The sequence below is a fragment of the Cellulomonas sp. PSBB021 genome (genome assembly GCF_002240455.1).
Taxonomy (GTDB): Bacteria; Actinomycetota; Actinomycetes; order Actinomycetales; family Cellulomonadaceae; genus Cellulomonas; species Cellulomonas uda.
Genome location: NZ_CP021430.1, coordinates 2,526,981 through 2,582,852, shown reverse-complemented (window position 1 = coordinate 2,582,852; position 55,872 = coordinate 2,526,981). Strand labels below are relative to the sequence as shown.

Here is a 55,872-nt window from a genome sequence, read left to right as displayed (position 1 = left end):
GACCGCGGCCGGCTGGCGCACCGCGTCGTCGCTCGGCATCGACGCCAAGGGCTTCGCCCCGGCCACGCTCCCGTGCGACGTGTCCTCGCTCACGCCCAGCACGTCGGGCGACCAGTACCTCGTCGGCGCGATCACGCTGCGCGCCGAGGGCGCCGGCTGAGCGGTCAGTCCGCGCGCTCGGTGGCCGCGACGACGGCCGCCTCGACCGGCACGACGCCCGTCACGAGCTCGAGCGTGAGCCCCGCGGACGCGGGTGCCCGCAGCAGCGCGGCCAGCACGGCCGCCACGTCCCCCCGGGGGACGTCGCCCCGGCCGACCGCCCGCTCGAGCGTCACGTGGTCCGTCGGCTCGTCGTCCGTCAGACGGCCCGGCCGCAGGATCGTCCAGTCCAGGTCGCGGCCGCGCAGGTCCTGCTCGCTCGCCGCCTTCGCCTCCAGGTACGCGGCGAACACGTCGTCGGTGCCCTCGGGCGGGCGCTGGTCGACGCCCATCGACGACACCAGCACGTAGCGGCGCACGCCCGCCTCCTGCGCCGCGTCCGCGAGGAGTGCCGCCGCCGCGCGGTCGACCGTGTCCTTGCGCTGCGCACCGCTGCACGGTCCCGCGCCCGCGGCGAACACCACGGCGTCCGCACCGGTGACCGCGCCCGTGACGTCGGCGACGTTGCACCGCTCCAGGTCGAGGACCACGGCCTCCGCGCCGTCGCCGGTGACGTCCTCCACCTGGTCGAGGGAGCGGATCAGCGCCACCGGCACGTCACCGCGCGCCGCCAGCGCCCGGGTCAGGTGCCGGGCGACCTTCCCGTGGCCCCCGGCCACCACCACACGCATGCGGCAACGGTAAGCAACGACGTCCGGTCCGGCGACCGGGGACGCGGTCCCGCAGGTCACACGTCCGAGTGGTCGTCGGGGGTGCCCGGGTGGGCCGGCGGGGTGCTCGCTCAGACGACGCCGTACAGGCGGTCGCCCGCGTCGCCCAGGCCCGGGACGATGTAGGCCTTCTCGTTGAGGCGCTCGTCGACGGCGGCCACGACGACCTGCACGTCCGCACGGTCGCCGACGAAGTCCTCGACGACCTTGATGCCCTCGGGTGCCGCGATGAGGCAGACCGCGGTCACGTCACGCGCGCCGCGCTGCAGCAGGTAGTCGATCGCCGCGACGAGCGTGCCACCCGTCGCGAGCATCGGGTCGAGCAGGAAGCACTGCCGCCCCGAGAGGTCCTCGGGCAGGCGGTTGGCGTACGTGATCGCCTCGAGCGTCTCCTCGTCGCGCTGCATCCCGAGGAACCCGACCTCGGCCGAGGGCAGCAGCCGCGTCATCCCGTCGAGCATCCCGAGGCCGGCACGCAGGATCGGCACGACGAGGGGGCGCGGGGAGGCGAGCTTGGTGCTCAGCGTCGTCGCGACCGGGGTGGTGATCTCCACCTGCTCGGTGCGCACGTCGCGCGTGGCCTCGTAGGCGAGGAGCGTGACGAGCTCGTCGACGAGCAGCCGGAACGTCGGCGACTTGGTGTTCACGTCGCGCAGGACGGCGAGCTTGTGGGCGACGAGCGGGTGGTCGGCGACGTGCAGGCGCATGCCCGTCAGGCTACTAGCCGGTAGGGGCCGCCGTGCCGGGACCCGCCCGCCTGTGACGGGCGGGTGCGCCATCATGGCTGCGTGGACAGGGGACGGCCGGTGGACGTCGCGGACGAGTGGGCGATGGGGATCGCGCTCGACGAGGCACGGCGTGCCGTGGCGACGGGCGACGTGCCGGTGGGTGCGGTCGTCGTCGACCCGCACGGCGCGGTCGTCGGACGCGGACGCAACGTGCGGGAGGCGGAGGCCGACCCGACCGGCCACGCCGAGGTCCAGGCGCTGCGCGCGGCGGCCGCGACGCTCGGCCGGTGGCGCCTCGACGACTGCACGCTCGTCGTGACGCTCGAGCCGTGCGTGATGTGCGCGGGCGCGATCGTGCTCGCACGCGTCCCGCGGCTCGTGCTGGGCGCGTGGGACCCGAAGGCCGGGGCGTGCGGGTCGCAGTGGGACGTGGTGCGCGACCGCCGGCTCAACCACCGCGTCGAGGTGGTCGGCGGCGTGCGGGACGAGGAGTGCGGCGCGCTGCTGCGGCACTTCTTCGAGCTCCAGCGCGACCCCTGACCCCCCGGCTCTGCCCCGACGCTAGACGGGGTCGCCGGCCCTGGGCGTGGGGAGTCTGTCGCTGAGCGCCGTGAGCGTCTCGGACGTGCCCGCGTCCAGCGTGATCGTCGCCAGGCCGTCACCCCGGGTCGCACCCCGGTTGACGACGACGACGGGCTTGCCCGCCTTCGCGGCGTGCCGCACGAACCGCAGCCCCGACTGCACCGTCAACGAGGACCCTGCGACGAGCAGCGCGTCGGCGGCGTCGACCATCGCGTACGCGCGCTCGACCCGCTCCCGCGGCACCGTCTCGCCGAAGTACACGATGTCCGGCTTGAGCATCCCGCCGCACACCTCGCAGTCCGCGACGACGAACCCGCTCGTCGTCTCGATCACCGCGTCCGCGTCGGGCGCGATCTCGACGTCGCCCACCGCGCCCACGGACTCGACGAACCCGGGGTTGAGCTCCTCGAGCCGCTGCGCGAGATGCGCGCGGGACACCACGTGCCCGCAGGACAGGCAGACCACGCGGTCGTAGCGGCCGTGCAGGTCGATCACGTTGCGCGAGCCCGCGTCCTCGTGCAGCAGGTCCACGTTCTGCGTGACGACCCCGACGACCACGCGCCGCGCCTCCATCGCCGCGAGAGCGCGGTGCCCCGCGTTCGGCTCGGTGCGGTGCACGTGCCGCCAGCCCACGTGGTTGCGGGCCCAGTAGTGGCGACGGAACGCCTCGTCGCCGACGAACTGCTGGAACGTCATCGGGGTGCGCGGCGGGGAGTCCGGGCCGCGGTAGTCCGGGATCCCGGAGTCGGTCGAGACGCCCGCGCCCGTCAGCACCGTGAGCCGCTTGCCGCGCAGCAGCGCGACGACCTCGGCGAACGTCCCCGCGGCCGGGCGCGCCTCGTCGGTGCGCTGGGCGGGCGCCGCGTAGCGGGTCGAGCGGGTCTCGGGCGTCACCCGACCACGGTACGTCGGCACCGCGCGGGACTCCCGGGCCCTGGCCGGAGGTGGATCTGGACCGGATTCGGAGCATCGGGCCCGAGCGGGTACCCTTCTGCACCGAGGTAGCGTGTCCGAGCGGCCTAAGGAGCACGCCTCGAAAGCGTGTGTGGGTGAAAGTCCACCGTGGGTTCAAATCCCACCGCTACCGCCAGTCGAAGGGCCCCACCCCGCAGCGCGCTGCACCGGGTGGGGCCCTTCGTCGTCGCCCCGTCAGGCGCACAGGAGACGGTCGATGGTGGCCGCGATCTCCTGGGTGACCGCGGCGGCGTGCTCCGCGGGCAGGACGCCGTGCATGGTCGTCGTCGCGATGGTGACGGCGCGGCCGCCGGCGGTGACGCCGCCCTCGGTCTGGTAGCCGGGGATGATCCCGCCGTGGCCCCAGGCGAGGCGCCCGCACGAGAGCTCGGTGGACTGCAGCCCCAGCCCGTAGCGCATGGTGGTGGGGATGCCCGGCAGGTCCATGGCGACGGTCGTCGTCATCTGCGTGAGCTCGGCCGGGCGCAGGAGCCGCCCACCCAGCAGCGCGCGGAAGAAGGTGTTGAGGTCGCCGGGCGTGGTGACCAGGTCGCCGGCGCCCCAGGACGTCGACGGGTCGATCGCGCTGTGCTCGACGAGGGCGCTGCCGGCCGGCTCGGCGTGGTAGCCCAGCGCGTGCGGTCCGCGCAGGGTCCGCTCCCCGCGTGCGGGGACGTAGGTGCCGGTCAGGTGCAGGGGCCGGATGATGCGCTCGGTGATCGCCTCCCCGAGCGGGCGGCCGGTGACCTTCTGGACGACGAGCCCGGCGAGCACGTAGTTGGTGTTGGAGTACGACCAGCGGCCGCCGGGGCCCGAGCCGGGTGCGGGTCCGCGGTCCCCGGCCACGGCGACGGCCGGTACGGCGATCGCGGTCCCCGCGACGACGGCGCACACCGCGGCGAGCGCCGACAGCCGCGCGGGGCGCCGCGGCCGGCGCGGCGGGGTGCGGGGCACGAGGGTCGTGGAGGGTGCGGTGCGAGCGGTCATCGGAGCTCCTCGTGCGGCGTCGGCGGCCTTCGGCGGATGCGGGGACCGATGCAGGTCGAGCCGTGTGTCAGCGGCCTGACCTGCATCGATCCCGGCATGCTCCAGCGTGGTCGGTGGGGCCCGGGCGCCACCATCGGGGGACCACCCCAGTCGGGGTGGGGGAACCCCTAGTGGGCGTCAGTCCGCGAGCGCGAGCTCCGGGGTGCGCTCGTCGGTCGTGGCCTCGCGGTGCGGGGTGACGACGGTGGGTGCGGGGGTCGGGCGGCGCACCAGGGCGGCGAGCAGGACGACGGTCGCGGCGGTCAGGCCGGCGCCGACGAGGAACGCCTGCTGCGCGCCCGCGACGAACGCGTGGCGGGCGACCTCGAGCGCGGTGGCCCCGACCGGTGCGGCGGCACGCGCGGCCGACTCCGCGACCGTGACGAGCACCGCGAGCCCGAGCGCGCCGCCGATCTGCTGCGACGCGTTGACGAGCCCGGAGGCGGCACCCGCGTCGCGCGGGTCGACACCCTGCAGGCCGGCCGCGGTGAGCGGCACGAACGCGAGCCCGTTCCCGATCCCGAACAGCACGAGCGCGACGAGGATCTGCGGGTAGCCGGTGCCGGCGTCGATGCGGGAGAGCAGCAGGAGCGCGACGGTCGTGGTCGCCAGGCCGGCGACGAGCAGCGGCCGGTTCCCGACGCGCTGCATGAGACGTGCGCTGACCTGGGAGAACACGAGCAGCATGACGGTGATGGGCAGGAACGCGACGCCTGTGGCGAGCGGCGAGTACCCGAGGACGTCCTGCAGGAACTGCGTGAGGAAGAAGAACAGCCCGGTCATCGCGGCCATGAGGAGCAGCCGTCCGCCGAGCGCGGCGGAGCGTGTGCGGTCGGCGAACAGCCGCAGCGGCGTGATGGGCGCGGGTGCGCGCAGCTCGGTGAGCACGAACGCGGCGAGCAGGAGCGCGCCGACGGTGAACGAGGCGAGGGTCGTGGGTGCGCCCCAGCCGTCCTCGGCCGCCTCGACGAACCCGTAGACGAGCGCGGTCATGCCGATGGTCGAGGTCGCGGCGCCGACGAGGTCGAACCGCCCGGGGTGGCGCGGCGTCTCGGGCAGCACGGCCCGCACGAGCGCGACGAGGGCGAGACCGATGGGCACGTTGACGAACATGACCCACCGCCAGGACGCCCACTGCGTGAGCATGCCGCCGGCGATGAGGCCGAGCGCGGAGCCGCCGATCGAGACGGCGGAGAAGTAGCCGAGAGCGCGGGCACGCTCGGCGCCCTCGGGGAAGCGGGCCATGAGCAGCGCGAGCGCGGACGGTGCGGCGAACGCGGCGCCGACGCCCTGCGCGGCGCGGGCCGCCAGCAGCACGCCGGGGCCGGCGGCGATCCCGCCGACGAGGGACGCGGCGGTGAACAGCGCGATCCCGGCGACGAGCACGCGCCGCCGGCCGAGGAGGTCACCGGTGCGGGCGCCGAGCAGCAGGAGCCCGCCGAACGCGAGCGTGTAGGCGTTGAGCACCCAGGACAGGCCGGTGGGCGTGAAGCCGAGCGAGGACTGCAGGTCGGGGAGCGCGACGTTCACGATGGTCATGTCGAGCACGAGCATGAGCTGGGTGGTGAGGATCGCCGCGAGGACGAGGACGGACGAGGCCGGACGGCGACGAGGGGACGCGGGCGCGATCATGCGGACCTCCGCGGGGTTAGGGTGGGAGCAGAAGCGGAACCCGCCTCCGGATATGACTATATGGAGGATGCCTCCGGTTGTGCAACCGTGTTTCCCCGTCCCCGTGGGAGCATGGCGTCCGGACGGCCACGACGGGCCGGACGACGAGGAGCGCGACGAAGGCAGGTGACCAGGTGAGCGACCGGACGACGACGCAGCGCCCCCTGCGCGCCGACGCCGCGCGCAACCGCTCGAAGATCCTCGAGGCCGCCGGCGCCGCGTTCGACGCGAGCGGCACCGAGGTCTCGCTCGAGGACGTCGCCAAGGCCGCGGGCGTCGGCATCGGCACGCTGTACCGGCACTTCCCGACGCGGCTCGAGCTCATCGCCGCCGTCTACCGCTCGAGCCTCGACGCGTTCGTCGCGCACGCCGACGAGCTGCTCGCCGAGCGCCCCGCGGCGGAGGCCCTCGACGACTGGGTCCTGTCGTTCGTCGACTACGTGATCCGCAAGCGCGGCATGGCCTCGGCGCTCAAGGCCGGGCTCGGCCCGGACGCGCAGCAGGTGTTCGCCGAGGGGCGCGAGCGCATGCTCGCCGCCGCCTCCCGGCTCGTCGTCGCCGCCCAGGAGCAGGGCGCCATCCGCGCGGACGTGGACGCGGGTGACCTCATGCGCGCGGTGAGCGGCGTGTGCCTCGCGGGCTCCGAGAGCGCCGACCGCGAGAGCACGGTGCGCGTCCTGCGCCTCCTGCTCGACGGCCTGCGCTGGTCCGCGCCCGCGCCGGCCTGACCACCCGCCGCACGCGACCGGCGCCGGACGGCGCGGTCACGACGAGCGCGCGAGCTCACCCACGAGGGCCGTCGCGGCGGGGTGCTGCTTGGTCGCCTGCATCTGCGCGAGCGCCGCGGCCACGAGCTCCTCGGGTCGCTCGGGCCCCGCCGCGACGACGACGCGCACCGGACGGTCGTCGCCGCGCTGCGGGGTGAGCGCGCGCATCGCCGCACCGCGCACCAGCGACACGTGGCGCGCGAGCCGCTCGTCGCCCGCGCCGCTCATCGTCACCGCCATGAACTCGTCGGACCCGGTCCGGCCCACGAGGCTCCCGCCCGGCAGCGCGGCCTGCAGGCGAGCCGCGACGCGCCGCAGGAACTCGTCCGCCGCGTCCGGCCCGTGCGACGCGTTGAGCGCGCCGAACCCGTCGACGTCCGCGACGAGCAGCACCAGCCGGCGCCCCGAGCCCGCGAGCATCGCCGACCACGAGCGCAGCGTGTGCAGCACCATCTCCCGGCCCGGCAGGCGCGTCAACGGGTCGTGCAGCGACCTCGTCGTCAGGGACGCGACGAGCGACAGCACCAGGTCACCGGTCGCGACCGACGCCCACGTCGCGGAGCGCACCACCGCGTCGTCGTACCGCGCGGCACCCGTGCGCTCCATCGCCCGCGTCGCCGCCTCGGCGATGCTCGTGCCCGCGTCGACGACGAGCGGTGCCCAGTCCGCGACCTCGCCGACGGGCCGGCGGGACAGCACCGCGCGCCCGAAGCCGAGGCGGCCCGTCTGGGCGTCCGTGAACCGCGCCCGCGTCAGGAGCCCGATCGCGGCTTCGTCGTGCCCCCGCACGCCCAGGCACGAGACCAGGGGCGAGCGGAAGAACGCCTCGACGTCGCTCATCGGGACGTCCGGCTCGACCACGGGCAGGTCGACCGCCAGGTCGTCCACCGTCCGGTGCACCCCACCGGCGGCCCGCGCCGCCCTGACCAGCATCTCCACGTCGTTCGCCACGCGGGCATGCTGCCCGACGACCGGCGCGGTGAATCGGTCCGAACGGACACCGCGCACAAGAGTTCACCGAGCGGTCACCGACCGTCCGCCGGGGCGCCGGCAAGGCTCAGGCGAACGGGTCCGCCGTGAGCGTGTACTTGGTCTGGAGGTACTCGTGGATGCCCTCCGCGCCGCCCTCGCGGCCCAGGCCGGAGAGCTTCCACCCGCCGAACGGGGCCGCCGCGTCGGAGACGACGCCCACGTTGAGCCCCGTCATCCCCGTCTCGAGCCGCTCGACCATGCGCTGCCCGCGCGCGAGGCTCTCGGTGAACACGTACGAGACCAGCCCGTACTCGGTGTCGTTCGCGAGGCGCACGGCCTCGTCCTCGTCGTCGAACGGGACGATCGCGAGCACCGGGCCGAAGATCTCCTCGCGCAGGAGCGCCGCGTCGGGCGGCACGTCGGCCAGCACCGTCGCGGCGTAGAACGAGCCGGGCCGCTCGACCCGGGAGCCACCGGTCAGCAGCCGTGCACCGCGGGACACCGCGTCGTCGACCAGCTCCTCCACCTTCGCCACCGCGCGGTCGTCGATCAGCGGCCCGATCGTCACGCCCTCCTCCGTGCCGCGCCCGGTACGGAACGCCGCGACCCGCTCGGTGACCCGCCGCGCGAACTCGTCGGCGAGCGAGCGGTGCACCAGGAACCGGTTCGCCGCCGTGCACGCCTGGCCGATGTTGCGGAACTTGGCCGCGATGGCGCCGTCCACCGCCGTGCCGAGGTCCGCGTCGTCGAACACGACGAACGGCGCGTTGCCGCCGAGCTCCATCGACGTGCGCAGCACCCCGCCCGCGGCCTGCGCGAGCAGCTGCCTGCCCACGGGCGTGGACCCCGTGAAGGACAGCTTGCGCAGCCGCGGGTCGCCGATGACGGCCTCGGACACCGGGCCCGTGCGCGTCGTCGTGACCACGTTCACCACGCCCGCCGGGACACCCGCGTCGAGCAGGAGCTGCGCGACGAGCAGCGTGGTCAGCGGGGTGAGGGACGCCGGCTTCACGACGACGGTGCAGCCCGCCGCGAGCGCGGGGGCGATCTTGCGCGTGGCCATCGCGAGCGGGAAGTTCCACGGCGTGATCAGGTAGCACGGCCCGACCGGGTGCTGCGTGACGACCATCCGCCCCGTGCCCTGCGGGTTCGCGCCGTAGCGGCCCTGCACGTGCGCGGCCTCCTCGGCGAACCAGCGCAGGAACTCCGCGCCGTACGTGACCTCGGCACGCGACTCCGCGAGCGGCTTGCCCATCTCGACGGTCATGAGCAGCGCGAGGTCGTCGGCGTGCTCGACCACCAGGTCGAACGCCCGGCGCAGGACCTCGGCGCGCTCGCGGGCGGGTGTGCGCGACCACGCGGGGAACGCCTCGGCCGCGGCGTCGAGCGCCGCGCGGCCGTCCTCGACCGTGGCGGACGCGACCTGCTTGACCACCGAGCCGTCGCTCGGGTCGTGCACCGGGAACGTCGCGCCGTCGGACGCCGCGCGCCACCGCCCCCCGACGAGCAGGCCGTCGGGGACCCGCGCCAGCAGGTCCGCCTCGCGGCTCACGTCCGCACCCTCACCCGTCACCAGCCGACCTCCCGCGCCGTGCCCCACCGTCCCCGTCCCCGTCCCCGCGAGCGTGCCACGCCCGCCCCCCTCCGGCACGGCGTCGCCCGGCCCGCCCGGGCGCTGTGGGTGGAGAAACGCTCGCCAGGTGAGCGTTTCTCCACCCACTGACGGCCGGCCGCGGGGCGGGTGCCCGGCGGGTGGTGCTCACCACGGCGCCGTACAGCACCTCGGACGCGTGGTGCGCGGCGATCTGCCGACGAAGCTGGGCTGCGTCGTCCGTGCGCACACCTACACCCTCGGAGCGGACGCGGACGCGGGCCCGACGAACGTGCGTCGGGCCCGCGTCGGGGTGGCCTGCGGTCAGCGCGCGGGCCTGCGCGGGTCGAGGCGCAGCGCGTCACGCATCGTGAAGAACAGGTCCGTCTGGTCGGTGAGCCCGACGACGTTCGCGGCCCATGGCCCGTACGCCGCGACCCGCAGCTGGCTGCCCGTGTGCTGCTGCGAGCCGCCGGCCTCCGCGGTGCCGTACGCGACGGTCATGGGGACGCCGTCCGCGGTGAGCAGCGTGCGCGTGAGGCCGGGCGTGGTGCTGCCCGCGGCGACGATCTGGCTCGAGTGCGCGTGGTCGGCGGTCACGACGACGAGCGTGTGGCGGTCCTTCTTCGCGAAGTCGAGCGCGGCTCGCACGGCCTCGTCGAGGTCGACCGTCTCGCCGATCTGACCGCACGGGTTGGCGGCGTGGTCCTGCTTGTCGATGCTCGCGCCCTCGACCTGCAGGAAGAACCCGGTGCGGGCGTGCTTCTGGTCGAGCAGCCGGATCGCGGTCCGGGTGAGCTCCGCGAGGGTCGGGGCGGTCCCGTACGCGGGGTTGGGCGTGCAGCGCACGGCCGGCTCGGAGCCGCCGGTGCGGGTCGCGAGCGGGCCCGTCCAACGCACGGGCAGGTTGCCGGGTGCGAACAGCCCGAGCACGGGCGACTTCTGGTCGGCGCGCTTCACGGCGGCGAGCGACGCGGCGTCCGTGACCACCTGGTAGCCGCGGTCGGCCGCCTGCTGGAGCAGCGTGCGCCCGGCCCAGGGGCCGGCGACGGCCTTCTCGCCGAACGTCGTCGCGCCGCCGCCGAGCGTCACGTCCGCGCGCGTGTCGAGGATCTGCTCGGAGATCGAGCCGCGCCCGCCGTTCTCGCGCGCGTTCGTCGGGCACGTCCTGCTCGTCGCGACCGGGCCGTAGCAGGACCGGCTCGTGACGTGCGACGCGAGCACCGCGGGGGTCGCGTCCTGGATCTCGGCGGTCGAGACGTTGCCGGTGCGCAGGCCGTTCGCGCGTGCGAGCTCGAGGATCGAGCGCTGGGCCTTGCCGGTGACGTCGACCGAGACCGCCCCGTTGTACGTCTTGGTGCCCGTGGCCCAGGCGCTGCCCGACGCGGCCGAGTCCGCCACGTAGTCGGGCGTGCCGTCCTTCTCGAGCGCGTACGTCGTGTACTGGCCGGTGAGCGGCAGCGCGTCGATGCCGGCGAAGCGTCCGGCGGCACCGAGCGCGTAGTTGCGGGCGACGGTGATCTCCGAGTCACCCATGCCGTCGCCGACGAGCAGGATGACGTTACGGGCCGGGCCCGGGTCGAGCTGGCGGCGCAGCTCCTGGGTCTGGTTGCCGGAGATCCGGCGGGCGTCGCCGTTCCCGGTCAGGTCGCTCGTCGCGGCCCAGCCCGTCGCGGCGCCGGCCGTGAGCGCGACGACGATCGTCGCGACGGCGGCCGCGCGCAGCTTGCGTGTCCTCATTAGGGGCTCCTCCACCTGGGTGTGCCCGCCGCGGGGGTGCGCGGGCCGCACGGCAGTCCATCGGCGCCCGGTGGCGTGCGGGCACCGCGCAGGTGACGGGGTGGGGACGCGCGGACGAGCATCGGACGAACACGACGAACCGCCCGGGTGTGCCGGTCAGCGCACGACGACGAGCGTGCCCGCCGGCACCGTGCGCCACAGCACGTCGAGCACGTCGTCGGCCAGCCGGACGCAGCCGTTGGACACCTCGCCGCGCGAACGCAGCGTCGTCGAGTGGAACGCGGTGGCCGACGTGCGCGTGCGGGTGTCGTACGCATCCATCGTCTCGCTCTGCGACGAGAGCAGGACCACGCGCGGCGTCGTCTTGCCCGGCTCGGCCCAGAACGTGCCGAAGACGAACTGCGGACCCGGCGGTGTGGGCCGCGCGGCCGTGTCGACCGTGAGCCGCCAGTCCGTGCCGGACCGTGCGGTGTCGGCGGTGCGCACCCACGCCGTGCGCTGGTTGACGCGCGTCGGGTCCTGCGACGGCCACGCGCCCCGGCCCGCGACCATGACGCGCAGCCAGCCGGGGCGCGCGTCGACCTCGGACCGGGGTCTAGGCCGAACGGGTGGTCCGAATTGTCGCGTATTGCGAAGGTCCGTCACCCGCTCGACGATGGGCGCACGCGGCGCCGCGCGCGCCGCCCTGACCGCGTGCCCGGCGTGCGCGCCCCCGAGAGGAGTCCCTCGTGGCCGACGAGCTGCTGTCACCGATCCGTCAGGGTGCGCACGACATCGCGATCGAGCGTGAGCGGATGCGCCGCCGCCGGGTGTACCGGCTCGCGGCCGTGGTGCTCGCGGTGGAGGCGTGGGTCGTCGTCGGCTCGCTGCAGGGCTGGCCGCTGCTGCCGCAGCTGCCCCCGGTCGACCCGTTCCTCGTGACGATCGTCGTGTTCTTCGTCGCGATGCTGCTCATCGTCGTGCTGACGACCGTCGGGACGTCGCGCTCGCCGCACCTCGTCTACCGCCCCGAGCAGGTGGACGTCACGCTCGACGACGTCATCGGCATCGACCCCGTCAAGGAGGACGTGCGCCGCTCGATCGACCTGTTCCAGACCCACCGCCGGTTCGCCGACCAGATGGGCGGCACCCCGCGGCGCGGCCTGCTGTTCGAGGGCCTGCCGGGCACCGGCAAGACCATGACCGCCAAGGCGATGGCCGCCGAGGCGGGCGTGCCCTTCCTGTTCGTGTCCGCGACCTCGTTCCAGTCGATGTACTACGGCGCGACGGCCCGCAAGATCCGCGCGTACTTCAAGGCGCTGCGTCGCACGGCACGCCGGGAGGGCGGTGCCATCGGCTTCATCGAGGAGATCGACGCGATCGCCCTGCGCCGCGGGGGGATGCTCGGGGCGTCGGCAGGGTCCTCGTCGGGGCTGCCCGCGGGGGTCTCGGCGGCGGGCGCGTGCGTGCAGTCGCCCGCCGTGCGCCTGCCCGCCGTGCGCCTGCCCGGGGTCGGGGGGACGACGACGAACGCCGTGGTGTCCGAGGGCACGGGCGGCGTGGTCAACGAGCTCCTGGTCCAGATGCAGTCGTTCGACGAACCCACCGGCGGTGACAAGCTGTACAACCGGGCGGTCGCTGCCGTGAACCTCCTCCTGCCGGCGCACAAGCAGCTCAAGCAGCGCCGGCCCGGGCGCGCGCCGATCCTGCTCATCGCGGCCACCAACCGCGCCGACTCGCTCGACCCCGCGCTCCTGCGTCCGGGGCGCTTCGACCGGCACCTCACGTTCTCCACCCCCGACGCGCACGGCCGCCGCGCGCTCGTCGACCACTTCCTCGCGCGCCGCTCGCACGAGGTGTCGCTCGACGAGCCGACGCTGCGCGACCGCATCGCCGCGGCCACCAACGGCTGGACGCCCGTGATGATCGAGCACCTGCTCGACGAGGCGCTCGTCAACGCGCTGCGCCGCGGCTCGCTCACCATGTCGTTCGAGGACGTCGAGCAGGCGCGCATCACCGAGATGGTCGGCATCGGCCAGCCCGTTCGGTACACCACGGCCGAGCAGGAGCTCATCGCGACCCACGAGGCCGGCCACGCGACCGTCGCGTGGCTCGTCGCACCCAACCGCACGCTCGAGGTGCTGACGATCATCCGCCGCGGTGAGGCGCTCGGACTGCTCGCGCACACGGACTGCGAGGAGGTGTGGACGCACTCGCAGTACGACCTGCAGGCGCTCGTGCAGATCGCGATGGGCGGCTGGGTCGCCGAGGAGCTGTTCTTCGGGCAGACGACGACGGGCCCTGCGAGCGACCTCGCGGCCGCGACCCGCACCGCCGCCCAGATGGTCGGCGCCGCCGGCATGACCGGGTCGCTCGTCTCGTTCCTCGCCGTCGACCGCGACCTCGTGGCCGCGGTGCTGGCCGACTCCGCCTCGCGCGAGCAGCTCGAGGGCGTGCTCGACGACGCGCGCTCCACCGTGCGGCGCCTGCTTTCCCGCAACCGGCACCTGGTCGAGGCGCTGCGCGACGCGCTGCTCGAGCGGCACGAGCTCATCGGCCCGGAGATCACCGACGTGCTCGAGCGCGCCCAGACGCAGGCCGACGTCCGGGCGTCCCGTCCCGTGCTCGCGGCGGCGATGGGCGCCCGCATCACGCGTCCTCCGGCCGCCTGACCGCGGCGTACCTCGACGACTCGTCGGACGCGTCGGGTCGGTAGCCTGCGGGGGTGCCCGAGGGTCATACCGTTCACCGGATCGCGCGGCAGCTCACGCTCGACCTCGTCGGCCGCCCGCTGGCCGTGAGCTCCCCGCAGGGGCGGTTCGCCGCCGGCGCGGCGCGGCTCGACGGTCACGTCATGGAGAGCGCCTCGGCCGTCGGCAAGCACCTGTTCTGCGCGTTCTCGTCGGGCGACGTGCTGCGCGTGCACCTCGGGCTGTACGGGGCGTGGGACTTCCACGGCCGGCTGACGCCGCTCACGCCGGGCGAGGCCGCCTGGGGGTCGCTCGGGGCACCGCGGCTGCGCCGGGCGGTGCGCATGGGGGAGGACGAGCGCGAGTCGCCCGCCGACGAGGGCGGCCTGGTCGCGGGGGTGCCGCACGACGACGGCCCGTTCCCGCCCGAGCCGGTCGGTGCGGTGCGGGTCCGGCTCGCGTCGGACACGACCGTGGCGGACCTGCGCGGGCCGTCGGCGTGCGAGGTGCTCGACCCCGACGAGGCGGCCGCGGTAGTCGCCCGGCTCGGGCCCGACCCGGCGAGCGTGACCGACCTGGACGCCGCGGGTGCCGAGGTGGTCCGACGGCTGCGGGCACGCGGCGTGGCCGTCGGCCAGCTGCTCATGGACCAGTCGGTCGTCGCGGGGATCGGCAACATCTACCGCGCGGAGCTGCTGTTCCGCGCGCGCCTCGACCCGTGGACGCCGGGCAGGCAGGTGCCGGCCGAGGTCGCCCGCGCGCTGTGGGACGACTGGGCACGGCTGCTGCCGGACGGCATCGCGACGGGCGTCATGCTCACGCGCGAGGACCTCACGCCCGACGAGCGCCGTGCCGCGCTGACCGACCGCACGCTGCGGCACTGGGTGTACGGGCGGGCCGGTGAGCCGTGCCGCGTGTGCGGCACGTCCGTCGTCGTCGAGGACATGGCCGCCCGCAAGCTCTACCGCTGCCCCCGCTGCCAGACCCGCCCCTGACCCCCGCCCCGGCGGACCCACCCGGGCCACCCCCCGCCCCCGCCCGACCCGCCCCCGCCCTCCGACCGACCCGCGACCCCGCGGTTGCTCCGGCTCTGGCGGGCCTTTCCCGGAGGAACGGCGGTCTCGCGCGAGACGAGGACGCCGACCCCGCGGTTGCTCCGGCTCTGGCGGGGCTGGTACCGGAGGGATGGCGGTCTCGCGCGGGGTGGTGGGGTGGTTGGGGCGGGCAACTCGTGGTGCGGGATGATGCGGGGATGGAACTTCGTGTCTTCACCGAGCCTCAGCAGGGGGCCACCTACGACGACCTGCTCCGCGTCGCCCGCGCGACGGAGGACCTGGGCTTCGACGCCTTCTTCCGCTCCGACCACTACCTGGGCATGGGCACGCCCGGCCTGCCGGGACCGACGGACGCGTGGACCACGCTCGCCGGCCTCGCGCGCGAGACGAGCCGGATCCGCCTGGGCACCCTCGTCTCGTCGGTGACTTACCGCTACCCGGGCATCCTGGCGATCCAGGTCGCGCAGGTCGACCAGATGTCCGGCGGTCGCGTCGAGCTGGGGCTCGGCACGGGCTGGTTCGAGCAGGAGCACACGGCGTACGGCATCCCGTTCCCGGCGAAGCGGTTCGGCCTGCTCGAGGAGCAGCTCGAGATCGTGACCGGCCTGTGGGGCACCCCGGTCGGCGAGACGTACTCGTTCGACGGCGAGCACTACACGCTCACGGACTCCCCGGCGCTGCCGAAGCCGACGCAGCAGGTGCACGGCCGGCCGGGTGTGCCGGTGATCGTCGGCGGCAACGGCCCCACGCGCACCCCCGCGCTCGCGGCCCGGTTCGCGAGCGAGTTCAACCTCGCGTTCCCGGAGCTCGACACGGTCGAGGCGAAGTTCGCGCGCGCCCGCCAGGCGTGCGAGGAGATCGGCCGCCCGGCCGACGACCTGGTGCTGTCCGCGGCGCTCGTGCTGTGCGTCGGCACGGACGAGCAGGAGTTCGCGCGCCGCGCCGCGGCGATCGGCCGGGAGCCCGCCGAGCTGCGCGAGCACGGGCTCGCGGGCACGCCCGGCGAGGTCGTCGAGCGCCTGCAATGGCTGCGCGGGCTCGGTGCGAGCCGCGTCTACCTCCAGATGCTCGACCTGGCCGACCTCGACCACCTCGAGCTGGTCGCGGACGCGGTCGCGCCTCAGCTCGGCTGAGACGCGGTCTCGGGGAGCTGCCCGCCGGACATGGGCGACGCGTCGTCGTCGGGCGGCGCGGGCTCGTCGTGCGCGTCCCGCACGAGCGCGACGACGACCGTCGCGGCGAGCACGACGACCGCGACGTTGCGTGCGGCCAGCAGCGCCGTCGCGCCCGCGCCGCCCGCGGTGATCTGCGAGTACAGCCACGGGAAGACGAGCTGCGTGGCACCCGCGACGCCCGCGACGAGCCACGCGGTGACCCGCCAGCCCGGCAGGCGCAGCGCGAGCGCCACCGCGACCGGCGGCGCGACCCACCCGACGTACTGCGGCGAGCCGACCTTGTTCAGGACGATGAGCAGCGTCGCCACCAGCAGCGCCCCGCGCAGCAGCAGCTGGGCGCGCGCGGTGTCGTCGGACCACAGCCGCGGGCCGAGGCGCCGCGCGCACCACCACAGGAGCGCGCCCGCGGCGGCGACGCCGAGCACGAACAGGACGCCGAGCGTGTCGGAGACGGCCTGGGTGCCGGGCCCGTGCACCTCCCACGTCACGAGCTCCGCGTTGAGCTCGACGCGCAGGTCGGGGGAGACGAGGCTCGCGAGCATCCACGGTGTCGCGCCGACCGCCTCGATCTGCAGTCCGCGCTCGCCCTGCTCGGACAGGAAGGACAGCAGGTGCTCGCGGCCCCCGCCGGCGAGCACGAGACCGACGACGCCCGCGCACACGAGTGCCGCGGGCAGCACCACCTCACGCCAGGGACGGCGGACCACGACGACGAGCGCGAGCAGCAGCGCGCCGGGCGCGGCCTTGACCCACGCGCCCACCGTCAGGAGCGCCGCCGCGAGCCGCGGGTGCCGCAGCGCGACCACGAGCGCCACGACCACCACGGGCGCGACGACCGCGTCGAGCCGGCCCATCGCGACCGGACCCAGCAGCGCGGTGAACGCGACCCACCACCACGCGCCCGTCGTCGTGCGCTCGATGCGCCGGTGCCCGACGACGCGCGGCGCGTGCAGCAGCGCCACCAGCCCCACCGCGTTCAGCGCGGTGACCAGCAGGCTCCACGCGAGCGAGAACCCCGGCCCGTACCCGGTGCCGCCCAGCGCGGCCAGCAGCATCGGCGCGACCGCGCCCGCGGGGTAGACCCACGGCCCGTCGAGCACCGGCCACACACCCTCGTGCAGGCCGAGCCACATCCACCAGCGGTACAGGTCGAGGTCCCAGAACGTCTCGGTGGGGCGCAGGTACACCCCCAGGACCAGCAACCAGGCGTGGACCAGCACGAACGCGGTCCAGACGGGCAGCGACGAGCGCAGCAGGCGGTGCAGCGGGGCCTCCGGTTCGGTCGGCCCCGCTCACCGGCGGGGCGTTGTGGTCAGTGCACGGGCGGGACGGCGACGCCCGTCTGCGGTCCCGCGGGCGGGATCACGACGGGACGCTCCTGCGAGAGCAGCTCGTCCACGTCCTCCTCCCGTCCCTCGTCGGGTGCGGGCGGCGCGCTCGGAGCGGTGCTCACGACCGGGTCCGGCGCGTCCCCGGGGACGACGTGGCTCGGCGTGGGCGGGGTGACGGTCGGGTCGTTCTCGGACATCTCGGCCTCCCGAGTCGATGCGGACGTTACCCCACGAAGATGGCATGCGGATCCGCACCCCGCGCGGCGGGCCCGACCACTACCTTTCTCCCGGGGGGCGAGCGGTCGCCCGACCGCTCGTGGTGACGCCCGGGTGCCGGGCCGACAGGAGGACGACGTGGCGGTGGTGGCCAAGGTCAGGAGCACGCTCGGGCTGGGTGGGTGGAAGGTGCACGGCGACGGGCGCTCGATCCCTCCGGGTGAGGTGGTCGCACCCGACGAGCGGCTCTCGTGGCCGCGGACCATCGGCATCGGCATGCAGCACGTCGTCGCGATGTTCGGCGCGACGTTCCTGGTGCCGCTGATCACCGACTTCTCGCCGCAGACGACGCTGTTCTTCTCGGCGGTCGGGACGCTCGCGTTCCTCGTCATCACGGGCAACCGCGTGCCCAGCTACCTGGGCTCGAGCTTCGCGTTCATCGCGCCGATCCTCGCGGCGACCGCGAGCGGGGGCAAGCAGGTCGCGGTCGGCGGCATCCTCGCGACGGGCCTGACCCTCGCGGCCGTCGGCGTGCTCGTGCACCTCGTCGGGACGCGGTGGATCGAGGTGACGATGCCGCCCGTGGTGACGGGCACGATCGTCGCGCTCATCGGGCTCAACCTCGCGAGCGCCGCCTGGGGCAAGAGCGAGGACTCCGGGTTCCGGTCCGCGCCCGTGACGGCGCTCGTGACGCTCGGCTCGATCGTGCTGTGCACGGTGCTGTTCCGCGGCATCCTCGGCCGGCTGTCGATCCTCGTCGGCGTGGTCGTCGGCTACGTGTTCGCGATGCTGCGGGGCGAGGTCGACTTCGACGCGCTGCGTGACGCGCCGCTGATCGGCCTGCCCGAGTTCGTGACGCCGCGGGTCGACGGCAGCACCCTGGGACTGTTCCTCCCGGTGGTGCTGGTCCTGATCGCGGAGAACATCGGCCACCTGAAGTCCGTGACCGCGATGACGGGCCGCGACCTCGACCCGGTGACGGGCCGCGCGCTGCTCGCCGACGGTGTCGCGACCAGCCTCGCCGGCCTCGGCGGAGGGTCGGGCACGACGACGTACGCCGAGAACATCGGCGTCATGGCCGCGACGCGCGTGTACTCGACCGCGGCGTACTGGGTGGCGGGGTTCACCGCGCTTCTGCTGTCGATGTCGCCGACGTTCGGCGCGGCCATCGCGACCGTGCCGCAGGGCGTGATCGGCGGGGCCGCGACGCTGCTCTACGGCATGATCGGCCTGCTCGGGGCGCGCATCTGGATCCAGAACAAGGTCGACTTCTCCAACCCGGTGAACCTCACGCCGGCGGCGATCGCGCTGATCGTCGGCATCGCGGACTACACGTGGGTCGTCGGGGACCTGACGTTCTCGGGCATCGCGCTGGGCACGGCGTCCGCGATCGGCGTCTACCACCTGATGCGCCTGGTCGCGCGGTGGCGTGGGACGTCGCTCGAGCCCGCCTCGCCGGCGTCGGCCCCGGCCGGCGACGAGGTCGCGGCGCACTGACCCGGACGACGAAGGGGCCGGTCCCGCCGAGGACCGGCCCCTTCGTCGCGCGCCGGGAGGTGGTCAGGAGCCGAGCGGTGTCAGCTCGTGGGGGCTGCGCTGGTCGCGCCGGCCACCGGCACCTTGGTGCAGCCCTTGGGGGCCGCGAGCGGCTTCTCGGGGTCCAGACCGACCTCGTCGGCCGGCACGAGCGCCTTGAACTTGGTGCCGAGCACCACGTCGATCTCCGGCCCCTTGCGACCGTCGAGCACGAACTGCGGCTTCTGCACGTGCGCCGCGACGGTGTACGCCGCCGCGATGCCCGACTGGCCGAACGCGATGCGCACCGTGCCGTCGAACGTCGGCTGGTTGTCGGCCTCACCACCCGCGAACCCGCGGTCCGTGAAGCCCTTGAGCGTCGCCGCCGCGAGCCCGGCCGTGGACGTGGAGTTGTACACGTTGACGGTGATGTCCCCGTACGGGACGGGCAGCGCGCCGTCGGGCGGGCACGGGTAGCTGCGGGTGGTCGCGCTCGGCGTGGGCTCCGCCGCGAACTCCTGCTCCATGAACGGCAGGCTCAGGCTCCCCGTGTACACGGCCGCCGAGCCGAGCCCGACGACCGCGAGGGCCGCGAGCAGCACGCCGAAGATCACGGCCTGCCGCTCGTGCATGTGGCGCCGGCGCAGGGCCCGGGCGCGGTCCACGTCGCTCACTCGATCACCAGCACCCGGGCGTGCAGCACGGGACGCTGCTGCAGGGCCGCGCGCACCGCGCGGTGCAGCCCGTCCTCGAGGTACAGGATCCCCTTGTACTGCACGACGTGCGCGAACAGGTCGCCGTAGAACGTGGAGTCCTCCGCGAGCAGCGCGTCGAGGTCCAGCGTCCGCTTCGTCGTGACGAGCTCGTCGAGACGGACCTGGCGCGGCGGGACCTCGGCCCACTGCTTGGTCGTCTCGAGCCCGTGGTCAGGGTAGGGCCTGCCCTCGCCCACGGCCTTGAAGATCACGGAGGCCACTCTAGGGTGCGCGGCGCCGGGCGCGGACCGGACCACGCCCAGCACGGGCGTGCGGACGGTCACGCGCTGCCCGTCGAGCTCTCGTCCCATGTGTTGTCGATCCAGGTCTGGTTGTCGCTGTCGATGGTCAGGACGAGGCGCACCGGGCGCTGGAAGCCGTCGGCCCACCGCGCCATGCCCTCGCAGGTCAGCAGGTGCGCCTCGGCCCCGTCGGCCGGCCGGGTGGCGGTCGCGAGGTGGTCCTCGACCGTGCGGACCTGGTCGATCGCGACGAGCGCGACGTCGCCCGGGGCGGCGTCCTCGGCGGCGAGGCGGACCTCGTCGACCGCGACCTGCTCGCACGACTGGCCGCGCAGCGACTCGTCGAACAGCTCGTCGTCCCACATGGCGACCATCCGCGGTGCCGCGAGCAGCCCGGCCCCGACGACGACGACGCCCGCGGCGACCGCGCTCCCGACCGAGACGAGGGCGATCTTCCCGCCCGACCACGGCGGCTTCGTCGGACCGGGGGCCGCACGTCGCGCCTGCCGCACGTGCGCGGTCCACGAGGCACCGTCGAACCAGCGCACCTGGTCGGGGCGCTGGGGATCGGGGTACCAGCCGGGGATCGGCGTCGTCATCGTGTCCTCGTGGTGCGCGCGGCTCTCGTCGTCCTCGTCGCCTGGGTTGTCGGCACGCGCGCAGCGCGTCATGAGCCGAGCGCCATGAGCCGTGCGCCATGAGCCGAGCGTCATGAGCCGAGCGTCACGGCCCGCGGCCGCAGGACGGCGGACGGCGGGCCCGTGCAGACCCGCCGTCCGTGCGACGACTGCGCGGTGCGTGCCCGCGCGACGTCAGGTCAGAGCGGCTGGATGTTCGCGGCCTGCGGGCCCTTCTGGCCCTCGGTGACCTCGAACTCGACCTTCTGGTTCTCCTCCAGCGAGCGGAAGCCGCTCGACTGGATGGCCGAGTAGTGGGCGAAGACGTCGGGTCCGCCGTCGTCGGGGGCGATGAAGCCGTACCCCTTCTCGGCGTTGAACCACTTCACGGTGCCAGTTGCCATGTGGCCGTTCTACTTCCTTGCGGCGGGACGACCCCGGCGGTGCCGGGACCGGTGATCACGGTGAAACGTCGTCCGGCCCGCGGCGGAAGCGCACGGTGACAAGCGATGCACTGCGACTACGGCGCCCACCGTACCGGCCGCGGACGCCGCCGGGGAGGCCTGCGTGGACGTCCGTCCAGGGGATCCCCCGGATGCCTGTGCACAACGGCCCCTGCGCAGGTCGCGCCGTTGCTACGGTGCGCGGCGTGAGCGCGAGCCGCACCACCCTGTACGTCCGCGAGGACGGGGACGACGAGGCCGACGGCCGAACGCCCCGCACCGCGCTGCGGCAGGTCGCCACGGCCGCCGCGCGCTGGCGTGCGGCGGGTCCGGTGTACGAGACGGGCTGGACGATCGACGTCGGTCCCGGCACGTACACCGGCGGGATCGCCCTGACGGGCGCGCGAGGGCTCGCGCAGCACGACTTCCTGCGGATCGTCGGGCCGCGGGTCGGCGGGCACCCGAACCGGCCGCTCGCCGTCATCGACCACGCCGCGCACCCGGGGTACCGGTTCGGGCTGCGCGCCTACGACGGCGTGTCCGTGTGGCTCGAGGACCTCGCGTTCCGCGGCGGGTTCGCGCACGCCGTGGACGTGCGCCGCCGCAGCCTGCTGCACTGGCACAACTGCCACGTCGACGGGCAAGGGGTCGGGCAGGTCGGGATCGGGGTGCTCGACCACTGCACGTACGCGGTGGCGGGCGGGATCGTCGAGAACCTCACCAAGCACGGCGTACAGGAGCACCACCACGTGTTCCGCTCCTACGACATCGCCCGCTCCTACGACGAGCAGCTCGTCATCCGGGGCTGCCCCATCGGGCTCAAGGCCAAGGAGAACTGCAACGGCCACGTCGACTACCTGACGATCGAGGACTGCGGCACGGGCATGCAGCTGAACGGCATGTCGGTGGCGAACCTGCGGTTCCTGCGGCTGCGGCGCAACGGCGTCGGGCTCGCGGTCGTGAACTCACAGGTGCACAACACCTCGAGCGTGCAGTTCGGCGAGGGCGACGACGCGAACGAGCGCGACCTCGTCGAGCTGGGGACCTCCGCCGACCTGACGAGCTGGGGCTGGCAGGAGGGCTCGTTCGCGCGGACGACGACGAACGCGCACCGGCCGCTGCTCACGCTCGGCGCGTCCTACGACGACGAGGACGTCGACTCCCGGCACCCCCGCGCGCACGTCGAGCTGCGCCGCGTCGTGCGGGCGCGTCGGTACCGCGCGGCGGGCACCCGGTTCCGCGTGGTCGTGCGGGGCGTGGTCACGCAGCGGCTCGCCCGGGCGGCGACCCTGGACGTCCGGCTCGACGACGACGTGCTCGCGCACCTCGTCGTGCCGGCCCGCACGCGTGCGGGGACCGCGTTCGAGGCCGAGGTCGAGGTCGTGTGCGCGCGCGACGGGGACCACCAGAAGGTCACCGCGCGCGTGCACGGCGTGCCCGGGGCGCTCGTGCACCGTGCGCTCGAGCTCGACCTCCTGCGGGACCGGAGCGTGCTCGTCGTCGCAGGCGTGGACCCGGACCGGGAGGGTGCGCTCGTCGTCAGCACCGTGGAGGTCTGGGGGTGAGGTCCGCGCGTCCGCGTGCGAGGGTGGCGGGCATGGCGCTGCCCGTGGACGACGAGGTGCGCGCGCGGCTGCTCGCGCTGCGCGCCGACGCGCTCGAGCGCGCGGTCGGGCTCGGCGCCGCGAAGTCGGACCTGGTCGAGGCGGCGTGGGGCGCCAACATCGACGACGAGCACGACCCCGAGGGGCAGACCATCGCGTTCGAGCGCGCGCAGGTCGACGCGCTCGCCGCCGACGTGCGCCGGCGCCTCGCGGAGGTCGACGCCGCGCTGGACCGGCTCGCCGCGGGTACCTACGGCACGTGCGTCGTCGGCGGGGAGCCCATCGACCCGGCGCGGCTGCTCGCCCGCCCCACCGCGACCACGTGCGTCGCGCACGCGCCGCGCTGACCCGGGCGGCGCTGATCCGGGTGGCGCTGCCCGGGCCGCGCTGACCCGACCGCGCCTACAGTGACGCGGTGACGACGAGCCCCACCCGCCCGCGGCGGCGCCCCGCGCGTGCACCGCTCGCCGCGCCCGTCGTCGGCGCGCTGCTCGTCGCCCTCGGGGCGTGCACGTCGACCGCCCCGCGGCCCTCGTCGTCGGCGTCACCACCGGCGCCCCTCGTCGCGCTGCCCGATCCGGGCTCGCCGTTCGAGTACCAGCTGGGCGGCGCCGACGAGCCCCTCGACGCGACGCGCGTCGTCGTCCGGGACTCGACCGAGGCACCCAGCGGTCGCTACGACGTCTGCTACGTCAACGGCTTCCAGACGCAGCCCGACGAGACCGAGCAGCTCCTGCGCGCGGCGCCCGAGCTGGTCCTGCACGACGACGGCGAGCCCGTGCGGGACGAGGGCTGGCCCGACGAGGCGCTCTACGACCTGCGCACGGACGCGCTGCGGGCACGAGTCGCCGAGCGCGTCGGGGCGGTGGTCGACGCGTGCGCGGCCGCGGGCTTCGACGCGGTCGAGGTCGACAACCTCGACTCGTACACGCGCTCGCACGGCCTGCTCACCGCGGAGCACGCCCTCGCGTACGCCGCGCTGCTCGTCGAGCGCGCGCACGCGCGCGGGCTGGCGTTCGCGCAGAAGAACACCGCCGAGCTCACCCGGCAGGTCCGTGCGCTCGGGGCGGACCTCGCGGTGAGCGAGGAGTGCCAGGAGTGGGACGAGTGCGCGACGTACACCTCCGCGTACCCGGTGGTGCTCGACGTGGAGTACAGCCGCGCCGCGTTCGACGAGGCCTGCGAGGCCCGGTCGCACGCGGCGCAGCGCGACCGGGGTCTGTCGGTCGTGCTGCGCGACCGCGACGTGCTGCCGCGCTCGGACCCGGACGCCGTGCACGAGACCTGCTGAGCGCGAGCCCGCCGGTCAGGCCGTGCGGTCGAGCACCCCCCGCAGGTACGCCGCCTGGCCCGCGTGCTCGAACGCGTCGCCCAGGATGCTCACGAGCCGCACCCCGAGCGTCACGGGCGGGTCCCAACGCTCGTCGACGACCACGTCCAGGTCCTCGTCGGCCAGGCGCTCGACGTACGCGAGCGACGCCGCGGTCGCGTCAGCCAGGTAGCCGAGCAGCAGGTCCGCCGTCGCGACGACCTGCGCGACCTCGTCGGACGTGTGCCCGTACCCGATCGCGGAGTCGTCGAACGGCAGCCCGAACCGCTGCGACCAGCCGCGTGACGTCCACACCTGCTCCGTGCCCGCGAGCGGGGCGACCTGCCCGTCCTGCTCGCGCGCGATGTGCCACGCGAGCCACGCGAGCGTGTTCGCGTCCGGGTCGATCCGGCGCGTGAGCAGCGCCTCGTCGGCGCCCTCCACCGCGCGGCGCACCAGGTCGTCGATCCGCCCGAACCCGTCCGCCAGGACGTCCTTCGCGTGCATGGCCCCTCCGTCCTCGTCGGTCCGTCCCACCGTAAGGTGCGGGTCGCGCGAGCGCCGGGTGGAGCATCGGGCTCGGCTACGACGGCGTCAGGCGGTCGCGCAGGACCGCCACTCCCGGGCCCGTGAGGTCGTCGAGGTACGCCGCCCGTCCGGCCATGGCCATCACCAGGGCGAGCGTGGAGCCGCTCACCAGCGGCCCGTCACCGGAGGCGAACGGGCCGTCGTCGGCCGCCAGCCGCAGCCCCGCGCCGACCGTGCGGCTCTCGACCGCGAAGTCACGCGCGGCGTAGAACTCCGCGACGGGTGTGAGAGCCGCGACGTCCGGGTTACGTGCGATGCCCAGCGGCCGGCGGACGTCCTGGGCGTGGACGACGACCTCCCCCAGGTACGCGGGGGTGTGCCCGGACGCGGCCGTCGTCGAGCCCACGACGGCGCGGAACCGTTCGAGCGTCTCCGCGGGCGTGCGACCGCGGTGCTCCTCGATGCGGCGCCGGTTGTGCACGTCCGGACGGAACCGTGCCCCGACCATGCTGCGCAGCCAGGCCCACCGGCCCGTGCGAGCCGCAGCCACCAGGTGCGCGACGACCTCCTCGACGTCCCACTGCCCGCACAGCGTCGCGTGCCGCCACTGCTCGGGGCTCAGGCGCTCGAGGTCCTCCGCGAACGCCGCCCGCTCGTCGCGCGCCAGGACCCACAGCTCGTCGTCACGTCCTCGCACGGCTCTCAGCCCTCTCGTGCGGAGCGACGTGCCGCAGGGCCGTCGAGCAGCGCCGACCAGTCGACCTCGCGGCCGAGCTGCTCCACCTGCAGACGCGCCCACGGGCTCGCCTCCGGGTGCGTGAGCGCCAGGTCGTGGAACTGCGCGTACGGCATCCACCGCACCTCGGCGACCTCGCTCGGGTCCGGCGTCACGACGACGTCCGCCGGCACGCGCACCGCGAACACCGGGCAGATCTCGTTCTCGACGATCCCGCCGCTCTCAGCGCGGTACCGGAAGTCCGGCAGCAGCGGCACCACCGGCCCCGCCTCCGTGATGCCCAGCTCGTCGTGCAGCCGCCGCCGGATCGCGTCCTCGAACGCCTCGCCCGGTCCCGGGTGACCGCAGCACGAGTTGGTCAGCACGCCCGGGAACGTCGCCTTGTCCCACGCGCGCCGCGTCACGAGCAGGCGTCCGTCCGGGTCGACCACGTACGACGAGAACGCCAGGTGCAGGGGAGTCGTCGCATGGTGGACCTCGCGCTTGAGCGCGGTCCCCACGGGCGTCCCGTCGTCGTCGAGCAGCACGACGAGCTCGTCGGCCGTTGCCGTCCCAGGTGAGGTCACGCCCCCACCCTGCCTCCCCGGACCCCCACCCGCGAAACCAGCCCGCCCCGCACCACCCGCCGACCGCGCACGTCCCGAGTCGAGCGCGCACGCTCGTCGTCCGCGCTCGAGCACGAACGTGCGCACTCGGCGGGTGCGGGCCGTGGTGCGCGCGCCTGGCGCTACGACGAACGAGAGCCCGGCCGATGGCCGGGCTCTGCACCATGAACGATGACGCGGGACATCGGTGAACGATGTCCCGCGTCATCACACACGGCGGAGGATGGGGGATTCGAACCTCCTGGACGGACGCGTTTGACCAGGCCAGACGCATGATTACGCGGATCTGACGTGGGAACACGGACGCAGTTGACGCCCGTTGACTCCCGTTCGTCGCAGTCGGTGTTCCCAGGGGAACACGGTGTCGCTGCTGGCTGGTCGGCCGCTGGACGGGCTGGACGGGGCGAAAGTGCCACCGGCGTGCGTCGCAGGCGCTACGTTCCAACAGCATGGAGGAGAAGTCATCGAGGCGAACTGGCGACTGGAACTCACCGGCTTTCTGGGTCTCGGTCATCAGCCTCGCACTCTCGACGTACCTCGCCCTTGCCGCCGGCCGCCAGTGGTTCCCCTTCCCGCAGCCCGACCATGCGCAGGAGAACGCCGCTCGTGTGACCTGGGCCTACGAGCGACTCGGCTCTGACGACCCCGACGGGCAGACGAAGTCCTTCGCGGTGACGGTGACGAACAACAGCACCAGCCCTGTGTACAACGTGCGGCTACGACTCGGGTTGTGGGACGACCGGTACCCCACGGGCAGCGACGACAACGCCCCGGACCTCCCAACGATGGACGTTCCACTGGAGTTGCGTGACGTGCCAGCGTGCAGCGTCAGCACTGCGACGGTCCCGGTCTCCACCTGGCGAGATACCAGCGAGGACACGCACATCAGGGGTTACGCGATCGGAATCGCGTTCGCGCTTGACGGACAGCAGTGGTGGAGCGATCAGCCCTACCAGACGCCGTGGCGCGACGACACGATTTTCGAGGCGTACATGACCCACAAGACGATCACTTATGACGTCCAGCCGACACATGGACCGGGCTGCGGCTGACACGCCCTCGCGTCAGGCGCGCCGTGCCGCCAGCACAGGACCCACGCCCACACCTGGTCTGCCACGCACAGCGCATCGGAGCATTCGTGCCCGTCGACGCAGGCTGCGGGGCCATGCGCGAGCACGGGACGGGCGCCCCGGGGCTGCACGTACGCGACGGCGAGGTCGCCCGGGTCGATGCACGCGGTGACGGTCCCGTCGGGCGCCAGTTGTACCTCTACATATAGCGCCCCTCGACCGTCGCGACGCGTGCGGGGACGCCCCAGCGGGCGACGAGCGCGGCAACGGCCGATACGTGCTCGCGGGTCCTGGTCTCCATCGGGGCCTCCTCGGGGGTCGGGGTATCGGGTGCTGGCACGGTGGCACCCGCGAAGCCGCTGGTCAGGTGCAGGGGACACGCACTGTGGACGGCACCTGCGGCCCGCGGGGCTGGGGTCGGGTCGCTGTGCGTCAGCCCCTCGTGGCGGCCCAGCGTTCGAGCAGTGCGGCCGTGAGCGCATTGGACGGCTCGTGGACGATGCCGTACGGGGCGCCCCACGTGCGCGCGTAGGTCTCGTAGGTGTGCACGTCCGCCCACGTGGCCGGGGCGAGCGGCCTGATCGCATCCGGGCCCCCGTCACCGTGCTGGACAATCCGCGCCACCGGCTGGCCCTCGCACATGAGCACGGCATCGACCCACACCCCGCCTGGGGCACTCCCGAGTGTGACCTGTGTCAGCGCGTACGGGCAGGACGCCGGGACACCGAGAGCATCGCCGGTCATCGGGCGGTGCCCGCGTTGGCGCTCTGGCTGCGCTCCCGCTCGATGGCGCGGTACAGAGATGAGCGCCCGACGCCGAGGGTCTTGGCGACGGACACGACGCTCTGACCCTGGTCGACGAGGACGCGGGCCGCAGCGAGCCGCTCCGTATCGACGACCGGGGGACGGCCGGGAATGCGACCACGGGCGCGCGCCGCCTCGAGCCCGGAACGGGTCCGCTCGATGAGCACCTCGCGCTCCAACTCCGCCAGCGCGGCGAAGATGCTCAGGAGGAGGACGCCGATGCCGCCGCCCTGGCCCGGCGTCGTGTCGATGGCCTGCGTGAGGCTCCGGACGCCAACGCCCCGGCGGCCGAGGTCGTCAACGAGCGCTACGAGCTGGCGCACGGTGCGGCCGAGCCGGCTGAGCTCGGTCACGACGAGCGTGTCACCGTCACGTGCGTACCCCAGGAGCGCGTCGAGTTCCGGTCGGGACACGACAGTGCCGCTCACGCCGTGGTCGACCCACACCCGTACGCACCCGGCAGCGGTGAGCTCATCCACCTGCCGCCTGGGGTCCTGGTCCCGTGTGCTCACACGGGCGTAGCCGAGCAGCGCCACCGCGTGCCTCCGATCCCGCCGGGCGGTCCGGCGTCATGACACCGTCCTAGCCGGCCAGCGTGCGACAGTGTCCCGAAAACGCTCGGGTTCACTCTTTCGGCACGGGCGGTTTCGGTCACGAGTTACGGCACAGCGGCTCCCGCACGATGTGACTTTCGCCGGTGCGTGGCGGGGTGCTGGTGCTGATGGATGGCGGTGTCTAGGTCGTCCCGATGACGAGGGTGCTGGCTGCGGCTTCGACGACGTCGTTGGTGATGGTCTGCAGCTCGTTGATCTTCAGGACGCGTTCGATCTGGGGGAAGAGTCGCTCCAGGAGGCGGAAGTTGCCGCGGGTGATGCGGCTGATCGCGGCGATGGTCTGGGCGTCGGTGAAGTCGTCGGCGTTAAGGGTCTTGCCGAGGGCACGCCAGTGGCGTTGGAGGACGAACAGCAGCTCGTCGGTGCTCAGGGGCCGGTACTGATGGGCGAAGCCGACGCGGCTGTAGAACTGGGGTAGTGGCTGAACTGCTTCTCCAGGCCCGGCATGCCGATGAGGATCAGGGCTATCTGGTCGCGGTCGTACCGGTCGCGTAGGAGCTCGAGCGCGGTGGGGCTGAGGCGTTCGGACTCGTCGACGATGACGAGCTGGACGTAGTTGGTGGGGCGCCGGGTGCCCCACCGGTCAAGGGGGATGCGGCCCGGGACTTCGACGTGCTGCTGGATGCAGATGCTGGTGCGCGTGATGATGCGGTCCAACTCCTCGCGCAGCAGCCGCGGGGTGACCAGGACCCCGGGTGTGTACAGGGCGGTGCGGTTCTTGGCCAGGGCGGCGTAGATCTTGGCGTCGTCCTCGCAGCGCGGGCCCCAGTCGGCGAGCAGCTCGTGCGCTTGGTCCCAGTGGGCGTAGCGGCGCGCGGAGACGGTCTTGCCGACCCCGGCCGGGCCGAAGCACAGCCCGATGGTGCGACTGCGCCGGACGGAGTCGGCGAACTCGGTGAAGCGGCGGTGCTCCTTGGTGACGATGAAGCGTTCGCTCACCTCAGGTCCTCCTTGTAGACCTTGAGCCGCGCCGAGCCCTGTGTCCGTGGCGGCAGCGGTCTGGTCGGGACCTCAGGGCTGTGGGCCGCGACCACGGCAATCCGCTCGTTGATGGCTCGGCGCAGGGCGCGGCGACGGGCGTTGCGGGCGGTCTGGACGTCCTTGAGGCTGATCTGCTGCGCGTGGTGGTCCTGGTCGACGGCGGTGCACAGGAACCGGTCGTGGTCGAAGACGCGGATCTCGGTGATGTCTCTGGGGTCGTAGCGGATGACCACGGGGCGCCCGACGAAGCCGGCGAGGGTCGGTGAGACGTAGCGCATGCCCTGGAAGTGGATGCCGTCGCGGCGCACCGTCCTGGATCGGGCGACGGTCAGCAGCAGCCCATCCAGGGCCTGGAGGGTGTCGGGAAGGCGTGGCAGCCAGCCGTCGGCGATCCACGCCGACCGCGGCGCGACGCCGAGCTCGCTGTGGGCCCGGCCGTTGTAGTCCAGGACGAACGCCCCGACGGCGGCGTCGAGGTCGGCCAAGGACAGGGCTGGCGTGGGCCAGCGCTCCCCGCCACTGCGGAGGTGTCCGGGCAGGGTCGTGAGCAGCTCGGTGTTGACCGTGCCGAAGAAGCGCTCGACCTTGCCCCGGCCTTGGGGTCTCGCGACGGCGGAGTGGATCAGGCGGACGTGCAGGTCGACCGCGGTGCGGGCCAGTTGGTCGCTGGTGAAGTCCGACCCGTGATCGACGTACAGCGCCTCGGGGATGCCGCACATCGGCCATCGCGGGTCGGTCTTGGGCCAGATCGCCTGCCGCAGCGCCAGGGCGGTGTGCATCGTCGACGGCGCACCGAAGAAGACCGTGTACCCGCAGATCGCGCGGGAGCAGTCGTCCATCACCACGGTCAGCCACGGCCGGGCCGGCTTGCCGTCCGTGCCGGCGAGCACGATGTCCAGCAAGGTGTGGTCGGCCTGCCACATCGCGTTGGGGTGGTCGGCCGTGCGCCGCAAGGCGAGCTCGTACTTGTCCCGGTAGGAGGCTGGTCCCTCGAGGGCGAGGGTGACCATGCCGGGGTCCAGTGCGGTGATGATCGATCGGACGACGCCGTAGGACGGGACTGGCCACCCGGTGCCGGCGCAGACCTTCACCACCGTCCGGTGGATCGCGGCGATTGGTGGGCGGGGTCGGGTCAGTCCGAGCCCTTCGATCAGGGCGATGAGGTCCGCCGGTAGGCGATGCCCGCCGGCGTCCGCCCGCGGCAGTCGGCTCAGGGCCGGCAGGCCGCCGGCGCGGTAGCGGGCATGCCAGCGTTCCAGCGTGCGCACGCCCAGGCCGTGGTGGCGGGCCAGCGCGGCGAGCGGGACCTGGTCCTCGACATGTAGCCGCAGGATCTGCCACCTCCCGTCCGCGTCCACGACCGGCCTACACGGCGCTCGTGGCTCGTCGTGACGGCGCCGCGCCGGCGGGTGGGCGGTTCAAGGCCCGGTAGATCGTGGTGCGGGAGACGCCGAGCACCTGACCGATCTGGGCGACGGTCATGTCCTTCTGCTCGTACATCTGCCGGGCAGCCCGGACCTGGTCCCCGGACAGCGACGCCGGGCGCCCACCGGTGCGGCCCCGTGCACGAGCGGCCGCCAGGCCGGCGTTGGTGCGCTCTCGGATCAGGTCGCGCTCGAACTCCGCCAGGGCGGCGAAGACGTGGAACACCAGCCGTCCGCCAGGGGAGGTCGTGTCGATCGTTTCCTGCAAGGACCGGAACCCCACGCCGCGGTCGGCCAGGACCTGCAGCTGGTCGATCAGGTGACGTATCGACCGGCCGAGGCGGTCCAGGCGCCACACGACCAGGGTGTCTCCGGGGCGCAGCTGGTCCAGCAGCTTGTCCAGCTCCGGTCGGTGCTGCAGCGACCCGGAGCCGGTGTCGACGAACACCCGGTAGCACCCGGCCTTGGTCAGCGCGTCGATCTGCAGCGCCGCGTCCTGGTCGGTCGTCGACACGCGCGCGTAGCCCAGGAGGTGTCCCACTCTCCGACCGTAGCGAAACCCGTCCCGCGCGGGAAGTATCGTGCCGTAGATTCCGGCACACAGTTCCGCTACATCGAGCGCCTCGTCGGCGACCTGCGCCGACCGGGCCCTCCTGCGGTGTAGCGGAAACGTTCGTTTGGCGCACGTAGCACTGGGGGCGTGATCAGGGTTGAAGGCGGTAGCCCATGCCGGGTTCGGTGATGAGGTGGCGGGGGTGGGCGGGGTCGGGCTCGAGCTTGCGGCGGAGCTGGGCGAGGTAGACACGTAGGTAGTGGGTTTCCTGGTTCAGAGTCGGGCCGCGCAGTTCTTGGAGGAGCTCGCGCTGGCTGACGACCTTGTCGACGTGGCGGGCGAGGATCTCGAGCATGTGCCACTCGGTGGGTGTGAGCCGCACGTCGGCCCCGGCGGTGGTGCGGACGCGCCGTGCTGCTAGGTCGACGGAGAAGGCGGCGGTGTGGACGACCGGTGGTGCGTCGTTGGGTCGGCGGCGTGCCGCTGCTCGGATGCGTGCGAGCAGCTCGTCCATGCCGAAGGGTTTGGTGACGTAGTCGTCGGCTCCGGCGTCGAGGGCTTCGACCTTGTCGTCGCTGGTCTGACGCGCGGAGAGGACGACCACCGGGACGCTGGACCATGCGCGGACTGCGCGTAGGACCTCCATCCCGTCTAGGTCGGGTAGGCCGAGGTCGAGCACGATGAGGTCGGGGTGCCAGTTCGCGACGGCGTCCAGTCCCGCGGCGCCGGTGTGCGCGACGGTGGCCTCGTAGCGGTTGGCGCGCAAGGTGACGGCCAGGGCACGGGCGAGGGGTGGTTCGTCTTCGACGATCAGCACGCGAATGGTCATAGGTCCGCTTCCGTCAGGGGCAGGGTGATGACCATGGTCAGTCCACCTCCCGGCGTGTCCTGGGCTTCGAGGGTGCCGCCGTTGGCTGTCACGAACCCGCGGGCGACAGCGAGCCCGAGGCCGACCCCGTGCCCTTGGGGAGTGTCACCGAGGCGTTGGAACGCAGCGAACATCTGGGCCTTGCGGTCATCGGGCACCCCCGGCCCGCGGTCGACGACACGGATCACGAGCTCGGAGCCCAGGTGCTCCGCGCGGATCGTGGGCGGGGCGCCTTGTGGGCTGTACCGGACGGCGTTCTCGACGATGTTGGCCAGAGCTCGCTCGAGTAGGCCGGCGTCGGCGTGCACGAGAGGAAGGGTCTCGGGGACGGCGAGGATCACCGCGCCGTGGGGCACCGCGTCGACGGCTCTGGGGATCAGCTCGTCCATTGTGACGGGCTCGCGGCGGGGTGTGACGGCTCCGATGTCGAGCCGGCTCATGTCCAGCAGGTTGTCGATCAGCAACTGGAGCCGGTCGGCTTCGTGGTCGATGTCGGCGAGGAGCTGACGTTGGTCTGGAACGGGGATGTGCTCACCGCTGGTCTGCAGCGCTGTGACACCTGCCTTGATCGAGGCCAGCGGGGTGCGTAGGTCGTGTGAGACGGCGGCCAGGAGCGCGGTGCGCATGGCGCCGCGTTCACGCTCCTCGCGCGCTGCGCCGGCCTCGGTGCGCAGGCGGTCGCGTTCCAGGGCCGCCTGGGCGTGCTGGCCGACGACGACGGCGAGACGGTAGCCCTGTGAAGTTGGTGCCGGGCCGTGAAGGTTGAGTCTGACGTCGTCGGTGACGTTGACGGTGTGGCCCGGCGCGGTCGGGTTCGACTCGTCGGCTGCGATAGGGTAGGCGTGGACTCTGTCCAGCCAGGTGTTGTTCTCGCGCACCAAGAGCGTGACGGCGTTCAGCTGTAATGACTCGCGCAGTTGCTCGAGCATCGCGGGGATGGCGTCATCCCCGCCACGCAGGACCGTCCCGGCGATGGTGGTCAGGGCCCCGGCCTCCGCGCGGTTGCGGGCGGCCTCCACCGTCCGGCGGGCGGCCAGGTCGACCACCGCGGAGACGGCGACCGCCACGGCCACCAGAACCACGATCGCTAAGGCGTTGTGCGGTTCGGCGATCGTCCAGGTGTGCACCGGCGGGGCGAAGAGATAGTTGGACAGCAACCCGCCCGTGACCGCGGCGACCAGCGCGGGGATCAGTCCGCCGACGAGTGCGACCGCGACCGTCAGGGCGAGGAAGAGCATCAGGACCACCGACAGCGCGTCGGCGGCGTTGGTGGACAGGACGCTCATGGCGAGCAGCACGGGGCCGAGGATCGCGAGCACCCAGCCACTGATCACCCGACGTCGGGTCAGCGCGCTGCGGCGCGCCGGCGCTCGGCGACCGTGCCCGGCGCGCTCGTGGGTGACGATCAAGACGTCGATGTCGCCGGAGCCGTTGACGACCCGGGGGGCGATCCCCGGGGAGAGCACCGCTGCCAGCCGGGTGCGGCGGGTCGCGCCCAGGACGATCTGGCTGGCGTTGACCCCGCGGGCGAAGGCGAGCACCGCGTCGGCGACGTCCTCGCCCAGGACGACGTGCCAGGTGCCCCCGAGGGACTCGACCAAGCCCCGGTGACCGGTCAGCGCCTGGGGTGAGGCACCGGTCAGACCGTCCCCGCGCAGCACGTGCAGGGCAAGAACCTCGCTGCCGCTGGTGCGCTGGGCGATCCTGGCTGCCCTGCGGATAAGGGTCTCGCTCTCCGGGCCGCCGGTGACGGCCACGACGATGCGTTCACGGGTGGGCCAGGTGTCGTGGATCCCGTGCTCGTGCCGGTACGTCTCCAGCGCATCCTCGACGCGGTCCGCCGTCCACAGCAGCGCGAGCTCCCGCAGCGCGGTGAGGTTCCCAACCCGGAAGTAGTTGCTCAGCGCCGCGTCGACCTTCTCGGCCTGGTAGACGTTGCCGTGGGCCAGGCGTCGACGCAACGCCTCGGGGCTCATGTCGACCAGCTCGATCTGCTCGGCGCGCCGAACCACCTGGTCCGGCACCGTCTCCTGCTGACGCACCCCGGTGATCGCCTGTACGACGTCGTTCAGGCTCTCCAGGTGCTGGATGTTGACGGTGGTGACCACGTCGATCCCTGCGGCCAGGAGCTCCTCGACGTCCTGCCAGCGCTTGGTGTTGCGGGACCCGGGGATGTTGGTGTGGGCCAGCTCGTCGACGAGGGCGACCTGGGGTGCGCGTGCCAGGACGGAGTCGATGTCCATCTCGGTGAAGTCCGCGCCGCGGTGCTGCACCTGGCGGCGCGGGACGACCTCCAGGGCGTCGACCAGCTCGGCGGTGTGCACCCGCCCGTGGGTCTCGACCAGCCCGATGACGACGTCGACGCCGCGGTCCAGGCGCCGCCGGCCCTCGTCGAGCATGGCGTAGGTCTTGCCGACCCCCGGCGCGGCGCCGAGGTAGACGCGCAACCGCCCCCGCCCGCAAGGCTGAGTGCCCGCCGCCACGGCGGGCACAGGGCTGGCGTGCTCGGCTTTGGGGTGCTCGGTGGTGGTCACGGTGTGCTCAGTCAAGCATCGCCAGTGCGGCGTTGACCTGCAGGACGTTCACCGTGGGCTCGCCGAGGAAGCCCAGGTCGCGCCCTGTCGTCGCATCGTCGATCACGCCCAGCACGACCGCCAGGTCCAGGCCACGTTCGCGGGCGATGCGGGGCGCTTGCAGCGCCGCGTATGCCGGTGAGATGTGCGGGTCCAGCCCCGATCCTGATGCGGTCACCGCATCGGCCGGGACAGCAGCCAGCTCGACCCCTTCACGTTCGGCGACGGCATCGCGCCGGTCGGTGACCGTCGCCAGGAGATCGGTGTTCTCCGGTCCGAGGTTGGACGCGCCGGAGGCCAGGGGGTCGTATCCGTCACCGGCTGCCGACGGGCGCGGCAGGAGCCATTGGTCGCCGTCGAACCCCTGCCCGAGGAGGCGCGAGCCGACGACGCGGCCGTCGACCTCGAGCAGTGAGCCGTCGGCGTGGTCGGGCATCAGGCGCCCGGCCCCGTACACGCCCAGCGGGTAGACCAGGCCAAGCAGCACAGTTAGGACCAGCAGCAGGCGCAGCCCGGCAAAGCACTGGCGAACGAAGGAGGTCACGATCAGATCAGCTCCACAGTGTTCTGGCCCTCACAGGCCAGGCAGGAAGGACAGGACCAGGTCGATGAGCTTGATGCCCGCGAACGGGGCGACGAGCCCGCCGAGCCCGTAGATCAGCAGGTTGCGGCGCAACATCGCCGAGGCGTGCGCGGGCCGGTAGCGCACGCCCCGCAGTGCCACCGGGACCAGCGCGATGATGATCAGCGCGTTGAAGATCACCGCTGCCAGGACCGCGGACTGCGGTGAGGACAGGCGCATGACGTTCAGCTGCTCCAGCTGGGGGTACAGGCCCACGAACATCGCCGGGATGATCGCGAAGTACTTGGCGACGTCGTTGGCGATGGAGAAGGTCGTCAACGCGCCCCGGGTGATCAGCAGCTGCTTGCCGATGGCGACGATCTCGATGAGCTTGGTGGGGTCGGAGTCCAGGTCGACCATGTTCCCGGCCTCCTTGGCGGCCGAGGTTCCGGTGTTCATCGCCACACCGACGTCGGCCTGGGCAAGGGCGGGTGCGTCGTTGGTCCCGTCGCCGGTCATCGCGACCAGGCGCCCACCGGCTTGTTCTCGGCGGATCAGGGCCATCTTGTCCTCGGGGGTGGCCTCGGCGAGGAAGTCGTCGACACCGGCCTCCTCGGCGATCGCCCGGGCGGTCAGCGCGTTGTCCCCGGTGATCATCACGGTGCGGATGCCCATCCGGCGCAGCTCGTCGAACCGCTGACGCATGCCGGGCTTGACCACGTCTTTCAGGTGCACCACCCCGACTGCCCGGGCCGGCGCCTCACCCAGGCGTTCAGCCACCACCAGGGGCGTGCCGCCGGAGGCGCTGATCGCGTCGACCGCACGACCCACGTCCGCGGTCGGGTGCCCGCCGTTGTCGCGGACCCACTTCATGACGGCGCTGGCCGCGCCCTTGCGGATCTGCCACAGCCCGTCCCGTTCGCTCAGGTCTACCCCGCTCATCCGGGTCTGGGCGGTGAACGACACGAACGTGGCGTTGGGCAGCTGGGTGTGGAATCGCGCGCGCATGCCGTACCGCTCCTTGGCCAGCACCACGATCGAGCGCCCCTCGGGGGTCTCGTCGGCCAGGCTGGACAGCTGCGCAGCCTCAGCGACCTTCTCCTCGCTCAGGCCCTCGGCAGGGATGATCTCGGCCGCCTGCCGGTTGCCGAACGTGATGGTGCCGGTCTTGTCCAGCAGCAGCACGTCCACATCGCCGGCCGCCTCGACCGCCCGCCCGGACAGGGCCATGACGTTGCGCTGGATCAGCCGGTCCATCCCTGCGATCCCGATCGCGGACAGCAGCCCGCCGATCGTGGTGGGGATCAAGCACACCAGCAGCGCCACCAGCACCGTCAGGGACTGGGCCTGACCGGAGTACACGGCGAAGGGCTGCAAGGTCACGACCGCGAGCAGGAACACCAAGGTCAGACCTGACAGCAGCAGACTGAGCGCGACCTCGTTGGGGGTCTTCTGCCGGGTCGAGCCCTCGACCAGTCCGATCATCCGGTCGAGGAACGTCTCACCGGCCCGGGCCGTGATGCGCACCACGATCCGGTCCGAGAGCACCTTGGTGCCGCCAGTGACCGCACTGCGGTCCCCACCGGACTCGCGGATCACCGGCGCCGACTCACCGGTCACCGCCGACTCATCGACACTGGCGATCCCTTCCACGACGTCCCCGTCGCTGGGGATGACCTCACCGGCCTCGACCACGACCAGGTCACCGACCTGCAGTGCGGTCGCCGGCACCGCCTCCTCCGACCCTTCACCGATCACGCGGCGGGCCAGGGTGTGGGTCCGGGCGGCGCGCAAGGAGTCGGCCTGAGCCTTGCCGCGGCCCTCGGCGACGGACTCGGCAAGGTTGGCGAACACGACCGTGACCCACAGCCACGCCGCGATCGACCACGAGAACACGCTGGGGTGCAGCACCGCCAGGACGGTGCTGGCCACCGACCCGACCCACACCACGAACATCACCGGGTAGCGCACCTGGTGGCGCGGGTCCAGCTTGGCCAGGGCCTGCGGAAGCGAGTGCCACAGCTGGCGCGGTTCGAACGCACCCGCTCGGACCCGGTTCGGGTGGGCGCGGGTGGGCTGGTGGGTGCGGACGGTGGTGGTCACAGCAGTGCCTCCGCGATCGGCGCCAGAGCAAGGGCGGGGAAGAAGGTCAGGCCGGCGACGACGAGCACCACGAACCCGAGCAGGCCGACGAACACGGGCCCGTGGGTGGGCATGGTGCCCGCCGTCGTGGCGCCGGGCCGCTGGCCAGCCAGGCTGCCGGCCAAGGCCAGGACCAGAACTATCGGCACGAACCTGCCGAACAACATGCCCAGTCCCAGGGCGGTGTTCTGATAGGGGGTTCCCGCGGCGAAGCCGGCGAACGCCGAGCCGTTGTTGTTGGTCGCCGAGGCGTAGGCGTAGAGGATCTCCGACAGGCCGTGCGCGCCGGGGTCCTGGACCGAGGCGTCCACCAGGGCGGGGGTAGCGGCAGTAATCGCCGCGCCGACCAGCAGCAGGGCCGGCATGGTCAAGATGTAGAGGGCCACCAACGTGACCTGGGTACGGCCGATCTTCTTACCCAGGTACTGCGGGGTGCGCCCGACCATCAACCCCGCCAGGAACACCGCCAGGACCGCGAGCACCAGCATCCCGTACAGGCCGGCGCCGACCCCACCGGGGGCGACCTCACCGAGCATCATGTTCAGCAACGTCACCCCACCGCCGACGGCGGTGAAGGAGTCGTGGAAGCTGTTGACCGCACCGGTCGACGTGCCGGTGGTCGACGCGGCGAACAGTGCCGAACCCGCGGCCCCGAAGCGGGCCTCCTTGCCTTCCATCGCCCCGCCAGCCAGCTGCGGGACTGCGCCCAGGCCACGCATCTCGGCCCACGAGATGACGGCGACCGCCGCCCCCCACAGGGAGGCCATCACCGCCACGATCGCCACACCCTGGCGCCGGTCGCCCACCATCTGCCCGAACGTGCGCGGCAGGCTGAACGGGATCACCAGGATCAAGAAGATTTGCAGCAAGTTGGTCCAGGCGGTGGGGTTCTCGAACGGGTGCGCGCTGTTGGCGTTGAAGAAGCCACCCCCGTTGGTCCCCAGCAGCTTGATCGACTCCTGTGAGGCGATCGGGCCGCCGACCATGGACTGCGTCCCGCCGGCCAGGGTGGTGATCTCGGTAGGGCCGGTGAAGTTCTGCACGACCCCGCCGGCGATCAGCGCGACGGCGGCGAGAGCGGCGATGGGCAGCAGGATCCGCAGCGTGCCACGGACCAGGTCCACCCAGAAGTTGCCGAGCCGGTCCGTGCCGGTGCGGGCGAAGCTGCGGACCAGGGCCACCGCGACCGCCAGACCGACCGCGGCCGAGACGAAGTTCTGCACCGTGAGGCCCGCCATCTGCACCAGGTGCCCGGCCGCGCTCTCCCCGGAGTACCACTGCCAGTTCGTGTTCGTCACGAACGACACGGCCGTGTTCCACGCGCCGTCCGAGCCCATTGCCGGCATCCCCAACGACAACGGCAGGTGCTCTTGGACCCGCAAGAACGCATACAACCCCAGGACGCTGGCGAAGGAGAACGCCAGCACCGACCGCGCGTACACCGACCAGCGCTGATCAGCCCCGGCATCGATCCCAGCCACCCGGTAGACCAACCGCTCCACCCGGGTGTGCCGATCACCGGCAAAGACCCGCGCCATATAGTCACCCAGCGGCACGTGGACGAGCGCGAGTAGACCCACCAGCAGCCCAACCTGCAGGACGGCCGCCACAACCGGGGACATCAGAACCGCTCCGGACGCAGCAGGGTCCACACCAGGTACCCCGCCAGGAGAACAGCCACGACGAGCGCAACCACGGACTCCACGCTCACAGCTTTCCCACTCCCGCGACCAAGGCCCCGAGCAAGGCAAAGCACGCACAGGTCAGCAACACGACGGCCAGATCAGCCACGAGTCAGCTCCGAACGAGATCGACACCGTCACCGACGGCGGGAACCCCGCGGGCCCCAGCACCCATTGAGCACCCGCCCCCAGGCCAACCCGGACACTCCAGACGCTCTCCTGACGAGAGGTCGACCTTCCCTAACGGAACCCGGACGCCTCGGCCGGTCGTCGGCGCCGGCCCCGCCAAACAAGTCGAAGAGTTCCCCGCCGATCAACTGCGACGGCCACAGCACGACGACGCGACGACCGGCGAGGGCGCGGCGGTGTCTCGCTATCGGTCCATTTCGAACAGCGATTCCGGGGACCGCGACCGACGTCCGAGCGGCACCATGCAGGTATGACCAGGGACGCGGACGACCACGACAGTTCCGACGGCGTGACGTTGGGAGAGCCATCCCCCGGCGTGCGCGATCCCGAGACCGGCCACATCAACGCCTACCCTCCGGCGCCGCCGCCTGGTGAGCCACTGGTCACGCGTGTCACGGAGCGACTTCCGAAGCCGGACAGGACGATCACTTACACGCTCGTCGACCCTGTGGGAGTGCGTCCGGGCGGGACCGACCTCCGCACGGCGCTCGTTCAGCGCGCTGGCGGCCCGGATGACGGTGACCGTCGCTACCGGCACGAGCTACACCAGCGGGTTGGTCGTGTGGTCGTCGCCGGGGCACACGTCGAAGCCGCCCTCAAACGTCTACTCGTTGTCACCTCGGTCCGAGAGTCGTTCAGGGAAGCCAACTATGACTGGGCCGTCCTGGAAGTCGAACTACGGAAGGCACTCCGCGAGGCCGGTGGCGCGCTGAGCGCCGAAGCACTAGAGCACGTCGGGTTGCTTCTCGACGGCGCAGATAGGGCCGGTCTGCGCGAGCTGCGCAACCAGGTGGTGCACAGCGAGTGGGTCTGCCCCGAGTTTGGTTGACACCTGACCTGTGAGGATCTGGTCCTCGCTGGAAGGATGTCCCCGTGGCGAAGCCGTATCCCAAGGAGTTCCGTGATGACGTCGTGGCCGTGGCCCGCAAGGGGCAGGTGCCGCTGACGCAGATCGCGAAGGACTTCGGTATCTCCGAAGGGTCGTTGTCGAACTGGATGAAGCAGGCCGATGTCGAGGACGGTCGCCGGTCCGGGCCGACGCAGGCCGAGCGCGCCGAGTTGCGTGAGGCGCGCAGGCGGATCCGGGTGTTGGAGCAGGAGAACGAGGTCCTGCGTCGCGCGGCCGCCTACCTGGCGCAGGCGGGTCTGCCGGGAAAATAGTCTTCCCGCTCGTCCGTGAGATGGCCGCGGCCGGCGCCCGAGTGCGGGTGCCGGTCGCGGTGGCGTGCCGGGTCCTGGGCCTGTCGACCCAGGGGTACTACAAGTGGCTCAAGGACCCCGTGTCTCGGCGGGATTGGGACGACGCGCACGTCCTGGACGCGATCTACGAGATCCATGGCGACGACGCGACGCTCGGCTACCGGTTCATCACCGACGAACTGGCCGACGAGCACGCGATCAGCGTCGGGGAGAACCGGGTGCACCGGCTGTGCCGGCTCGCCGGCATCACCGCGAGCCACCACAAGAGACGGTCCAAGGCCGGATCGAGCGGTCCCGCGCCGCACGACGACCTGCTCGCCGTGGTCGACGAGCATGGCGTGGTCCGTCACGAGTTCGTCGCGGACGCCCCGGACAAGGTGTGGCTGTGGGACATCTCGGAACACCCCACCGCCGAGGGCAAGCTCTACATCTGCGCGATCAAGGACGTCTACTCGAACAAGATCGTCGGGTACTCCATCGACTCGCGCATGAAGTCGTCCCTGGCGCGGGCGGCGATGCGCAACGCGATCGCGCTGCGCTCACCGGCCGGCACGGTGTGTCATTCGGACCGAGGCGGCCAGTTCCGTGCGAAGGCGACCCAGCGGCTGCTGGCGAACAACGGCCTGGTCGGGTCGATGGGCCGCTCCTACGGCGCGGGCGACAACGCGAGCATGGAGAGCTTCTTCTCCCTGCTGCAGAAGAACGTCCTGAACACCCGCCGCTGGCACACCCGCGACGACCTGCGCCTGGCGATCGTGACCTGGATCGAGACCAAGTACAACCGCCGACGACGCCAACGCGCCCTCGGCAAGCTCACGCCCGTCGAGTTTGAGATGATCTACACGGCCGCAGACGCGGCCTGACTACCGCAAACCCCGAGTGTCAACCAGACCGGGGGCAGACCCAGTGGTGGCCGTGGGAGGAGTTCCAGGGCCGGTTTATCCGTTGGGGGCGACGTCGCGATGGCTACACCGGGCTCGGATCGCTAGTTGACCTCGACAACCTGGCCGACTGTCTCGAAGCGCTCGCCAGCGCACTGGCCGACATCGTGGCGCCCGTCTGGCCCTACATCATCCTCGACACCCGCGAGTCAGCCGACAGTGGTGACGGTGGAGCGTAGGCACCAGTGCTGCCCGTCTGACCGACGCGAGCCACCCTCCGAACCCGCATTGCGTTCCAAGGACACCGAGGCGATGTGCCTGCCAGGGTTGCGGCATGGGCGAGGACGTTCCAGGGCTTCAGCTGTTCACCGAGTTGTCTGCCTCTGACCGGTGGCTCCGCACACGCCATGAGCCGACCGCCGACGACCGGTTACGGCCGGGGCGAGTGCTCGCGCGTGTCGCCGAGCACTACGCGGCCACCGCAGAGGTCGTACCGCCTCGACCTGAGCCGGGCAGCCCGCTCGCCGAGGACGACGCGGCGTTGGGCATCTACGTTCTGTCTCATGGGGTAGCGCTCGCGCACGGTGTGGCGATGGACCACCTGGAAGCCATCCGCGGGACGATCCAGGACGCGCAGAGAACCCACCCCTGGGCCGAGCACACGCTCGCGCGCGCCGCTCTGGAATCCGCGTGTACAGCCCTCTGGCTGATCGGCCCGGACGACCCTGCTGAGCGGCGCCACAGACGAGTCAGGCAGCTCTACAACAACTCGGACGAGGGCCGGAAGGCATCCAAGCTGCTGGGCGGCGACAAGCTCCAGTCCGGCAGGACGTTCGACGAGGTTCTTGAAGAGTTCCGCAGCCTCGCCCCCGACAGCAGAAGCGTGAAGTCCTGGACCTACCGGGATGTCGTGCGTGGCGCAGCGCAGCACTGCGGCTCCGACTCGGACCTCTTCGAGTTGCTCTGGCGGATCCAGAGCGGCCTCGCGCACGGCAAGTCTTGGGCGACGCTCGCGACCCTGGAACAGGAGGTCACCGGAACCGCTGACGGTGTGGCTGAGGTCCGGTTCACAACAGACGTCGAGCAACTCATGCCCGTCGTCGCGATCACCCTAAACACCTGCGTTGCCGCCTGGGGTCGTTACCTCGAACTGGCTCGTGCGCCGCGCCCGTAGGACACGCCGGGCCCTGCATGCGCAGTTAGTGCGCGTGACGACCGATCCTCGCCCTATGACCACATGCACGCGTTGTAGTGACACAGGCTGGATCACGCGCCTCGAATCGACCCCTACCTCGCTGGTGCCGGGCGCGGTCCCGACCGAGCGGCCATGCCCGGTGTGCAAGGGGACGCCTTCGCGCGACAGCCAGTAGGGGGCGCCGTTCGGGGGACGCTCTCCGTGAACCGTCACGGCTTCTCGGCCGCTTCCTTGTGATGAAGGATGGCGAGATGCCTAAGAAGTACGACCCCGAGGTCAAGGCTCGGGCGGTGCGGATGGTGCGTGAGCACCTGGTGGACTACGGGTCGGTGACGGCGGCGTCGGTCGCGGTCGGTGCCCAGCTGGGGATCGCGCGGGAGTCGCTGCGTCGCTGGGTCGCGCAGGCCGACATCGACGACGGCGCCCGGCCCGGTGTCAGCACGGCGGAGTCCGAGGAGATCCGCCGGCTCAAAGCGGAGAACAAGCGGCTGGCGGAGGCGAACGCGATCCTGCGCGCGGCTTCCATTTTCTTCGCGGGAGAGCTCGACTCCCGAAACCGCTGATCATGGGGTTCATCGACTCCATGAGGGGCAAGGGCTTCGCGGTCGAGACGATCTGCGCCGTCCTGCGTGAGCAGGGCGTGCAGGTCGCCGCGAGGACGTACCGGTCCTGGTCCAGGCTGTCGCCGGCAGCGCGGACGGTGTCGGACGCGGTCGTGGTCGACGCGATCCGCTCGTCACGGATCGACGAGCACGGCCGACCGACCCCGGAGTCGCTCTACGCCGCGACGCAAGACGACCGCGCTGCTGCGTCGCCGCGGCCTGGCAGTGGCGCACTGCACGGTCGACCGGCTGATGCGTGAGCACGGCTGGAACGGGTTGCGCCGCGGCCGGATGCACCGCACCACGGTCCCCGCCAAGGACGGGGCCCGGGCCGGTGACCTGCTCAACCGGGACTTTCGTGCGGGCGCACCGAACCGGGTCTGGGTGGCCGACTTCACCTACGTGCGCACCTGGGCCGGGTTCACCTACGTCTCGTTCGTCGTGGACGTGTTCGCCCAGAAGATCGTGGGCTGGCACGCGATGTCGTCCCGGCCGACCGATCTCGTCATGGTCCCGCTGCGGATGGCCTGTTGGGCTCGTGAACAGCAGAAACACCCGGTCGTCGCGGGCGAGCTGACGGCACATTCGGACGCCGGGTCGCAATACGTGTCCGTGCGCTACACCGAGCATCTCGCGCTCGAGGGCATCGCCGCTGTCAACGCCGGGCGAATCTTGACCCCCTGGTGCTGGTTGAACTTTGACCCCCCTGATGGTCTTGACTACTTGGTCTTGCGGTGGGCGCGTGTGCGGTAGGAGTCACCGTCCAGGGGGATGACGTGGGCGTGATGGACGAGGCGGTCGATGGTCGCGGCTGCGACGACGTCGTCGCCGAGGGTCTCGCCCCAGCGGGAGAAGGGCAGGTTCGAGGTCACGATCACGGACCCGGTCTCGTAGCGGGACGCGATGAGCTGGAAGAACAGGGCGGCTGCGGCTGGGTCGAACGGCAGGTAGCCGACCTCGTCGATGATCAGTAGCCGGTAGCGGTTCAGGCGGCGTAGCTCGCGCTCGAGGTTGCCGCGCTCGTGGGCGTCGCTCAGGCGGGTCAGCCAGCCGTTCGCGGAGTCGAACGCGACGGGGAACGCGGCTTCGGCGGCTTTGATGCCCATCGCGATCGCGAGGTGGGTCTTGCCGGTCCCGGGTGGCCCGAGCAGCACGACGTTCTCTCGGCGTGCCACGAACGTGGTCGTGGCCAGGTGCGCGATCACGTCCCGGGGTGCGGCCGGCAGGTGTTCGAAGGTGAAGTCCTCCAGGGTCTTGACTGCGGGGAAGTGCGCGGCCGAGATCCGCATCCGGGTGCCGTTCGCGGTTCGGGAGGCGACCTGGCGGCCCAGGACGGCGGCGAGGTATTCCTCGTGGGTCCAGCCCTCGGTGCGGGCCTGGTCGCCGAGGGTCGCGAACGTGTCGGCGATCACGGGGGTCTTGAGCTCACGGGCGCAGAACGTGATCTGCCCGGCGGTGTCCTTGCCGGTGGCGCTCACCGCACGACCTGCAGGTTCGGGCGCGGGGCGGGGACGGGCAACGCGAACATCTCGTCGTAGTCGCTCAACTCCCGCAAGCCCACGTCCGTCGCGGTGACGGGGCCGCGGGTCGCGGCGCAGCGGTCCTTGAACGCGGTCCGCAGCTCAGCGGCGGCGGCGACGTGCGCGGGGTCGGTGATGACCTGCCGGGACGCCCAGGACCGGGCGTGGTCGGCCACGACCTGCCCCGCGCACGTGACCATGACCCGGTCCAGCCCGGGATGGATGTCCACGAACCGGCCGATGACCTGCGGGTCCACCGAGTAGTCGTTGCCCGCGACCCGCACGTAGTAGTCCCGCGCCAGGCGCACCCGCAGCGGTGGGGCGCTCGTCGGCGCGACCGGTGGCAGGGCCCCCATCGCGGCGAGGTCCGCGCCGAGCAGGTCGACCGGGCGGGCGCCGGTGGCCCGCACCTTGCGCTCGTTCGCGCGCGGCAGCCACGCCGCGAGCTGGGCGTTGAAGTCGACGCCGCCGGTGAACGAGCGCCCGGGCATGAACGAGGTCTGCAAGTACTGGTTGGCTCGCTCGACGACGCCCTTGGCCTCCGGGTCCCGGGCCGCGGTCTGATAGATCCGCGTCCCCAACGTCCCGGCGAACGTCCGGGCGGGCAACGTCAGGCGCTTGTGCTGACCGATGCCCGCCTCGTTGTCCCAGACCAGCGTCTTGGGCACCGCACCCAGACCGGCCAGCAGCTGCCACATCCCGGCCAGCAGGTCCCCCGACAGCCGCGAGGGCAGCATGACCGCCATCACGAACCGGGAGTACGCCGCGACCATCGTCAGCACCGGCGGCGCGATCCACGCCCCGGCCCCGTCGGGGATCACCTTGGCCGGGAACCACAGGTCGCACTGCACGATATGCCCGGCCGCATACGTCGTGCGGTCGGCGGGGTCCGCGCCGCGGAACAACGGGCGCAGCAACGCGACCCGGGCCCGCAGCACCGAAGACGAGCCCGTCCACCCGACCCGCTCACCGATCACCGTCGCGGGCATGTCCGGGAACTGCCCGAGCAACTCCCGGATCGCCGGCTCGAACGCATCGACCGCCGAACCCGCAGGCTTGCGGTGGTACTTCGGCGGCTCGTGCGCGGCCAACGCGACCCGCACCGTGTTCCGCGCGATACCCAACCGGCGCGCGATCGTCTTGATCCCCAACCCCTCAGCTCGATGCAGCCGACGGATCTCAGCCCAGTCCTCCACAGTGATCACTCCTCCACTCTTCAGCGAAGGGGGGTCAACATTCGCTCGGCGCCAGGGGGTCAGTCTTCACGCGGCATCGACAGCCGCCTCGATCGGGACCGTCGGGGACGCCTACGACAACTGCCTGATGGAGTCGATCATCGGGCTGTTCAAGAACGAGTGCATCAAGCCCGGGCCGTTCGTGACCGGGCCGATCAAGAACCTGACCGACGTCGAGATGGCGACCATGGCCTGGGTCGACCGGTGGAACCACCGCCGGCTGCACTCCAGCATCGCCATGCTCACCCCGACCGAGGCCGAAGCCGCTCACTACGCTGCAACCACTGCCCTCCACCCGGAGCCGCAGCCAGCATGAAGACGGCACGAAAGCCGTGACGGTTCAATGTGGTGCTCGTGCGCTCCCACCCGAGCTCGGTGAGCGTCGGTGATGTGGTGCAGCTCGACCACGACCCGACGGACGCCACGCCGGGCGTCGTGCACCGTGTTGTGGAGGTCGACGGCGCCAACATCCGCACGCGGGGCGATGCGAACGCGGCCGCTGACCCGGGCTGGACGCCGGTGACCGAGGTGCAGGGCGTCGTCGTGGGTGCGCTCCGTGGCCCCGCCGCCGACGCGTATGCCGCGTTCCGTTCCCCGGTCGGTCAGGCCACCGCAGCCGCCCTGGCGGTGATGCTCCTGTGGCCCGCACAGACCACCCGCAGCCGCTCCCGCAAGCCCGGCCGCACGCAGGGACGGCACGTTCACGGTTCGGACGCTGTGCCACGCGCCCCGGGGGCGCAGGGCGGGGCTGTGCGGGGCGCTGGTGGGCCCGCGGAGGCCGCTAGATAAGGTGTGCCCGGGTGACGGAAGGCCCCGAGGTCGTTTCCGCGAAAGGCTGCGAACCTACTCGCACTGCGCCCCGCGCCCCTCGACCTCCATCCGTGTCGTGTTCTGCGCGACGCGTGTGGACCTGTCCTCCGTGTACTCGATGCGCAACGCCTCGAAACCGGCGTCGGCCGCTGACGTGACCTTCACGACCTGGATGACCTGCCAAGTCTCACCCGGCGCAATGACCGCACCTTCGGCGTCAACGCGCCGCTCCCACGCAGGTACGGAGTACGCGTCGTCCTCCGGGTCGGGTGGGACCGGCGCCCCGACCGAGTATCCGTCGTCGCTGCCGTCGTCCAGGACCGCGAACGCGTCCCCGACCTCCACGCCAGTGGCGTCCACCAGCTCGACGGACGTGATCGTGATGTCGGACGACCCTTCGTTCGTCGCGTACGTCGCCCCGAGCGCACGGTCCTCACCGACGTGTGGGGTGATGCACAACGTGAACTCCGACCCGCCACCGACCGCCAGAGACCCTTCCGTCGGGCCATGGGCGCTGCACCCGACGCTGGTGGCAGCCACGAGGACCACCACCAGCGTCACGGCGCTACGTCGGGCCGTCGTCACGGCTTCGCGACCAGGCGGCCCGGAGACTTCTGCTCAGGCTTGTCCGTCGTCCCGCACAGCAGGAAGCCCGTGCCGGACGTGCGCTTGATGTCCAAGCGGGTCTCGTTGCTCCATCCGGTCTGCGCGGACAGGTCGATGCCGATCTTGTCGCCGATCGCCACACCGCTGGACCACAACTGCGCCTTGGACTTGTCGATCGTCAGCGAGGCGCCGCTGTACCGGGTGCAGTGCTTTGCGGTCGGAATGGACGTCGACTTCGCCGTGTACGACCCGTGCGGCACACCGATCGGGGACACCGAGTACCAGATCACTGCGTACCCGTTAATGTCAACAACGCAGTTGAAGAACTTTCCGTAGTCCTGGTACTTCTTGTAGAAGGTCCCGTGCGCCCCCTTCTTGGCGTCGTAGGTCGTCGCGGACGACGACTTCACCTTATGTGTGCCGTTCGCCTTGAACGAGCCGGCCGAGCCCTTCGCGCTGAAACCAACGCCGAGCGAGGACTCCGAGCCCTTCTTGTACTGGAACGTGGTCGTGACCTTCGAGGTCGTCGAGAACGAGGTCCCGGCGGTCATCGGACGGTCGTCGTAGCGTGCGACGAGGCTCGACCCGCAGCTGGCGGTGGGGCGCACCGACGTTGCGGTATCGGTGGCGGCTTCGTCGATCGTCGCGGGGCGCTCAGCGGCGATGTCCACGTCCACGTCGGTCAGGACCTTGTTTGACGGCGTGCTCACCTTCTTCACGGACAGCGTGGCTGTCGTCGCGGCGGTCGCGTTCGCGATGTCCTCGCTGGTCGGGACGACCACGTCGAAGTTCACGGTCTCCTCCGTGGCGCCCACGACGTCCTTCACGGCGTCCGGGTCGGCGACGAGCTCGTAATTGCCGTCGGCATCCGTGAGGGTCTTCGCGATTGTGACGACACCGACCTTGTCACCGACTTCCAGGTCGGCGAGCTCGGCCGGGTCGGGCCACGCGGTCGCGATCACGGGCACGCCGGCTTCGGCGTCGTCGACGTGTCCGGTCACGAGCGTGGGACCGTCGAGCTCGTCGGACGGCTCGATCTCCGGCAGGTACGCCTCGAGCAGGTCGAACTGCCCGGGCGTGGCGCCGTCGGTCGGTTCGGTATCGGGTGTCTGGGCCGCTGCGACGAGCAGGAAAGCGGTGCAAGCCACCGCAGACAGACGTGTCAAAGGCAGACGCATGTTGTACCCCCTGGGTTGTCGATCCTGTGATGCGCGGGGAGTTAATCACAGACCTGTCGTCATGCGCCCCGGTTTGTCCACAGGTGTCCGGGTGAAGGCCGCGCGGGCGGATGAGACGCGAGTCCCGCGGAGCAGCATCGTCGGCACCGAAGGGATGGACACCCCGGCAGGCATGCACCGTCCCGGTCCGGACGACCACCTACCGTGCCCCCCAACACCACCACGACCCCCGGAGGACCACCATGCCCACGCGTCAGCAGCGCCTCGCAGCCCTCGCCACCGCACGCATCGCCGCCACCGCCCGAGCCGCACTCACCGCCCTACACGCACAAGACGCCGCCGCCCGGGGAGGCAGGGAGCAGGGGCAGGGCGGGAGCGCGTAGAACGAGCGCGGGTCCGCGAATCGAGGGGGGGTACACAAAAGTACCCCCGCCCCGGTTTGGTCGTAGAGAGCCCTTTGCTTGCGTCTTGTGTGCATGTGTCGCGCGTCAGACTTAGTGGCAGGGCCCGTTGCTTGCGGGTCTGACCTGCGAAGGAGTCTGATCGATCATGGCGGGGCCGCCGGCGTTCCCGGCTGAGGAGAAGGTCCGGATCGTGTTGTCGATCCTGGCCGGTGAGGTGAGCGTGGCCGAGGCCGCCCGCCGGGCGAAGGTCTCAGAGCAGTCGGTCGGGAACTGGAAACGGCAGTTCCTCGAGGCCGGGCGGGCCGGGCTGGTCGCGGGCAAGTCCGGGCCCTCCACCCGTGAGCAGCAGCTGGAGGCCGAGGTCACCGAGCTGACCCAGGCCCTGGGTGAGGCCGCGGTGGAGATCCGGGTGTGGAAGAAGAGCGCGGAGGGCCGCCTGGGCCCTTCGAGGACCTCGAGCTGATCCGCACCGACGCGGGCATGCCGACCACGAGGTTCTGCGCGCTGATCGGCGTGCCCGAACGTACCTGGCGCCGCCACCAGGCCCGCGCCCGTGACGGCGCACCGGTCAAGGGCCCCTGGCCGCGCCCGGTCCGCGAAGGGGTCCGCGACGCCGCCCGGCGGCATGCGCTAGCCCACCCGGCGTGGGGGCAGCGCAAGGTCTGGGCGATGTGCCGCTACGACGGGCACCGGGTCGGTGAGTCCACCGTGCTGCGCCTGCTGCGGGACGAGGGCCTGCTGCTGGAGGCGAACTACCAGCGAGAACGGCGCCAGCACGCCGCCCGGCGCAAGGCCGCGTTCGCGACCGACCCGACCGGACCGAACCAGGTCTGGCAGCTGGACTTCTCCGAGTTCGAGACCACCACCGGTGGGACGTGGCGCCTGGCCGGATGCCGGGACTACTGGTCCAAGTACGAGCACCCCTGGCACACGTCCCCGACCGCGAACCAGCACGACGCGATCGCCGCGGTCGAGCTCGCCCTGGCCGACTACGAGGCCACGTTCGGCCGCCGGCTGATCGACGCCTGCGACACCGACGACGACGGCAACGTCATCCCCGCCGTCACGCTCGTCACCGACAACGGCGGACCGTCCCGGTCCTTCCGGTTCGAGGCGTTCATCGCCACCCACCCCGAGATCCGTCACGTCCGCACCGCCGTCAAGAGCCCGGGCCAGAACGGCTCACGCGAACGCGGCTTCGGGTCCCTGAAGTACGAGCGACTGTTCCTCGAGGAGATCGACGACGCCCTGGACCTGGTCGCCCACGCCGAGGACTACCGCATCGAGTACAACACCGTGCGCCCTCACCAGGCCATCGCCTGGAACCGGCCGCTCGACGTCCACCTCGGCCTCGCCGACCCGACCGTCCCCAACTTTCCCGAAGTCCAGAACCTGCCATCTGCTTGACGCGGGACACGGGGACCTCGGCCCCTACCCGCCGCTCAGCCCGCCGAGCCGGTCACATCCCACCGCAACGGCGAAGAGCCGGTATTCGGGCGCCGAAGCGCCCAGCAATGACCGCATCGGTCGGCAGCGGCAAAACCCCCACGACGCGGGCTTTTCCCCGCTACGTTACGGCCAGGCGATCTGCCTACTCGACTCACGCAGGGGAGTACCAGTACATGAAGGCTCGACATGCCGTGATCTTCCCGGGCGCTGCCATCGTGGTGGTGGCTGCGGTAGTGGCGGGAGGGGCAGCGATGGCTCAGGACGACCGACCGGAGGAGGGGAACGAGGGGTCCATCGAGATCACTATCGTCCAGCGCGACGAGCCGCCCGAGACTTACGCCCCGGTCGACCCCGAAGACATGGAGTTCGCCAACCTGCCCGAGGGATGGGAACGGTACACCCGGTTCGTCCCGCAGGAGATGCCCGTCGAGATCCCGGATGAAGAGGTGGCGCAGTGATCCCTCAGCGCTCACGCCGGCTTGCAGGTCTTGCGGTGGCGCTGCTCTGCGTTTCGTTCCTGACCCCAACCTCCTCTTCTGCTGCAGACGAGGCCCTCGACGAGACAGCGGACCTTGCCGCTGAATTCGCCGCGGCACAGGGAGTCAGCGTCGCGGACGTCGACTGCCAAACCAGTGAAAACGGCACGAGGGCCCTCTGCGCGACGAGCGCGGGGCAGCCGTTGAAGGAGCTCGCCTCATACAGCATTGAGAGAGACCTGGACAACGCGGCTGTCGACGAGAACGGGGTAGCACGGACGATCCCGACGGGGTGCACGCGCACGAAGGTTGTCGGTACAAGGTTCTCAGCGTGCCAGATCGTCGAGTGGACGGTCATCTTCCGCGACAAGAACGAGCGGGGAATGTGGCTCGTGACCGGTGGCGCTGCAGGCAGCCTCCGCAACACCGTATGGGTCCGCAACGGGTCGACAGAGATCGACTTCGAGGGGACGGTAAAGGTCACGAGCGCTTGGGGGACTGCTCTCGGCGCGACGATGACGCTGCGCTCGAAGTGCCTGTTGAGCTGCCGGAACTTCATGCCCGTCGGACACGCCAAGACCCTGTATGACGACGTTGGCATCACAAAGTCCCAAACGTTCAACCCGAACCCGTCGGGAAAGGAGCCGTGGATCACAAACCCCTACTGGGGGTTGACGATCTACAAGGCTTCCTACGGCGGCACGGAGATGATCGCGTTCTGGTTCGATGTCCGCTGCGACTACGCGGCTGCGCCGCTGAGCGGCAAGGGTTGCGTCATCCCAGACTTCCTAGCTGAACTCGTTATCTTCACCTCGGCGTACCCCACGTATGCGGCGCACGTTCGCAAGGCACAGAAGACTGGCCTGCCAAGCAAGCTCAGGCGGATGTATGACGAAACCCAAAAAAAGGCCAACAGGGACAGGGCGTGCCCCGCGAGTCTTCCAAAGAAGACTGGCTACTCCTGCGACGAGTACCCGTTCGCCAGCACGTGGCAGGGCGCCAAGACGGGCGGGGGACTGGTCCGGGTGCCAGCCGGCTGCTTCTACGAGGAGATCGAGCGTTCGGGTTCGGTTGGATACTCCCGGTGTGCCATCGTCGGAGACGAAAACAGCGCCGGCGGGTGGGACTACCAGAGTTTCCTGCAAACCAACCGCGTCGTCGCTGACGAGTGGTTTACAGTGAAGGTGATCTAGATGACGGTACTCGCCGAAGGCACGGCGCGAGTTTCTGTCGACTACCACCAGTTCTGCGTGATCGACGAGGGCGAGCTCGACCCCTACCCGGCGGACGTCCTGTGCCACCTCGTTGGGGCGTTCACCACATCCGGTTTGCTGATCTCCACGGGTATCGGCGGCGGTGCCGTTGACGTCACGTGGGCGTCACACGACGTCGAGCCCACAACGGACTTGGACGCGTGGGAAGATGTCGCGCAGGTGGTCGCGAACTGCCCGTCGGGTTCGTGGGATCTCGTCGGGTGGGGAAACGAGAGCCGCGACGCAACGGCGCTCGCATCGAACGGTCCGGGTCGTTACGTCGTGCGTGTGAGCGCGCGCGGTCGTGACGCCGTGTGGGACGACACACTCGACCCCAGCACCGAAGCGATCCACCTCGATGTCTGGCCCGCCGCGGACGATGACGCCGATCTGGTGCTGAAGGCGACCAGCGAGGTCGCGTCCGCCGGCTAGGCAGCTACGTCCGCGAACGTCGGGACGGGCGCCGCGGGCTCGACGGCCTGGACGTAACCCTGGCCCTTGACCCACCCGTCGGGCCACTGCATCCCAGCATCCTCGACGTCGAGACAGAACCGCTGCGCTGCACGCTCGCTGGTGAAGGACTCGGACGCCCACGCCCCCGCGCGGGTGCCGCCCAAGCGCGACTTGACCTGGTACGTCACGCCGCCGTCGGCGCGCTGCCGAGCGAGGGGCTTGGGGCTCATCGGAGGTCCTCCTGGGGCGTCGGTGTTCCCCGTGGTGTTCCCGCAGCGTAGACGAGAAACGGCCCCTCACCGCGTTTTTGCAGGTGAGGGGCCGTTTCGTGTCGGCGGAGGATGGGGGATTCGAACCCCCGAGGGCTTGCACCCAACACGCTTTCCAAGCGTGCGCCATAGGCCACTAGGCGAATCCTCCAGGTGCCGTCGGACCGGGCTACCGGCACGACCGCGGGTAGGAGTCTAGCGGAGGAACCGAGTGTCTCCGTCCGAGGGCCGGGCCGGTACCAGCGCCGGGTGCTGGAGGACCGACGCTCTGGGTTAGGCTTTCTCCCAGACCCCTCGTGCGGCGTCATCTTGCCGAACTCCCCCAGGGCCGGAAGGCAGCAAGGGTAGGTGAGCTCTGGCGGGTGTGCGGGGGGTCCTCACTTTCCCCCGCGAGGTCAGGCGCGGATCGTGTCCGCGGTCAGTGCGCCGACGATCGCGTCCCACTCGGGCCCGGTGGGGGCCGTCCCCTCCGAGAGGGTGAAGTACTCCTCCAGGAACGCGCGCAGCGGCGCGGTCGGGACGAGCCACGTGCCGTCCGCCGCGACGCCCGCCAGCCGGTCACCCGACGCGCACAGCGCGAGCAGCAGCAGCCCCGGCACGCGGCGACCGCCCGCGTGCATGGCGGGCTGCGTGTAGGGCAGTGGGAGGACGCGTGCGCCGTGCCGCCGGTAGAACCGCAGCCGGGCGGTCGGGTCGCCGTGCTCCTCGGAGCCGGTGTGCTGAGCGGGGTCCTCGACCTCGGCGACGACGAGCCACGGGTCCAGGTCGGTGCGCCACGCGTCGACCGCGTGGTCGAGGAGCGTGCTGCCGACCCCGCCGCCGCGCGCGCCGGGTGCGATCGCCAGGTACGCGAGCAGCAGGACGCCCGTGGCGGGGAACCACTCGGCGATCGCGGCGCCGCGCAGACCGTGCTCGTCCTGGGCCACGACGAGCCGCAGCGTGCCGTCCGCGAGCATCGCCTGCAGCGTGGGCAGGTCCGCGAGCTCGTCGTCGGGGAACGAGGGGCGCAGCACGTCGTCGTGGACGCTGGTGAGGTCGACGGGGCTCGTCGTCGTCCGGATGTGCACGTCAGGCTCCCCGCAGCGCGAGGCGGGTGAACGTCTGGGCGGCGCCGGCCTCGCGCTTGAGGCGCCGCACCAGCTGGTCGAGCGCGGCCGGGTCGGCGACCACGGCGTGCAGCAGGTAGTCGTACGACCCTGTCACGTGCACCGCGTCGAGCACGCCGGGGAAGTCCGCGGCGAGCACCGCGGTGAACCGCTCGTTCGTCGTCCCCTCCGCGAGCCGCACCTCCACGAAGACCTCCAGACCCGCCGACGACGAGCCCGCGGACGACCCCCGCACGACCGTGAATCCCCGGATCACGCCCTCGTCCTGCATGCGCCGCACGCGCGCCGCGGCGGCGTTGGCGGACAGGCCGACGCGCGCGCCGAGCTCGCGGTAGGGCAGGCGGGCGTCGGCGGTGAGCTCGTGCAGGATGCGCTCGTCGATGCGGTCCACGGCGACGATTGTCGCGGCTCCACCGCGGATCTGCGAGGTCTCGACGGGCCGGGCGCTCGGTTCCTGGGGTCCGGCGGCGGATCACGCGGTCGGGCTCGCGGCACGGGATGCGCGACGACGACGATGCGCGTCATGACCGACGCGTCGAGCGTGACCACCGCAGCCGTGCTCGGCGCGGTCGCGGGGCTGTCCGTCGCGGTGCCCGTCGGGCCGGTCGCGGTGCTGATCGTGCGCGAGGCGCTCGTGCGCGGCCGCAGCGCGGGCCTCGCGGCCGCCGGTGGGGTGGCGAGCGTCGACCTCGCGTACGCGATGGTCGCGGTCCTGCTCGGCACGCAGGTCAGTCGGCTGCTCACGGGCCACGAGCAGTGGTTGCGTGTCGGCGGGCGGTGGTGCTCGGCGTCGTCGGGGTGGCGGGGGTCCTGCGCTGGTGGCGCGCGCGGCACGCCGCGGCCGTCCCGGTGCCGCAGGACGGGCCGGCTCGTGCGGTGGACGGCGGTGTGCTGCGGGTGTGGGCGCGGTTCGTCGTCGTCACCGCGCTGAACCCCGCGACCGCCCTGATCTTCGCGACCGTCGCCACCGGGCTTGCGGGCCGGCTGGTCGCCGGGACCGGCACGCTCGTGGCGTTCGCCGTCGGGGCGGGGGTCGCGTCCCTCGCGTGGCAGAGCGGGCTCGCGCTCGCGGGTGCGTGGGCCGGCGGGCGCCTCGGGCCGCGGTGGCACGAGTGGTCCGCGCCACTGGGCTCCGCGCTCGTCGTCGTGCTGGCCGCGGGGATGGTCCTCGGCTGACCTGCGGCGGCACGCCGGGGTGCGCCGTGCGGCGTGTCGTCGGCGGCTGTGGGCGGGGGCGGACGGTGTCGGCGGGGGCGTCTAGGGTTCGGGGGTGACCACAGCGCTGTACCGCCGCTACCGGCCGGAGACGTTCGCCGAGGTGATCGGCCAGGACCACGTCACCGCGCCCCTGCGCCAGGCGCTGCGCTCGGGTCAGGTCAACCACGCCTACCTGTTCTCCGGGCCGCGCGGGTGCGGCAAGACGACGAGCGCGCGGATCCTCGCGCGCATCCTCAACTGCGCGGCGAACACCGACGCCAGCCCCACCGACACGCCCTGCGGGACGTGCGAGTCGTGCGTCGAGCTCGCGCGCGGCGGGCCGGGCTCGCTCGACGTGGTGGAGATCGACGCCGCGAGCCACGGTGGTGTGGACGACGCGCGTGAGCTGCGCGAGCGCGCGACGTTCGCCCCCGCGCGGGACCGGTTCAAGATCTTCATCCTCGACGAGGCCCACATGGTCACCACGCAGGGCTTCAACGCCCTGCTGAAGATCGTCGAGGAGCCGCCGCCGCACGTGAAGTTCGTGTTCGCGACGACCGAGCCCGACAAGGTCATCGGCACCATCCGCTCCCGGACGCACCACTACCCGTTCCGGCTCGTGCCGCCCGACGTCCTGCTGCCCTACCTCGAGGAGCTGTGCGGGCGCGAGGGCGTGCCCGTCGGCGGGGGTGTCCTCCCGCTCGTGGTGCGCGCGGGCGGGGGGTCCGTGCGCGACACGCTCTCGGTCCTCGACCAGCTCATCGCCGGGTCCGACGAGTCCGGCATCGACTACGACGGCGCGGCTGCGCTGCTCGGCTACACGCAGGGCGCGCTCCTGGACGACGTGGTCGACGCGATCGCCGCGGGCGACGGCGG

61 protein-coding genes, 2 tRNA genes, 1 other RNA gene and 1 pseudogene (2 of these 65 running past the window's edge) are annotated in these 55,872 nt (G+C 72.0%); 28 read left to right on the top strand and 37 right to left on the bottom strand.

Going from position 1 to position 55,872, the window contains the following annotated elements:
- Window positions 1–160, top strand: the 3' end of a protein-coding gene (locus CBP52_RS11885; protein WP_198303441.1) for a sigma-70 family RNA polymerase sigma factor. Its footprint begins 3,770 nt before the window's first position; the window shows 160 of its 3,930 coding nt (coding positions 3,771–3,930); the start codon falls outside the window, past its left edge; it ends in the stop codon at window positions 158–160.
- A 4-nt stretch (window positions 161–164) separates the two neighbouring features.
- Here CBP52_RS11885 and CBP52_RS11880 read toward each other — a convergent pair whose 3' ends face one another.
- Complete coding sequence (locus CBP52_RS11880) at window positions 165–830, bottom strand: NAD(P)-binding oxidoreductase (RefSeq protein ID WP_094181121.1); 666 nt, start codon at window positions 828–830, stop codon at window positions 165–167.
- A gap of 110 nt (window positions 831–940) precedes the next feature.
- The gene (upp, locus tag CBP52_RS11875; protein ID WP_094181120.1) at window positions 941–1,576 is read right to left on the bottom strand and encodes a uracil phosphoribosyltransferase; all 636 of its coding nucleotides are present in this window, start codon (window positions 1,574–1,576) and stop codon (window positions 941–943) included.
- A gap of 81 nt (window positions 1,577–1,657) precedes the next feature.
- Here upp and tadA point away from each other — a divergent pair, with 81 nt between their 5' ends.
- Window positions 1,658–2,137 (top strand): tRNA adenosine(34) deaminase TadA, encoded by a 480-nt coding sequence (gene tadA / locus CBP52_RS11870; RefSeq protein ID WP_280525823.1) that lies wholly within the window; start codon window positions 1,658–1,660, stop codon window positions 2,135–2,137.
- Between the two features lie 21 nt (window positions 2,138–2,158).
- Here the strand turns inward: tadA and CBP52_RS11865 are convergent, their stop codons facing one another.
- The gene (locus CBP52_RS11865) at window positions 2,159–2,977 is read right to left on the bottom strand and encodes an NAD-dependent protein deacetylase (protein WP_208405397.1); all 819 of its coding nucleotides are present in this window, start codon (window positions 2,975–2,977) and stop codon (window positions 2,159–2,161) included.
- Window positions 2,978–3,179: 202 nt separating this feature from the next.
- On the opposite strand from CBP52_RS11865, the gene CBP52_RS11860 reads away from it, so the two are divergent.
- Window positions 3,180–3,269, top strand: a tRNA-Ser gene (locus CBP52_RS11860).
- Window positions 3,270–3,328: 59 nt separating this feature from the next.
- On the opposite strand, the gene CBP52_RS11855 is transcribed toward CBP52_RS11860, so the two are convergent.
- On the bottom strand, window positions 3,329–4,120 hold the full coding sequence (locus tag CBP52_RS11855) for a serine hydrolase (protein WP_094181118.1): 792 nt from the start codon (window positions 4,118–4,120) through the stop codon (window positions 3,329–3,331).
- A gap of 177 nt (window positions 4,121–4,297) precedes the next feature.
- Window positions 4,298–5,791 (bottom strand): MFS transporter, encoded by a 1,494-nt coding sequence (locus CBP52_RS11850; RefSeq protein WP_094181117.1) that lies wholly within the window; start codon window positions 5,789–5,791, stop codon window positions 4,298–4,300.
- A 173-nt stretch (window positions 5,792–5,964) separates the two neighbouring features.
- On the opposite strand from CBP52_RS11850, the gene CBP52_RS11845 reads away from it, so the two are divergent.
- A complete protein-coding gene (locus tag CBP52_RS11845; RefSeq protein ID WP_094181116.1) occupies window positions 5,965–6,558 on the top strand; it encodes a TetR/AcrR family transcriptional regulator in 594 nt (197 codons plus the stop codon).
- A 36-nt stretch (window positions 6,559–6,594) separates the two neighbouring features.
- Here CBP52_RS11845 and CBP52_RS11840 read toward each other — a convergent pair whose 3' ends face one another.
- The 4 genes from CBP52_RS11840 to CBP52_RS11825 form a co-directional block, all read right to left on the bottom strand.
- Window positions 6,595–7,548 (bottom strand): diguanylate cyclase, encoded by a 954-nt coding sequence (locus tag CBP52_RS11840; RefSeq protein WP_094181115.1) that lies wholly within the window; start codon window positions 7,546–7,548, stop codon window positions 6,595–6,597.
- A gap of 106 nt (window positions 7,549–7,654) precedes the next feature.
- Window positions 7,655–9,121: an NAD-dependent succinate-semialdehyde dehydrogenase gene (locus CBP52_RS11835; protein WP_094182347.1), complete on the bottom strand. Its 1,467-nt coding sequence runs from the start codon at window positions 9,119–9,121 to the stop codon at window positions 7,655–7,657.
- A gap of 363 nt (window positions 9,122–9,484) precedes the next feature.
- Window positions 9,485–10,900, bottom strand: coding sequence for an alkaline phosphatase (gene phoA, locus CBP52_RS11830; RefSeq protein ID WP_094181114.1), 1,416 nt, complete (start codon window positions 10,898–10,900; stop codon window positions 9,485–9,487).
- 156 nt (window positions 10,901–11,056) lie between these two features.
- Window positions 11,057–11,452 (bottom strand): L,D-transpeptidase, encoded by a 396-nt coding sequence (locus tag CBP52_RS11825; RefSeq protein WP_157732595.1) that lies wholly within the window; start codon window positions 11,450–11,452, stop codon window positions 11,057–11,059.
- A gap of 176 nt (window positions 11,453–11,628) precedes the next feature.
- Here CBP52_RS11825 and CBP52_RS11820 point away from each other — a divergent pair, with 176 nt between their 5' ends.
- The 3 genes from CBP52_RS11820 (at window position 11,629) to CBP52_RS11810 (ending at window position 15,757) form a co-directional block, all read left to right on the top strand.
- Window positions 11,629–13,551 carry an AAA family ATPase gene (locus CBP52_RS11820; RefSeq protein WP_094181113.1) on the top strand — a complete coding sequence of 641 codons (1,923 nt, stop codon included), beginning with the start codon at window positions 11,629–11,631 and terminating at the stop codon, window positions 13,549–13,551.
- A gap of 53 nt (window positions 13,552–13,604) precedes the next feature.
- Window positions 13,605–14,564, top strand: coding sequence for an Fpg/Nei family DNA glycosylase (locus tag CBP52_RS11815; protein WP_094181112.1), 960 nt, complete (start codon window positions 13,605–13,607; stop codon window positions 14,562–14,564).
- 257 nt (window positions 14,565–14,821) lie between these two features.
- Entirely contained in the window at window positions 14,822–15,757 is a 936-nt protein-coding gene (locus tag CBP52_RS11810) for an LLM class F420-dependent oxidoreductase (RefSeq protein ID WP_094181111.1), read from the top strand.
- Here CBP52_RS11810 and CBP52_RS11805 read toward each other — a convergent pair.
- Both CBP52_RS11805 and CBP52_RS11800 read right to left on the bottom strand, forming a co-directional pair.
- The gene (locus CBP52_RS11805; protein ID WP_232514466.1) at window positions 15,745–17,019 is read right to left on the bottom strand and encodes a glycosyltransferase 87 family protein; all 1,275 of its coding nucleotides are present in this window, start codon (window positions 17,017–17,019) and stop codon (window positions 15,745–15,747) included. The two genes, CBP52_RS11810 and CBP52_RS11805, sit on opposite strands and share 13 nt — an antisense overlap.
- A gap of 92 nt (window positions 17,020–17,111) precedes the next feature.
- Complete coding sequence (locus CBP52_RS11800) at window positions 17,112–17,327, bottom strand: hypothetical protein (RefSeq protein ID WP_094181109.1); 216 nt, start codon at window positions 17,325–17,327, stop codon at window positions 17,112–17,114.
- A 157-nt stretch (window positions 17,328–17,484) separates the two neighbouring features.
- Between CBP52_RS11800 and CBP52_RS11795 the strand changes: the two genes are divergently transcribed.
- Window positions 17,485–18,843, top strand: a complete 1,359-nt coding sequence (locus CBP52_RS11795; protein WP_232514465.1) for a uracil-xanthine permease family protein — start codon at window positions 17,485–17,487, stop codon at window positions 18,841–18,843.
- A gap of 80 nt (window positions 18,844–18,923) precedes the next feature.
- On the opposite strand, the gene CBP52_RS11790 is transcribed toward CBP52_RS11795, so the two are convergent.
- From CBP52_RS11790 to CBP52_RS11775, 4 genes are all read right to left on the bottom strand, one after another.
- On the bottom strand, window positions 18,924–19,535 hold the full coding sequence (locus tag CBP52_RS11790; protein ID WP_094181107.1) for a LytR C-terminal domain-containing protein: 612 nt from the start codon (window positions 19,533–19,535) through the stop codon (window positions 18,924–18,926).
- Window positions 19,532–19,828 carry a type II toxin-antitoxin system VapB family antitoxin gene (locus CBP52_RS11785; protein ID WP_094182346.1) on the bottom strand — a complete coding sequence of 99 codons (297 nt, stop codon included), beginning with the start codon at window positions 19,826–19,828 and terminating at the stop codon, window positions 19,532–19,534. Before CBP52_RS11785 ends, CBP52_RS11790 begins: the two co-directional genes overlap by 4 nt.
- 68 nt (window positions 19,829–19,896) lie before the next feature.
- A complete protein-coding gene (locus CBP52_RS17950; protein WP_232514464.1) occupies window positions 19,897–20,571 on the bottom strand; it encodes a DUF2510 domain-containing protein in 675 nt (224 codons plus the stop codon).
- Window positions 20,572–20,675: 104 nt separating this feature from the next.
- The gene (locus CBP52_RS11775; RefSeq protein WP_094181106.1) at window positions 20,676–20,879 is read right to left on the bottom strand and encodes a cold-shock protein; all 204 of its coding nucleotides are present in this window, start codon (window positions 20,877–20,879) and stop codon (window positions 20,676–20,678) included.
- 245 nt (window positions 20,880–21,124) lie between these two features.
- On the opposite strand from CBP52_RS11775, the gene CBP52_RS11770 reads away from it, so the two are divergent.
- The 3 genes from CBP52_RS11770 (at window position 21,125) to CBP52_RS11760 (ending at window position 23,813) form a co-directional block, all read left to right on the top strand.
- On the top strand, window positions 21,125–22,483 hold the full coding sequence (locus CBP52_RS11770) for a hypothetical protein (protein ID WP_157732594.1): 1,359 nt from the start codon (window positions 21,125–21,127) through the stop codon (window positions 22,481–22,483).
- Between the two features lie 32 nt (window positions 22,484–22,515).
- Window positions 22,516–22,869 carry a TraR/DksA C4-type zinc finger protein gene (locus CBP52_RS11765; RefSeq protein ID WP_094182344.1) on the top strand — a complete coding sequence of 118 codons (354 nt, stop codon included), beginning with the start codon at window positions 22,516–22,518 and terminating at the stop codon, window positions 22,867–22,869.
- Window positions 22,870–22,937: 68 nt separating this feature from the next.
- Window positions 22,938–23,813 (top strand): endo alpha-1,4 polygalactosaminidase, encoded by an 876-nt coding sequence (locus tag CBP52_RS11760; protein ID WP_094181104.1) that lies wholly within the window; start codon window positions 22,938–22,940, stop codon window positions 23,811–23,813.
- A 15-nt stretch (window positions 23,814–23,828) separates the two neighbouring features.
- On the opposite strand, the gene CBP52_RS11755 is transcribed toward CBP52_RS11760, so the two are convergent.
- From CBP52_RS11755 to idi, 3 genes are all read right to left on the bottom strand, one after another.
- Window positions 23,829–24,338, bottom strand: a complete 510-nt coding sequence (locus CBP52_RS11755; protein WP_094181103.1) for a DUF664 domain-containing protein — start codon at window positions 24,336–24,338, stop codon at window positions 23,829–23,831.
- A gap of 76 nt (window positions 24,339–24,414) precedes the next feature.
- On the bottom strand, window positions 24,415–25,056 hold the full coding sequence (locus CBP52_RS11750) for a maleylpyruvate isomerase family mycothiol-dependent enzyme (protein ID WP_198303440.1): 642 nt from the start codon (window positions 25,054–25,056) through the stop codon (window positions 24,415–24,417).
- Between the two features lie 5 nt (window positions 25,057–25,061).
- Window positions 25,062–25,661 (bottom strand): isopentenyl-diphosphate Delta-isomerase, encoded by a 600-nt coding sequence (gene idi / locus CBP52_RS11745; protein ID WP_094181102.1) that lies wholly within the window; start codon window positions 25,659–25,661, stop codon window positions 25,062–25,064.
- Window positions 25,662–26,149: 488 nt separating this feature from the next.
- Here idi and CBP52_RS11740 point away from each other — a divergent pair, with 488 nt between their 5' ends.
- On the top strand, window positions 26,150–26,752 hold the full coding sequence (locus tag CBP52_RS11740) for a hypothetical protein (protein ID WP_094181101.1): 603 nt from the start codon (window positions 26,150–26,152) through the stop codon (window positions 26,750–26,752).
- Between the two features lie 450 nt (window positions 26,753–27,202).
- Here CBP52_RS11740 and CBP52_RS11735 read toward each other — a convergent pair whose 3' ends face one another.
- The 11 genes and pseudogenes from CBP52_RS11735 to kdpF form a co-directional block, all read right to left on the bottom strand.
- Complete coding sequence (locus CBP52_RS11735) at window positions 27,203–27,394, bottom strand: hypothetical protein (RefSeq protein WP_157732593.1); 192 nt, start codon at window positions 27,392–27,394, stop codon at window positions 27,203–27,205.
- Between the two features lie 116 nt (window positions 27,395–27,510).
- Entirely contained in the window at window positions 27,511–28,110 is a 600-nt protein-coding gene (locus CBP52_RS11730; protein WP_094181099.1) for a recombinase family protein, read from the bottom strand.
- A gap of 199 nt (window positions 28,111–28,309) precedes the next feature.
- Window positions 28,310–29,127, bottom strand: a pseudogene (locus CBP52_RS11725) (AAA family ATPase).
- Window positions 29,124–30,527, bottom strand: coding sequence for a Mu transposase C-terminal domain-containing protein (locus CBP52_RS11720; protein WP_094181098.1), 1,404 nt, complete (start codon window positions 30,525–30,527; stop codon window positions 29,124–29,126). Before CBP52_RS11720 ends, CBP52_RS11725 begins: the two are co-directional and overlap by 4 nt.
- A gap of 7 nt (window positions 30,528–30,534) precedes the next feature.
- Window positions 30,535–31,134, bottom strand: coding sequence for a recombinase family protein (locus CBP52_RS11715; RefSeq protein WP_094181097.1), 600 nt, complete (start codon window positions 31,132–31,134; stop codon window positions 30,535–30,537).
- Between the two features lie 163 nt (window positions 31,135–31,297).
- Window positions 31,298–31,963, bottom strand: coding sequence for a response regulator (locus tag CBP52_RS11710; RefSeq protein WP_369826222.1), 666 nt, complete (start codon window positions 31,961–31,963; stop codon window positions 31,298–31,300).
- 8 nt (window positions 31,964–31,971) lie between these two features.
- Entirely contained in the window at window positions 31,972–34,548 is a 2,577-nt protein-coding gene (locus CBP52_RS11705; RefSeq protein ID WP_280525794.1) for a sensor histidine kinase KdpD, read from the bottom strand.
- Window positions 34,549–34,555: 7 nt separating this feature from the next.
- Entirely contained in the window at window positions 34,556–35,131 is a 576-nt protein-coding gene (gene kdpC / locus CBP52_RS11700) for a potassium-transporting ATPase subunit KdpC (RefSeq protein ID WP_232514463.1), read from the bottom strand.
- A gap of 30 nt (window positions 35,132–35,161) precedes the next feature.
- Window positions 35,162–37,252, bottom strand: a complete 2,091-nt coding sequence (kdpB, locus tag CBP52_RS11695) for a potassium-transporting ATPase subunit KdpB (RefSeq protein ID WP_094181094.1) — start codon at window positions 37,250–37,252, stop codon at window positions 35,162–35,164.
- Window positions 37,249–38,913: a potassium-transporting ATPase subunit KdpA gene (gene kdpA / locus CBP52_RS11690; protein WP_094181093.1), complete on the bottom strand. Its 1,665-nt coding sequence runs from the start codon at window positions 38,911–38,913 to the stop codon at window positions 37,249–37,251. Before kdpA ends, kdpB begins: the two co-directional genes overlap by 4 nt.
- On the bottom strand, window positions 38,913–39,002 hold the full coding sequence (gene kdpF / locus CBP52_RS17605; protein WP_141317714.1) for a K(+)-transporting ATPase subunit F: 90 nt from the start codon (window positions 39,000–39,002) through the stop codon (window positions 38,913–38,915). Before kdpF ends, kdpA begins: the two co-directional genes overlap by 1 nt.
- A 410-nt stretch (window positions 39,003–39,412) precedes the next feature.
- Between kdpF and CBP52_RS11680 the strand changes: the two genes are divergently transcribed.
- The 5 genes from CBP52_RS11680 (at window position 39,413) to CBP52_RS11655 (ending at window position 43,793) form a co-directional block, all read left to right on the top strand.
- A complete protein-coding gene (locus CBP52_RS11680; RefSeq protein WP_094181091.1) occupies window positions 39,413–39,991 on the top strand; it encodes a hypothetical protein in 579 nt (192 codons plus the stop codon).
- A gap of 44 nt (window positions 39,992–40,035) precedes the next feature.
- Window positions 40,036–41,225, top strand: a protein-coding gene (locus CBP52_RS11675; protein WP_094180236.1) for an IS3 family transposase whose coding sequence is annotated in 2 segments (ribosomal slippage) — window positions 40,036–40,314 and window positions 40,317–41,225 — 1,188 coding nt in all. Because the reading frame shifts where the segments join, the coding sequence is not laid out codon by codon here.
- A 352-nt stretch (window positions 41,226–41,577) separates the two neighbouring features.
- The gene (locus CBP52_RS11670; protein WP_094181090.1) at window positions 41,578–42,417 is read left to right on the top strand and encodes a hypothetical protein; all 840 of its coding nucleotides are present in this window, start codon (window positions 41,578–41,580) and stop codon (window positions 42,415–42,417) included.
- Window positions 42,418–42,689: 272 nt separating this feature from the next.
- The gene (locus tag CBP52_RS11665) at window positions 42,690–43,001 is read left to right on the top strand and encodes a transposase (protein WP_157732592.1); all 312 of its coding nucleotides are present in this window, start codon (window positions 42,690–42,692) and stop codon (window positions 42,999–43,001) included.
- Window positions 43,002–43,067: 66 nt separating this feature from the next.
- The gene (locus tag CBP52_RS11655; RefSeq protein WP_157732591.1) at window positions 43,068–43,793 is read left to right on the top strand and encodes a DDE-type integrase/transposase/recombinase; all 726 of its coding nucleotides are present in this window, start codon (window positions 43,068–43,070) and stop codon (window positions 43,791–43,793) included.
- On the opposite strand, the gene istB is transcribed toward CBP52_RS11655, so the two are convergent.
- Together istB and istA are read right to left on the bottom strand one after the other, a co-directional pair.
- Window positions 43,760–44,518 carry an IS21-like element helper ATPase IstB gene (gene istB, locus CBP52_RS11650; protein WP_094180903.1) on the bottom strand — a complete coding sequence of 253 codons (759 nt, stop codon included), beginning with the start codon at window positions 44,516–44,518 and terminating at the stop codon, window positions 43,760–43,762. The two genes, CBP52_RS11655 and istB, sit on opposite strands and share 34 nt — an antisense overlap.
- Entirely contained in the window at window positions 44,515–45,765 is a 1,251-nt protein-coding gene (gene istA, locus CBP52_RS11645) for an IS21 family transposase (protein WP_094180904.1), read from the bottom strand. Before istA ends, istB begins: the two co-directional genes overlap by 4 nt.
- Between istA and CBP52_RS18735 the strand changes: the two genes are divergently transcribed.
- Entirely contained in the window at window positions 45,665–46,111 is a 447-nt protein-coding gene (locus CBP52_RS18735) for an integrase core domain-containing protein (protein WP_369826221.1), read from the top strand. The genes istA and CBP52_RS18735 overlap by 101 nt on opposite strands.
- 74 nt (window positions 46,112–46,185) lie before the next feature.
- Window positions 46,186–46,584 carry a hypothetical protein gene (locus CBP52_RS11635; protein WP_198303439.1) on the top strand — a complete coding sequence of 133 codons (399 nt, stop codon included), beginning with the start codon at window positions 46,186–46,188 and terminating at the stop codon, window positions 46,582–46,584.
- A gap of 54 nt (window positions 46,585–46,638) precedes the next feature.
- Here CBP52_RS11635 and CBP52_RS11630 read toward each other — a convergent pair whose 3' ends face one another.
- A complete protein-coding gene (locus CBP52_RS11630) occupies window positions 46,639–47,064 on the bottom strand; it encodes a hypothetical protein (RefSeq protein WP_157732590.1) in 426 nt (141 codons plus the stop codon).
- Between the two features lie 122 nt (window positions 47,065–47,186).
- Entirely contained in the window at window positions 47,187–48,359 is a 1,173-nt protein-coding gene (locus CBP52_RS11625) for a hypothetical protein (protein WP_094181083.1), read from the bottom strand.
- 579 nt (window positions 48,360–48,938) lie between these two features.
- Here CBP52_RS11625 and CBP52_RS11620 point away from each other — a divergent pair.
- From CBP52_RS11620 to CBP52_RS11600, 5 genes are all read left to right on the top strand, one after another.
- Window positions 48,939–49,256, top strand: coding sequence for a helix-turn-helix domain-containing protein (locus CBP52_RS11620; RefSeq protein WP_094181082.1), 318 nt, complete (start codon window positions 48,939–48,941; stop codon window positions 49,254–49,256).
- 17 nt (window positions 49,257–49,273) lie between these two features.
- Window positions 49,274–50,200 (top strand): integrase core domain-containing protein, encoded by a 927-nt coding sequence (locus CBP52_RS11615; RefSeq protein WP_232514460.1) that lies wholly within the window; start codon window positions 49,274–49,276, stop codon window positions 50,198–50,200.
- A gap of 233 nt (window positions 50,201–50,433) precedes the next feature.
- Entirely contained in the window at window positions 50,434–50,700 is a 267-nt protein-coding gene (locus CBP52_RS11610) for a hypothetical protein (RefSeq protein WP_094181081.1), read from the top strand.
- A gap of 35 nt (window positions 50,701–50,735) precedes the next feature.
- Entirely contained in the window at window positions 50,736–51,911 is a 1,176-nt protein-coding gene (locus CBP52_RS11605; RefSeq protein ID WP_094181080.1) for a hypothetical protein, read from the top strand.
- A complete protein-coding gene (locus CBP52_RS11600; RefSeq protein WP_094181079.1) occupies window positions 51,912–52,403 on the top strand; it encodes a hypothetical protein in 492 nt (163 codons plus the stop codon).
- Here the strand turns inward: CBP52_RS11600 and CBP52_RS11595 are convergent.
- On the bottom strand, window positions 52,400–52,654 hold the full coding sequence (locus tag CBP52_RS11595) for a hypothetical protein (protein ID WP_094181078.1): 255 nt from the start codon (window positions 52,652–52,654) through the stop codon (window positions 52,400–52,402). The genes CBP52_RS11600 and CBP52_RS11595 overlap by 4 nt on opposite strands.
- A gap of 105 nt (window positions 52,655–52,759) precedes the next feature.
- Window positions 52,760–52,844 (bottom strand) — tRNA-Ser (locus CBP52_RS11590).
- Between the two features lie 134 nt (window positions 52,845–52,978).
- Between CBP52_RS11590 and ffs the strand changes: the two genes are divergently transcribed.
- Window positions 52,979–53,075, top strand: an RNA gene (gene ffs / locus CBP52_RS11585) — signal recognition particle sRNA small type.
- 13 nt (window positions 53,076–53,088) lie between these two features.
- Here the strand turns inward: ffs and CBP52_RS11580 are convergent.
- Window positions 53,089–53,760 (bottom strand): GNAT family N-acetyltransferase, encoded by a 672-nt coding sequence (locus CBP52_RS11580; RefSeq protein ID WP_094181077.1) that lies wholly within the window; start codon window positions 53,758–53,760, stop codon window positions 53,089–53,091.
- Window position 53,761: 1 nt separating this feature from the next.
- A complete protein-coding gene (locus tag CBP52_RS11575) occupies window positions 53,762–54,190 on the bottom strand; it encodes an Lrp/AsnC family transcriptional regulator (protein WP_094181076.1) in 429 nt (142 codons plus the stop codon).
- Window positions 54,191–54,322: 132 nt separating this feature from the next.
- Here CBP52_RS11575 and CBP52_RS11570 point away from each other — a divergent pair, with 132 nt between their 5' ends.
- The 3 genes from CBP52_RS11570 to CBP52_RS11560 form a co-directional block, all read left to right on the top strand.
- Window positions 54,323–54,730: a hypothetical protein gene (locus CBP52_RS11570; RefSeq protein WP_157732589.1), complete on the top strand. Its 408-nt coding sequence runs from the start codon at window positions 54,323–54,325 to the stop codon at window positions 54,728–54,730.
- Window positions 54,688–54,975, top strand: a complete 288-nt coding sequence (locus CBP52_RS11565) for a hypothetical protein (RefSeq protein WP_094181074.1) — start codon at window positions 54,688–54,690, stop codon at window positions 54,973–54,975. The genes CBP52_RS11570 and CBP52_RS11565 overlap by 43 nt, the downstream gene beginning before the upstream one ends.
- A 94-nt stretch (window positions 54,976–55,069) precedes the next feature.
- A protein-coding gene (locus CBP52_RS11560) for a DNA polymerase III subunit gamma and tau (protein ID WP_094181073.1) crosses the window boundary here: on the top strand, window positions 55,070–55,872 show its beginning. It continues 2,011 nt past the right edge of the window; the window shows 803 of its 2,814 coding nt (coding positions 1–803); its start codon is at window positions 55,070–55,072; its stop codon lies beyond the right edge, outside the window.

Bases quoted from the DNA above. Each gene is read 5' to 3' on its own strand.
- CBP52_RS11880 (WP_094181121.1), bottom strand. From the start codon at position 830: ATGCGTGTGGTGGTGGCCGGGGGCCACGGGAAGGTCGCCCGGCACCTG.
- upp (WP_094181120.1), bottom strand. From the start codon at position 1,576: ATGCGCCTGCACGTCGCCGACCACCCGCTCGTCGCCCACAAGCTCGCC.
- CBP52_RS11855 (WP_094181118.1), bottom strand. From the start codon at position 4,120: ATGACCGCTCGCACCGCACCCTCCACGACCCTCGTGCCCCGCACCCCG.
- CBP52_RS11850 (WP_094181117.1), bottom strand. From the start codon at position 5,791: ATGATCGCGCCCGCGTCCCCTCGTCGCCGTCCGGCCTCGTCCGTCCTC.
- phoA (WP_094181114.1), bottom strand. From the start codon at position 10,900: ATGAGGACACGCAAGCTGCGCGCGGCCGCCGTCGCGACGATCGTCGTC.
- CBP52_RS11825 (WP_157732595.1), bottom strand. From the start codon at position 11,452: ATGGTCGCGGGCCGGGGCGCGTGGCCGTCGCAGGACCCGACGCGCGTC.
- CBP52_RS11810 (WP_094181111.1), top strand. From the start codon at position 14,822: ATGGAACTTCGTGTCTTCACCGAGCCTCAGCAGGGGGCCACCTACGAC.
- CBP52_RS11800 (WP_094181109.1), bottom strand. From the start codon at position 17,327: ATGTCCGAGAACGACCCGACCGTCACCCCGCCCACGCCGAGCCACGTC.
- CBP52_RS17950 (WP_232514464.1), bottom strand. From the start codon at position 20,571: ATGACGCTCGGCTCATGGCGCACGGCTCATGGCGCTCGGCTCATGACG.
- CBP52_RS11775 (WP_094181106.1), bottom strand. From the start codon at position 20,879: ATGGCAACTGGCACCGTGAAGTGGTTCAACGCCGAGAAGGGGTACGGC.
- CBP52_RS11765 (WP_094182344.1), top strand. From the start codon at position 22,516: ATGGCGCTGCCCGTGGACGACGAGGTGCGCGCGCGGCTGCTCGCGCTG.
- CBP52_RS11755 (WP_094181103.1), bottom strand. From the start codon at position 24,338: ATGCACGCGAAGGACGTCCTGGCGGACGGGTTCGGGCGGATCGACGAC.
- CBP52_RS11740 (WP_094181101.1), top strand. From the start codon at position 26,150: ATGGAGGAGAAGTCATCGAGGCGAACTGGCGACTGGAACTCACCGGCT.
- kdpA (WP_094181093.1), bottom strand. From the start codon at position 38,913: ATGTCCCCGGTTGTGGCGGCCGTCCTGCAGGTTGGGCTGCTGGTGGGT.
- CBP52_RS11680 (WP_094181091.1), top strand. From the start codon at position 39,413: ATGACCAGGGACGCGGACGACCACGACAGTTCCGACGGCGTGACGTTG.
- CBP52_RS11670 (WP_094181090.1), top strand. From the start codon at position 41,578: ATGGGCGAGGACGTTCCAGGGCTTCAGCTGTTCACCGAGTTGTCTGCC.
- CBP52_RS11665 (WP_157732592.1), top strand. From the start codon at position 42,690: ATGCCTAAGAAGTACGACCCCGAGGTCAAGGCTCGGGCGGTGCGGATG.
- CBP52_RS11620 (WP_094181082.1), top strand. From the start codon at position 48,939: ATGGCGGGGCCGCCGGCGTTCCCGGCTGAGGAGAAGGTCCGGATCGTG.
- CBP52_RS11615 (WP_232514460.1), top strand. From the start codon at position 49,274: ATGCCGACCACGAGGTTCTGCGCGCTGATCGGCGTGCCCGAACGTACC.
- CBP52_RS11600 (WP_094181079.1), top strand. From the start codon at position 51,912: ATGACGGTACTCGCCGAAGGCACGGCGCGAGTTTCTGTCGACTACCAC.
- CBP52_RS11595 (WP_094181078.1), bottom strand. From the start codon at position 52,654: ATGAGCCCCAAGCCCCTCGCTCGGCAGCGCGCCGACGGCGGCGTGACG.
- CBP52_RS11570 (WP_157732589.1), top strand. From the start codon at position 54,323: ATGACCGACGCGTCGAGCGTGACCACCGCAGCCGTGCTCGGCGCGGTC.